The organism is Planctomycetaceae bacterium (genome assembly GCA_041398785.1).
GTDB lineage: Bacteria > Planctomycetota > Planctomycetia > Planctomycetales > Planctomycetaceae > JAWKUA01.
The window spans coordinates 1-57671 of sequence record JAWKUA010000015.1 but is presented as its reverse complement, the minus strand read 5'-3'; the positions used below and the strand labels follow the sequence as shown (position 1 = coordinate 57671).

Here is a 57671-nt window from a genome sequence, read left to right as displayed (position 1 = left end):
GGCCGCCGGCCATAATCGGCCTGAAAAATGATTGAACACGGCTTCAGATGCCTGCGGGTGGAATCGCGCAGGCTCGCGAAGAACGCCGCCTGCACTTCGATGCATCCGTGTGATTGTCCAGCATCAATCTTCGGTTTCGATCCGCTGCATACCGTAGTCCGTGTACTCGAACTGCCCCGCCTCCAGGCCATCCGCCAATTCGCCGAGATAGGCAGAAAGTGACGGCGCAAGTACTTTGTGCTCGCCGGATTCATGTGAGTGCGTGATGACCTGGCCTTTCGTTCCGTCGGCGGTCGGAGCCATGTCGATGCAGTAGTAGTCGCCGCCACCATTCGAAGCGAATGGGATCCAGCCAACATTCCACCATTCGTTTGCGATGCCGGAATCGCATGATTCCGGTTCACGATCAGCGAAGTCTCCGCATTCGACCAGCTCTTTCTGCAATTGCCAGTCGTAAACGATCTGGTCCAGAGCCAATGGTCCAAATGCCATGTCATCCCATTCGTCGACAGACGGAAAAAGCCCAGCCGATTCGCCATTGGGATCTGTACCATTCATGAGTTCATACAGTTGCCTGAAATCGTCAGGAATCTCAATTCCGAATTGCGCGGCCACTGCGTCAATCTCTTCCGGAGATGCCGGTCCCTGAAGGAACGCAAAGTCATCGGGAGCGTTTGCCCGCAACCACGCTGCGATGCGAGTCCATGAGTCACTGATCGTTGCGGCCATCGCGTGTTCGTGTCCCTTTTCTGAATCGTCGAATTGCGGTCTGTCCGGCGGCAGACGCGCTGGCGGATAGATCGTGCGTTGAACGTTGCCGCCTCTTGAGCTGCCAGTGAACGGCAGTCGGTGTCCTGCCGAATCAATTCATCGGCCAAAGCGGCGATGAATGCAGCTTAGACCCCGGGGACGGCGTTGTCACCAGCGGCTGGGCGAGCGAAAGTGTTGATAGACTTGCCTGCCGTGCGTGCGTAGTTGACGCTTCCGGACAGGGAGGTGTCCGGAATCGCTGCATTGCGGATTCCGTCATCCGCGGGCAGATCAGCGGCGCGGCCGGGCGAATGGTACACTGGCGAGTGGAGGGTCAATCTTTCACTTTGCGGTAGATGGTCTTGCGGTTGAGACCGAGGATGCGGGCGGCCTGAGTCTGGTTGCCGCAGCAGGCTTCCAGAACGTGGTTGATGTAGCGCCGTTCGATTTCTTCGAGAGACACGAGTTCACTCGGATCAAGCCCACCAATGAAGAACGTGGCGCCCGTGAAGTTGCGGACCTTTTCCGGCAAGTCCTCAGCCGTGATCCTGTCATAGCGAGTCAGCGCGACGGCTCGTTCCATAACGTTACGCAGTTCGCGGACGTTGCCGGGCCAGGAATAGCTCAGCAGCTTTTCTGCGACGCCCTCAGCCAGCCCGGCGATCGGTTTGTTTTCGCCGGCGGCAAACCGCCTCACAAAGTCTTCGGCCAGCCTCAGGATGTCCGTGCCGCGACTGCGCAGCGGCGGCAGTTCGACGCCGATGACATGCAGCCGGTAGTAAAGGTCTTCGCGAAAACAACCATCGGCAACCGCCGCCTCAAGATCTCGATTCGTCGCGCACAGGACTCGAACGTCGAATGGTGATTCCCTGTCGCTGCCGACGGGGCGGACTTTGCGTTCTTCGAGAGTTCGCAGCAGCTTGACCTGCATGGAAACCGGCATTTCTCCCATTTCATCCAGCAGCAGCACGCCGCCATCGGCTTCCAGAAACAGGCCGCGACGCTCCCCGCGCGCATCGGTGAACGCTCCCTTGACATGTCCGAACAGTTCGCTTTCCAGCAGCGCTTCCGACAGGGCGGCACAATTGACGGCTACAAAGGGCCGTTTTGCACGGCGGCTGTTGGCGTGAATCGACCTGGCGACAAGTTCTTTTCCCGTGCCGCTTTCGCCCGTGATCAGAACCGAAGCGTCTGACGCGGCGACCTGCTGCAACTGGTCGTATAATTCAAGCATCGCCGGACTCTGACCAAGCACTTCACCGAACGCCGTTCGCGACCCATTCGACGATTCCAGCATGCGGATTTGTTCGGTCAGCCGGCGTTTTTCGATGGCTCGGCGCAGCGTGATCGAAAGCAGGTCCATCTCAATCGGCTTGGTGATGAAATCGTAGGCGCCGTTGCGCATGGCGGAGACCGCTGTTTCCAGCGTGCCGAATCCGGTCATCACAATCACGGGGATGTCCGGCCGTGTTTCCGAAAGCTGCCGACAAAGCTGCAGTCCACTGGTGCCCGGCATCCGCACGTCGGTCAGCACGACGTCGAATTCCGACTGCCGGATGGCCTCCATCGCTTCGGCCGCTGACAGACAGATCTGGCTTTGAGTCCCGCGCAATCGCAGGTCCGTCGCGATCAGTTTGCACATCTTCTGTTCATCGTCGACGATCAGAACCCGCGCTTCGGCATTCTCGTCATTCATGAGTTGTATCCCCGGACGCGTCGGTTAATGGAAGCGTGATGCGGAAGCTCGTGCCCTGTCCCTGGGTGCTTCGAACAGAAATCTCGCCACCGTGTTCGCGAATGATTCCGTACGCGATGGACAATCCCAGTCCTGTGCCCAGGCCAACATCCTTCGTGGTGAAAAACGGTTCGAAGACTCGCGGAAGATCCTCGGCGCTGATGCCGGTCCCCGTGTCGCTGACTTCGACGCACACCTGTTTTCCATCGTCCGTTGCAGAAACGGAGACACGAACGTCGCCACCGTCGGGAAGTGCCGCGACGGCGTTGCTGATCAGGTTTGTGAAGACCTGCTGCAGCTGAGACGGTTCGCCGGTTACACACGGCAAACTGTCGATGTCTTCGACGCGAACGCGGACGCCGGCCTTGTGGGCCAGAGGTTCCATCAGGCCGCACGTCCGGCGTACCAATTCGGGCAGGTCGAAGACCCGCCGTTCCGCCGGCTTCCGGCGGGCGAAGTCCAGCAACTGCCGAATGATCGCCGTCATGCGGTCAGCCTCTTCTTTGATGTCGCGGGCGCTTCCCTGAACTTCTTCGGCAGTCAGCCGGCCGCCGGCGATCAGTGCCGCCTGTCCGGAAACGACGTTCAACGGGGTTCCGAGTTCGTGAGCAATGCCGGCGGCCAGCGTTCCGACGGTACCAAGCCGATCCGTATGGCGAATCGTGTCCCGCTGTTCCCGCAGCCGGCGGCTCATGTTGCTGATGGCGAGTGCCAGCCGGCCGAATTCGTCGTTGCCGGATAACGCAGGCGGCTGGTCAAGCTGTCCCCGGCCAATGGCATCGATCTGTGCAAACAGCTTCTTCAGCGGCCTGGCAACCAGCCTGATTCCGCCGACGTAAATCACCAGTCCGGACAGCAATGCAACACCCGCCAGCGAAGCGGCGACGCTTAGAATCTGACGGCGAATAAACGCGTCGTGCGGCTCCAGCGACTGAGAGATCTGCACTGTTCCCGAATCGATGCCGTCAATGACCAGCGGTACGAACGTGTGCGCCGTTCGCGTACCGTTCCCGTTTGTCACGGAGATGCTGGAAATTTCCCGGGCAGTGATGGTTCTCTCCGGAACCATCACTTCTTTGTCGTTGGTGACGCGGAACTCCTTGCCCTTGACGCCGCGTGATGAAATCTGAACGGCCTGGGCAAGCGTCACCGTAGCGTCATCCTTCAAAGCCATCATGATGGCCGGCGTCATCGCGTCAACCAGTTGCGCGTCATGCGACTCGCGTTGATATTCTTCCCAGGCATGGTGCTGCTCGATCGACAGCCATGCCGAAATGCCGACGATGCACAGCACGCCGGCGAGAAAGATCAGAATGAGCCTGGCCGCGAGTTTCATGGGAGGAACTGCGATTCGTTTCATGCTTCCACCGGCCTCCGACGCTGCAAAAACAGGACCAGCGGTCATTGTAAGTCGACCGTGCGGCCTCGTCAGTCAGGTCGGCTCATTCGGCGTTTCACGGCGCTCAGTGGCGGTTGCCGGAGCTGCTGCCGGCGTCGCGGGACGCAATGCCGCGATGGGACAATTTGTCCCAGGCCATCGTGGAACGGGCTGCTGCTCTGAGCGGTGCGGACTTCGGGCCGGACTTAGCTGAATTCAGTGTGCCGAGACTCGCTGATTCAGGCTCTTTCGCCAGCAGGCGACGTTCCGGGCATTCGCCGAAACGCACCTCAGCACGTGACAAGTGCGATGTGTTTTTCCTGTCGCTTCAGTTGTGGCACAACGATTGCGTGATGGCTCGGTCGGACGCCGGAACCCCGGTTGTTGGTGTTCGACAAATGAGGTGCCACGTGTTGGTGCTGAGCGGGTGAATGTCCGAGCAACTGCCCGAGGCACTCGCAGTGTCATGACCGTCACAGCAATTCACCACCTCTATGTTCGGCGTGTCTTCGGCGCGCCGATACACGTGCGGATGCTCCACAGCGAGCAGCAACTCAGCGACCGTCGCGTGGATTCCAGTCAACAGACGGGTAACTCGCGGAGACTCCGGTGATATTCGTCTCAGATTCCGCTGTGAATGACTCACCTATGTTCTTTCAAAAAGGAGAAGCACGATGAGAAAGACCAATTTTGCAATAGGGAGCCTGCTGCTCGCATCAATGGCCTCGTTGGGAATGGCGGACAACGTGTTTGCAAAGGCGGCGGATGACAAGCAACCATCGGTCGCGCCGACGTTTGTGATCGAGGAAGACGTCTGGGTGCGTTTCGTCGAAGAACCATCGGATCACATGAAGCGGGCTCATGAGAACTTCTTGAAGAAGGACTTCAAGGCGGCTGCCCACGACCTGTGGCTGGCAGGCGGATTCCTGCACGCCGCGGCCAGCAACGCCGTCGGCGACGCCAGAACCGCACTCACTGCCTCGGCTCGCGAAATTGACCAACTGGCGAAGGATGTTGAAGCGGGTGGAGTGAAGTCCGTCACGACTCTCGAAAACGCATTCGCACGGGCCGAACACGCCCTGGCACATCATCACCACACAATGGCAAAGACAGCGATCAGAAATCAGCGCGGTCGTACCGGCGGGCACTATCTGCGATCCGCCACTAACCATGTTGAAAACGCCGCCAGGTGGACCGGACACAAACTGGAAGCCGGCGCCGAGGCCACGGCAAATGGCGTGCGCATGGTGGCAGGGCGGCTGGTCGAAGGGACAGGCTTTGTACCGGATGAAGTCGGAAAGGGTGTCACCTGGGTCGGCACAGAGATCGAGAAGCTCGGAAAAGTGATCGAGCCGCATCAGAGGCCGGGTGCGGTTTCCGCAATCCGGTGACATTTCCCCGTGAAGTAAGTGTTTCGTTTGGTCAGCACATGCTCTTTCAGAAAGGAGAAGCACGATGAGAAAGACCAGTTTTGCAGTAGCGAGCCTGTTGCTCGCATCAATGGCGTCGATGGCGATGGCGGACAAGGACAGCACGAAGGCGAAAACCGCAGGCGAAAAGCCGGCCGATTCCCCGGGCTGGGTGGTGATTGAGGAGGACTGGTGGTATCCGCTGCGGTTCGATTCGGTCTACGCGCTTGACAGCGCGCGATATCACTTTCGGCGCAATGAAGAGACAGCCGCGGCCAACGAGATCGACAGGGCAGTGACCTGGCTGAAGTACGCGGCCGGACATGCGATGCCGATTACCCGGGAGAAACTGGAGTCTGCTGCCGCGGACCTGAAGTCGCTCGCCAGGAATCTGCGATCCGGAGATCTCACAGACGGGGCGCGTCTGGATGGTGCGTTGGCTCGTGCCTCCCACGCCCTGGCCGAATGGCACTTCTTCAACGCGAAGGAAAACTTCGGCAAGAGTGAGGAAGGCTATGCGGCTCAGAATCTGGAAGCCGCTGTGGCCCATTTGCAACATGCCGCAAACTCAGCGCACTACCAATTTGGTGCCGACACCATCACTCTGTTCGAGACTATTCGCCGGGACGGCAGGACGATTTCGGAAACGAAGACCGTCGACAATAACGTGCTCGGAAAGAATATCGATGAAATCGAAAAGGCCGTTAAGGAAATGGATGAGACGCTGAAGAAGGCGTCAAAGACAACGTTCTGACACGACACTCGGCATTCCAATTCCGGTACAGGACCGGCTTCCGTTCGTTTGACAGAATTGCTGAACGACTGGAAGCCATTCTGACAACACCGGTTCCTGATCTTCCGTTTTCAGAAAGGATTGAATCATGACCATGGCAACCCTGCAAAACGATGCGGTCGTCGCCACGTACGATAACCACACTCTGGCCGAAGCGGCCGTCAAGGAACTGCAACAGTCCGGCTTCAATATGAAGCAGCTTTCGATTGTGGGGCGCGACTACCACACCGAAGAGCATGTCGTCGGGTACTACAATGCCGGTGACCGCATGAAGTATTGGGGCAAACTTGGCGCATTTTGGGGCGGGATCTGGGGCGTGCTGTTCGGTGCCGCGTTCTTCTGGGTTCCCGGCGTAGGTCCGCTGGTTGTTGCCGGGCCACTCGCGGCGGCCATCGTCGCCGGCCTGGAGAACGCGGTCGTGCTCGGCGGCGTGAGCGCGCTGGGTGCGGGCCTGTTCAGTCTGGGAATTCCCCGGGACAGCGTCGTCCGCTACGAAACCGCACTCCGTGCCGGCAAGTACGTGCTGATCGCCCACGGTGATCCCGATGACGTTACCAAAGCCAGGTCGATCATCGATCAGACCCAATCGGTCAGCGTCGACCACCATCAGTCAGCGTAACGGACGAGCCGGGATTCGAGCCGGATGCGTCCGGCTCGGCCCCCGGCATCTTCCCATCGGGTCATCCTCAGGACGGAATTGTCATGTCATTTGAGATCATCGAGACCGCAGTCGGCAATGTCATTGAGGTCCATGCCACCGGCAAACTGACCAAAGAGGCTTACCAAGCGTTTGTTCCCATGACCGAAGAGAAGATCCGCGAACACGGCAAAATCCGGATTCTCTTCATCATGCATGACTTTCACGGCTGGACAGTCGGAGCTGCATGGGAAGACATCAAGTTCGACCTCCGGCACTTCAACCATATTGAACGTCTGGCCATCGTCGGCGAAACAAAATGGGAAAAAGGCATGTCCGCTTTCTGCCGTCCCTTTACCACCGCAACGATCAAGTACTTCGACCACACCGATGTCGAAAAGGCGCGGCAATGGATTCAGGAGTAACCCGGTGACGGATTTGCGCGTGTTCTGCGGACGACAAAGCCGTCTGTGACAGGCACACGATTCGTGATCCACTGGATCTCTTCCGTTCGAGTTGAGAATCGGTGTTATTGACACATCGCGTTCAATCTCTGGAGAAAGTCATGGGATCAAAAGTTGAAGACACTGATTCTGTCGCTCGTTTGATCGAGCAGTTGGCAGGCGACGATGCGGCCAGGCGCGAGAAATCGCGGCAGGCACTGGTGCAACTGGGCGGCGCTGATGTCACTCGGGCGTTAGTTGCGTCGCTGCTGGATCCTCATCCTCATGTTCGCTGGGAGGCGGCCAAAGCGCTGCAGTCGATCGCGGATTCCGTGGCTGCTCCAGCTCTGATGCATGCACTGGACGACGAAGACGAAGATGTTCGCTGGGTCGCCGCGGAAGCCCTGATTGCATTGGAAAAGGCCGGATTGGTCACCGTTCTGAGTGGTCTCATCTCGCGAGCGGGGTCGGTGGCGTTCTGCACTTCGGCACATCATGTGCTGCACGAGATGAAGAAATTCGCCGCAGTGGTGGCTCCGGTGATCCGGGCGCTTGAACAATCCGAACCTGCGGTAGCGGCGCCTCCCGCCGCTTACAAGGTATTGGTTGCGCTGAACGGAGAACCGGCCGCAGACTGATCGCTGGTGCCGTCGGTTCTGTTTCGAATCAACGATTCGCAGGGGGTACAACAAGATGGAGACGGAGATCTTCGGCCTCAGGAATGTCGGGCAGGTCTATCGAAATCTCCCGACACCGGGTTTGTACGAACAAATTGTGCAGCGGCGTGAGGGCGTAATCGCACACCTGGGCTCCGTAGTCGTCCGCACCGGTCAACACACCGGGCGCGCACCAAACGATAAATTCATCGTCGACGAAGGGACAAGCCAGCACGAGATCTGGTGGGGCAATGTCAACAAGCCGTTTGGTCAACAGCAGTTTGATCGGCTCTATGCCCGCCAGTTGGCCTATTTGCAGGACAAGGACCTGTTCGTCGAGGACTGCTACGCCGGGGCCGATCCCCGATACCGCGTGCCGATCCGCGTGGTCACAGAAACGGCCTGGCACAACCTCTTCGCCCGCAACATGTTGATCCGTGAACTGGACGGGGCGAAGCTGGCTGACTTTCAGCCGCAATTCACCGTGATCAACACACCTCGCTTCCTGGCCTCGCCGGAACTGGACGGTACGAACTCCGAGGCATTTATCATCCTGCATCTCGCCCGAAAGCTCGTGCTGATCGGCGGGACGGCGTACGCGGGAGAAATCAAGAAGTCGGTCTTTACGATCATGAACTACCTGCTGCCGCACGATCGTGTCCTGCCGATGCACTCGTCGGTGAACTACGGTCGGGACAGGGACGACGTGGCGATTTTTTTCGGGCTGTCAGGCACCGGCAAGACCACTCTGTCTACAGCCGCCGACCGCACGCTGATCGGCGACGACGAACATGGCTGGAGCAGCGACGGCGTGTTCAATTTCGAAGGCGGCTGCTATGCCAAAGTGATCGGGCTGAATGAGGACACCGAACCGGAAATCTACGAGACGACGCGTCGCTTCGGCACGATCCTGGAAAACGTGGCCATCGACCCGCACTCACGGCGGCTGAACCTGGACGACGCGACGCTCACCGAAAATACTCGCGCTGCCTACCCGATTTCGCACATCCCCCGCGCCGATCGGACGGGCATGGCCGGGCATCCCCGGAATATCGTGTTTCTCACGTACGACGCCTTTGGCGTTTTGCCGCCGATATCGCGATTGACGGCCGACCAGGCACGTTTTCACTTCCTCTGCGGTTACACGTCCAAGGTGGCCGGGACGGAAGCAGGTGTGAAAGAACCACAGGCGACGTTCAGCCCCTGCTTCGGAGCTCCGTTCATGCCGCTGCCGCCGCGCGTTTACGCCGACTTGCTGGCCGACAAGATCCAGCAGCACAGCGTTCACTGCTGGCTGGTGAATACCGGCCTGACCGGTGGCCGCTACGGAGTTGGCCATCGCATGCCGCTGCCGCAGACGCGGGCCATGGTGGCCGCAGCGCTTGGCGGGCAACTGGTCGATCAGCCAACGCGGCCGAACTCCCGGTTGCGGCTCAGCGCACTTAAGCAATGCCCCGGCGTCTCGCCCGAAGTCCTTGATCCACGCGCCACGTGGTCGGATGTGAGTGGCTACGACCGTCAGGCCGAAGAGCTGGCGTCGCGGTTTGACAAGACATTCGAGCAATATGCCGAGTCTTCGTAAGGCATGAAAGGAATGCGTTTGGATGGCTGAGAGAACGCTGGTGCTACTGCGCCATGGTGAAAGCGTGTGGAACCGCGAGAACCGCTTCACGGGCTGGACGGACGTGGACCTGTCCGAAAAGGGGCAGCAAGAGGCCGTGGAGTCTGGGCGAGACTTGCTGCGCGAAGGCTTCGCGTTCGAAGTTGCCTACACATCGGTCCTGAAACGGGCCATCAAGACATTGTGGCTGGTTCTTGAAGAGATGGATCAGATGTGGATTCCCGTCCATCGAAGCTGGCGCCTCAACGAACGGCATTACGGCGCCTTGCAGGGCGAATACAAGGCGGAAACCACGAAACGAATAGGCGCCCGGCAAGTGCATCAATGGCGTCGCGGTTTTGATGTGCGCCCACCGGAGTTGACTCGCGACGATTCCCGTTATCCCCGCCGCGACAGACGCTACGCAGAAGTGGCGGACGATCAGCTTCCCCTGACTGAAAGCCTGAAAGACACAATTGAGCGTGCCTTGCCTTACTGGGAAGACGAAATCGCGCCGGCGTTGCGTGCGCGCAAGACGGTCTTGATCGTGGCCCACGGCAACACCCTGCGAGCACTGATTAAATATCTCGATGAAATCTCCGATGAGCAAATCCCTGCAGTCAACATCCCCACGGGCGTGCCCATCGTCTACACGCTCAGCGACGCACTGGCAGTCGTCGATCGCTCGCATTGGTTTGATCTGCCGCTGGACGATGGACGGACGAAGTAACTCGCCGCTGAATCTCTAAGGGAGAATCCACATGTCAGGCAACTCGAACAAGTTCCCGTCTTGCCACGCCGATGGCGGCGGCACTTCCAATCGCGACTGGTGGCCGAACCAATTGAAGCTTGAACTTCTGAGCCAACACTCCTCGAGATCCAATCCAATGGGTGAGGACTTTAACTACGCGGAAGAGTTCAAGAGCCTGGATTTTGCGGCGGTGAAGGAAGACCTCGCGGCGCTGATGACCGACTCGCAGGACTGGTGGCCGGCGGATTTTGGACACTACGGACCGTTGTTCATTCGTATGGCGTGGCACGGTGCGGGAACCTATCGCATCGGGGACGGCCGGGGAGGCGGGGGACGCGGCCAGCAGCGCTTTGCGCCACTCAACAGTTGGCCGGACAACGTCAGCCTGGACAAGGCACGCCGGCTCCTGTGGCCGATCAAGCAGAAGTATGGCCGCCGGATCTCATGGGCTGACCTGATGATCCTGGCTGGCAACGTCGCGCTGGAATCGATGGGCTTCAAGACGTTCGGAATCGGCGGCGGACGCGAGGATACCTGGGAGCCGGATCACGATGTCTACTGGGGCGTCGAGACGACCTGGCTGGACGACAAACGCTACTCCGGCGACCGCGATCTCGAAAACCCGCTCGCTGCTGTGCAGATGGGGCTGATTTACGTCAACCCGGAAGGGCCCAATGGCAACCCGGATCCAGTCACCGCTGCGCGGGATATTCGCGAGACGTTCGGTCGCATGGCGATGAACGACGAAGAAACCGTGGCACTGATCGTGGGCGGCCATACCTTCGGCAAGACTCACGGCGCTGCCCCAGCATCCAACGTCGGACCTGAACCGGAAGCGGCGGGTCTTGAGGAACAAGGGCTGGGCTGGAAGAACAGCTTTGGCACCGGCAAAGGTGGAGACACGATTACCAGCGGCCTGGAAGTCACCTGGACGCAGACCCCGACCAAATGGAGCAACTACTTCCTTGAGAACCTGTTCAACTACGAGTGGGAACTGAGCAAGAGCCCGGCCGGTGCCAATCAATGGGTCGCCAAGGAGGCCGAGGCGGTGATCCCGGATGCACACGATCCGTCAAAGAAACGCCTGCCGACTATGCTGACCACCGATTTGTCGCTGCGCTTTGATCCTGCTTACGAGAAGATCTCACGCCGCTTTTTGGAACATCCGGATCAACTCGCCGATGCGTTCGCTCGGGCGTGGTTCAAGCTGACGCACCGCGACATGGGCCCGCGCGCGCGTTACCTCGGCCCGGAGGTTCCGACGGAACAGCTCATCTGGCAGGACCCCATTCCCGAGGTCGATCACCCCTTGGTCGATACGCAGGACATTGCGTCGCTCAAGAGCAAGGTCCTGGCTTCGGGTCTTTCTGTGTCAGAGTTGGTCTACACCGCCTGGTCGTCGGCGTCCACGTTTCGCGGTTCCGACAAACGCGGCGGTGCAAACGGCGCCCGCATTCGCCTGGCGCCGCAAAAGGACTGGGAAGTCAATCAGCCTGCTCATCTGGCGAGTGTGCTCAAGACCTTAGAGGGCATTCGGAGTGAGTTCAACAGCGACCAGTCCGATGGCAAGAAGGTTTCGCTAGCCGATCTGATCGTTCTGGCCGGATGCGCGGGCGTCGAGCAGGCGGCAACAAATGCAGGTCACGAGGTGACGGTGCCGTTTGTGCCGGGACGCATGGATGCCTCCCTTGAGCACACTGATGTGGACTCCTTCGCCGTGCTCGAACCCATCGCAGACGGCTTCCGCAATTACCTCAAGGCCGAATACAGCATCCCGTCCGAAGCGCTGCTGATTGATAAGGCGCAATTGCTGACACTGTCCGCGCCGGAAATGACGGTGCTCGTGGGCGGTATGCGAGTGCTGAATGCCAACTTTGGAGGGACACAGCATGGCGTTTTCACCAACCGGCCGGAGGCGCTGACAAACGACTTCTTCGTGAACCTGCTGGATATGGGCCATGAGTGGCAGCCTGTCCCGCAAGACGCCGACGTGTTTGAAGGCCGCAACCGCAACACGGGCGAACTCAAGTGGACCGGCACGCGCGTCGACCTCGTCTTCGGTTCAAATTCGCAACTCCGTGCCCTGGCGGAAGTCTATGGAAGTTCCGATGCAGAGAAGAAGTTCGTCCACGATTTCGTCGCGGCCTGGGACAAAGTGATGAACCTTGATCGCTTCGACCTTGCCTGATTGGAGCGCTCACGTGTTCGGTCGTCGCCGATCGGGAGGCGAACAGTATTTTGACCACACAGATCCCGAAATAATCGTGAATGTCGCCTCAGTATTTCAGAAAGTCTCAGCATGCCGAAGAAACAACATGACAAACGAAGCGGCGCATCCCACGACGATTACAAGAAGACGTTGCGCTCTCTGCAGATCGAACTGGTCAAGCTGCAGAACGAAATCATTCGCTCGGATGCCAGGATCCTGATTCTTTTCGAAGGACGTGACACGGCCGGGAAAGACGGCCTGATCAAACGCATCGTCCAGCATCTGAGTCCTCGGGAAACGCGCGTCGTAGCGCTGGGAAAGCCGTCGGATCGCGACCGGACGGAATGGTACTTTCAGCGTTATACGTCGCATCTGCCGGCCGCGCAGGAAATGGTGTTGTTCAACCGCAGCTGGTACAACCGAGCAGGTGTCGAACGAGTGATGGGGTTCTGCACCGACGATGAATACCACGAATTTCTGGAAACGGTGGGCAGCTATGAGCAACTGCTGGTGCGTTCCGGCATCAAACTGATGAAGTATTATCTGGATATCGATCGGAAAGAACAGAAGCGGCGGCTGAATGACCGAAAACAGGATCCGCTTAAGCAATGGAAGATCAGCCCGATCGATCAGAGTGCACAGAAGCACTGGGATGAATACAGTGAGGCTCGCAACATCATGCTGTCACGAACACATCATGCCGTGGCACCATGGACAATCGTCCGAGCAGGAGACAAAAAAGCAGCGCGGCTGAATGTCATCAAAAACATGCTGTCGCGTCTGGACTACAATGGGAAAGACGAAGCTCTCGTCTGCGCTGATCCGGACGTTGTGTTTCCGTTCGAGCAAGTCTGCCTGGATAACGGCATGATCGCGCCATGACCATCGGTGACAGATGTGAGTCTGCGAACTGATCGTTCGCTCCGTTCGCCCTGCTGCTTGCCATAGAAAAAAGACTCCCCAACATGACGACAGCAGTACTCACGACGCCCGAGCACAGCGATGACAGCCAACTCGGCGACCTGCCTCTGGATGAGTTGCAGCACGAGCTGAAGTTCCGTCCGGACGGACTTGACCCACAGGACGTTCAGCAGCGACTGGCAAAGTTCGGTCCCAACGAACTGGCCGAAGAAAAAGTCAATCCGTTGCTGAAGCTTCTTTCGTCCTTCTGGGGACCGATTCCGTGGATGATCGAAGTCGCCGCGGTGCTCTCGGCGCTCGTCCGGCACTGGGCCGATTTTGCCATTATCCTGACGCTGCTGGTGGTGAACGCGGTGGTCGGGTTCTGGGAAGAGTTTCAGGCCGGCAATGCGATTGCGGCTCTCAAAGCGAAGCTGGCGTTGGGAGCACGCGTCAAACGGGGCGGCCAGTGGCTGTCAGTCCCGGCCCGCGAACTGGTGCCGGGTGATTTGATTCGAGTTCGACTGGGCGACATCGTGCCGGCCGACGCCAGGCTGCTGGAAGGCGATTCGGTCGAAGTCGATCAGTCGGCGCTCACGGGCGAATCGCTGCCGGTGACGCGGAACGCGGGCGAGTCGGTCTACAGCGGTTCGATCATCAGGCAGGGCGAAGTCGACGCACTGGTTTACGGCACCGGAACGAACACGTACTTCGGACGCACGGCGCATCTGGTCGAATCGGCGCACACGACAAGTCACTTTCAAAAAGCCGTGCTGAAGATTGGTGACTTCCTGATTATCGTCGCCGTGGTGTTGGTGGTGCTGATCCTGCTGGTCGCGCTGTTTCGAGGAGACCCGATGACCGAGACGCTGCAGTTTGCTCTGGTGTTGACCGTGGCCGCCATTCCGGTCGCCATGCCCACCGTGCTGTCCGTGACGATGGCCGTAGGTGCGCGAGTGCTGGCTCGCGGTCAGGCGATTGTCAGCCGCCTGGCTGCGATCGAAGAACTGGCCGGCATGGACGTCCTGTGCAGCGACAAAACCGGTACGCTCACTCAGAACAAACTGACACTTGGTGATCCATTTCTGATGGACGGCGTCACGTCCGGGCAGATTCTGCAGGCCGCCAGACTGGCTTCGCGGGCCGAAGATCAGGATGCCATCGATCAGGCTGTGCTGGCCGATCGAAAGGAGACATCTGGCGAAGGTTTTCATCTCGTTCACTTTCAACCGTTCGATCCGGTTCACAAACGAACCGAAGCGACCGTGCGCGACTCCGGCGGCGCGGAATTCAAAACGAGCAAAGGTGCGCCGCAGGTGATACTCGATCTGGTTCCCGACGCCGATACGATTCGTTCGCACGTGGAAGAGGCGATCGGACGTTTTGCGGCTCGCGGGTTTCGCTCGCTGGGCGTAGCCCAAACTGACGAACAAGGTCAATGGAAATTCCTCGGCGTGCTGCCGTTGTACGATCCGCCCCGCGAAGATTCGAAGGCGACGATTGCTACCGCTCGGAAAATGGGATGCGCTGTCAAGATGGTCACCGGCGACCAACTGGCAATCGGCCGCGAGATCGCCACGCAACTGGACATGGGCCGTAACCTGGTCGACGCCAAGGTCTTTCAGGAGACCAGCTACCACAAGGCGTCACAGGTCGACGAACTGATCGAGCAGGCCGACGGGTTCGCTCAGGTTTATCCAGAACACAAGTTCCACATCGTCGACGTGCTGCAGAAGCACGGGCACATCGTCGGCATGACGGGTGACGGAGTCAACGACGCCCCGGCGCTGAAGAAGGCCGACTGCGGCATCGCCGTCTCCGGCGCGACCGATGCCGCCCGCGCCGCCGCCGACATCGTGCTGCTTTCGCCCGGCTTGTCGGTCGTGATCGACGCGATCAAAGAGGCCCGCAAGATCTTCCAGCGGATGAACAGCTACGCCATCTACCGCATCGCGGAAACCATTCGCGTGCTGCTGTTCATGACTCTGTCAATTCTGGTGTTCAACTTCTATCCGGTGACCGCCGTGATGATTGTGCTGCTGGCTCTGTTGAACGACGGCGCGATCCTGTCGATCGCTTACGACCGAGTGAGATACGCCAACGTTCCGGAACGCTGGAACATGCGACTGGTGCTGGGCATCGCCAGCGTTTTGGGTCTGGCGGGAGTGGCGGCATCGTTCGGTCTGTTTTACCTGGCCGAACGCGTTTACCAACTGGATCGAGACACGATCCAGTCGCTTATCTACCTGAAACTCTCCGTCGCCGGCCACCTGACCGTTTTCGTCACGCGCACACGCGGCCCGTTCTGGTCCATCCGTCCTGCAAAAATCCTGTTGGCCGCCGTGATTGGTACGCAGATCATTGCTACGCTGATTGCTGTGTACGGCGTTTTCATGGCGCCGATCGGCTGGGAACTCGCCGCCATGGTGTGGGTTTATGCCTTTGCCTGGTTCCTGGTGAACGACCGCCTGAAACTTGCCGCCTATCGGATGTTCGATCACTCGTAAAGCAGAGTTGCGAACAATTCGCATGACGGAGGATCAGCAAGAACCGGATTGGATCAGGACGGTGAACAGAACAGAGATCGCCGGATCAGAACAGAGTGCGGGCACACCGTTTCCGCTGGGCGTTTCCTGGATCGCGAGGGAAAATGCCTGGAACTTCGCATTGTATTCCAGGCACGCCGAGCAAGTGACGCTGCTGCTTTATGGAGCCGAAGAACTCACGCGTCCGCTGTTCTGCTACGACCTGGACTTTCGCCGACACAAGTCCGGGCCGATCTGGCACTGCCGGGTGCCGCGCAGCCAGGCGCCCGATGCTCGCTATTATGCTTATCGAGTTGACGGGCCGGCTTCCGGGCCGGGGTTTGCCATGCATGCATTCGACGGCCAGAAACTGCTGGTCGATCCGTATGCCCGGTCGATCTACTTTCCGCCCGGTTTCGATCGCGAAGCGGCACGTCAGCCGGGTTCGAACGAAGGCCATGCGCCGCTGGCCCTGCTGCACGCTCATGAGCCGGGCTGTGACTGGGGCGATGACCGGCCGGTGCGTCGCACATCGGATCTGGTGATCTACGAAATGCATGTGCGCGGGTTCACGTGCGATGAGAGTTCGGGCGTGAGCGAACAGAATCGCGGTACGTTCGCCGGTGTGGTTGACCGGATTCCTTACCTGCAGGAGTTGGGCGTGACGGCCGTCCAACTGATGCCCGTGTTTCAGTTCGATCCGCAGGACGGCAACTACTGGGGCTACATGCCGCTCGGTTTCTTCGCGCCGCATCATGGCTATTCGTGTCAGCCGCTCGACTGTCAGCAGCACTGCGAATTCCAGGGCATGGTTCAGGCTTTGCACGCGGCGGGCATCGAAGTGATTCTGGACGTCGTTTACAACCACACCTGCGAAGGTGATCAGCGCGGGCCGATCTACAGCTACAAAGGAATCGACAACAGCACGTATTATCTGCTCACCGGCGATCCGGCTCGCCCGTACCAGAACTTTACCGGCACCGGCAACACGCTGCATACCGCCAACCGAGCAGTGCGACAATTGATTCTCGACAGTCTGCGGTACTGGGTGACGGAGATGCATGTCGACGGGTTCCGCTTTGATCTGGCGTCGGTGTTCACTCGCAGCGAATCCGGTTCGGTCAGTCCCGACGATCCGCCGATCTTCGGACAAATCTCGGCCGAACCGGAACTGGCCGACATCCGCCTGATCGCCGAACCGTGGGATGCCGGTGGCGCGTACCAGCTCGGTCGCGGTTTCCCTGGCCAGCTTTGGATGCAGTGGAACGCGCACTATCGCGACACACTGCAGCGATTTGTTCGCGGCGATACAGGACTGGTCGCCGATCTGATGACTCGTATGTACGGCAGCAGCGACCTGTTTCCCGACGATCTGCTGAACGCCTGCCGACCTCGGCAAAGCGTCAACTACATCACCTCGCACGACGGTTTTACGCTGTATGACCTGGTCTCATACAACCAGCGGCGAAACTGGGCCAACGGCCATGACAATACCGACGGAGCCAACGATTTCAGTTCCAACTGCGGCTGGGAGGGCGATGACGGTTTATCGGCCGAAGTTCTGCAGGTGCGGAAACAGCAGGTGAAGAACTTCTGCTGCCTGCTGCTGCTGTCCGCCGGCACGCCCATGTTTCGCATGGGCGACGAGTTTCTGCAGACTCAGGGTGGCAACAACAATCCGTACAATCAGGACAACGCCACAACGTGGCTGGACTGGCGGCGGCTGGATGAACATCGAGACATGTTTCGCTTCTTCCGGCAGATGATCGCCTTCCGCAAACGTCACCCATCGATCGGCCGAGCCCACTTCTGGCGGGATGATATCTCCTGGTACGGAACCTCTCACGCGGTCGACATGTCGGACAGTTCGCACACGCTGGCCTATTGCCTGCACGGCGAATCTCAGGGCGATCATGACCTGTATGTGATGATCAATGCATCCGGTGAGTCGCTGCAGTTCGGTATCCACGAAGGCGCGCCAGGCCAGTGGCGCCGTGCGGTCGACACGGCTCAGCCGACTCCCAATGACATCATCGAAGAAGGCGCGGAACCGAGCGTCGCATCAAACTTCTATCCGGTTCAGCCACACAGCGTTGTTGTTCTGGTTCGGTGAAGAAGGGTGCCAGTTGATGATGAGACTCCTGACGTTCTGGGATTCGATTCGCTCCAGCTACTGGTTCCTGCCGGCCGTGATGACGACTGGCGCCATTCTTTTGTCGACCGCGACCGTGGCCGTTGACTACGCGCTGCGCCCGGCGGACCGCCACGATGTCATGATCTGGTTGTACACCGGCGGTGCCGAAGGTGCGCGAACATTGCTGGCCATGCTGGCGGCATCGATGCTGACGATCTTCAGTGTGGTGTTCTCCATCCTGATTGTTGCGCTAACGCTGGCGTCATCGCAGTTTGGTCCGCGGCTGGTTCGTACGTTTCTCAGCGACACGGCCGACCAGCTTGCGGTCGGAACATTTATCGGCACGTTCACCTATTGCCTGCTGGTGTTGCGCACAGTGCGCAGTGGTGGCGGAGCAGAATTTGTACCGCACGTTTCGGTGACGGTTGCCATCGTATTGGCGCTGGCCAGCCTGGGCGAGTTGATCTATTTCATCAATCATCTGTCGACGTCGTTGCAGGCGCCGTACATTGTCGCAGCGGTCGGAGCCGATCTTGCGCGGACGATTGAACGTGAATTCGTGAGTCCCAGCGAGTCCGTCGACTGCGAGATATCCGCTCCATTGATCGATGCCCTTGCGGCGGCCGGAGCTCCCGTGTCGGCAACCGGCAGCGGCTATGTTCAGGCGATCGATTACCAGATGCTGGCCGCTGTCGCGAAGCAACACGATCTGTTGTTTCGCATTTGCGTGTATGCCGGCGACTTTGTCGCACACGGCGACCGCATCGCCTTTTCGTCGGCGACAGGCATTGCATCGGGTGATCTGGACAGCGTCTGCACTGCGGCATTGGTCCTTGGGAAAGACCGGACGCACGAGCAGGACCCGGAATACCCCATCAACCAGTTGGTGCAACTGGCCGTCCGGGCACTGTCGCCGGCGATCAACGACCCGATCACTGCCATGATCGCAATCGATCACTTGCGGGCCGGATTGTGTCGCATCGCCGAGTTGGCGGCCCCTTTCAGGTTCGTGTCCGATGACGAAGGCGTCGTTCGTCTGCTCGTCGAACGGCGCGTGCTTCGTCACATTGCGGAATCCTCATTCAGCCTTCTCCGGCAGTACGGCCGAGGCAACCTGGAAGTGTGCCTTGCGCTGCTGAACGCCATTGGTGAAATCGCACGGCGCGCGACCAACACGGAGTTTCATCGTGCCTTGCTCGACCAGGCCAAGCTAATTGAACACGGGGCGCAATCTGGACTGCCGGAAGAAGCCGACCGCTGCCGCGTTGCCGAGTGTTTCCACCGCGTCATCACCGATTCGCAAACGGCAACGCCGGCTGACTGACGCCGTTCCTCAGTCACGCCACTCGCAGCTCGCTCGTGAAGTCATGGCAACAAACTCCTCTCGTCGAAGATCAGGAGAATCGTTGGCAAACAAGCAGGATGACAGCGTACAGCGTGTTGAACCGCAGTGCCTTGTTCCGACGGGCACAGGCAACCTGCCATCAGATTTCGATGGAAGGACTGGTCGAAGCTGTCCCCCATCTTCCCGGACCGAATCCTTTCCGAACGAGAGGTCGTGTCTTCAGCTGTACTCGCTTGCCGAAGCGGCTGCATAAACACAAAACGGAACGCAAAATGCTCGAGCGAATCTCAGATGCTGTACAACCATCGGCGGTCTGAAACGTTCAGCGGGTTGGTTGAGTGGCAAAATGTCTGGCGCGGGTCGCCTTTGCCGGCCGCAGATGAGGTCGGGCCGTGATGCCAATGACGGCGAAAATCACTATTTGAGGAAGGAGAAACAATTCATGCGCTTCACGTTCACGATCCTGTCGATCGGATTACTGGTCATTCTTGCGACGGGTTGTTCGCCCAGGGCCGGAACGACATCCGAGGAAGATGTTTCCCGAGGCAATGAAAAGCTTTCGGAAGTCGATGAAATGCAGGAGGTCGAAGACGTTACTAAGAACGACTACGGGAAGATGACTCAGGTTGACCGAAGCGTGAAACAGCAGGCAATGGCTGACCTGGACAAGGCGATTCAGGACGACCCGGAAAACGCTGATGCATGGTACGCGCGCGGGTTTGCCCGGCTGTCACACAGTGATGCGATTCTTCCAGCCATCGGTGACTTCACGCGGGCCATCGAGTTAAAGCCGAATTTCGCGCGTGCCTACCTGATGCGCGGCCGAGCCTATGAGTCACTGGGCGACAATGGCAAGGCCAGGATCGATCGCGAAAAGGCACTCGAATTAGACCCGGGCATTGACTGACACTGCACACGATTCGCCAGGTATGGCCGCAGACCCGCCCCGGGAGCTCGGTGTCACAACTCGAAGTTCGCCTGAAACGAATGGTGACCAGCATCGTCCGCACAGGTGGCAATCGACCCGGCGTTATCCGGCCACAACCACCGCGACAGGCATTGTGAACAGCGAAATGCGCTCCTGTTTGTTCAGAGCAAAGCCTGCCTCGGCGATCATTTGCTCGACGGGGATGGGCTGGCAGTCGACAATGTGCGGAAAGTGAGTGTGCATCCAAACGTAAGTGCGTTCCAGCAAACTCTCTTCGTCGCCACTTTTGACCGATGCCATGCTGACCACGCCGAGTCGGCCTCCCGGCTTCAACACCCGACGGCATTCTGCCAGTACTGCGGGAATCGTATCCAGCGGAAACAGTTCAAGCGTGAAACTCATGGTTACGACATCAAACGAGTCGTCCTTCATCGGCAGTGGGGGGACCGCTCCAACGAGAAGTTCTACCTGGCCCGCGACACCCGCTTCCGACACGCGTTTCCGGGCCACGTCGCGCATACCAGGCGATATGTCAATTCCGGTCACCTGGCCGTTCGGGCCGGCCAAATTTGCTAACTGCACCAGCGAGTGTCCGGTGCCGTAACCGATTTCGAGAACCGACTCGCCCGGCTGAACGTTGAGCCATTCCAGGCCACGCTCGCGGGCTTCGCGTTCACCGCCATCGGCGATCAGGTCGTAGGCATGACTGATCCGATCATAGAATTGCTGCGTAAGATTCGTTGTCATGACAGCTGGCTCATTCATTTGTCTCGACTGGCGTCAGCATCAACTCCCCTTTTTACCATCTGGGCGGTGCTCACGTCAGTGTGGGCCGCCGATTCCTTTGCCGCTGGTGCCAGGAGCTGGACGGACTCGTCGCGATTATCAACAGCGGTTGCGACATCAAAACAAGTCGGCCAGCTCTGTCCGATAGATGCTGAGTTCGCGGAGAGTCACGACACCAGCGACGTCTTCGACGCGGTCCGAGTCGGCGCGGGCAAATACCACGGCGCAGCCGGCACCGGCCCGTTGCATCTCGCGGATGGCTTCCACCAGCGGCGTGCCTGGTCCGAGAATGACGAACATTTCGTCGCCGCTATCCGTATGGTCGGACGCTGCGCCAATGGAGCCGAAGGGATGCACCACGCGAACGACTCGTCCCTCGCGTCCAACGATGGTGACACCTGACACCGCCCCGGTGTCGCCGGCTCCCTTCGCCTCATCCACAATCCGAAACGTCTTTTCCATGACATGCTCCACCGTCCGTGCTTCGTCCAGTGCGGCCTGCAGCCCTTCCGGCACGACGTGGCCACGGCGAAGGAGCTTGAGCGTATAAATGCTGCCCGGAGAGGCAAACTTCCTGACGCCGCAGGCCACCATGGTAGTCACAATCACCGGCAGCACGACGTTATTGTCGTCGGTCATTTCGTGCAGCATGACGGCGGCGGTCAGCATTGCGCCGGTCGAGGCGCCGATCATCGCCGCCATGCCGGCCAGCACGAACGCGACCACGTCGATCTGGATTCCAGGCAGCAGCCAGCTCACCACATGTCCAAACACCCCGCCCAGTGTCGCGCCCAGGAACAGCGCCGGCGAAAACACGCCGCCGGAACCGCCGGAACCAAGCGTCAAACAAGTCGCCGTCAACTTCAGTCCGCACAGCAGCAGCAGGAATGCCGGATTCGTCAGTGCTCCGGTGAGCACGTCCATAATCGTGGCATAGCCAATCCCTTCCACGTGGTACCGGCCCGTCATTTGCCACATAACGCAAAGCATGATCCCAACCAGCAGCATGCCACACGCGTGTCGCGAATAGTCGTTGCCGGGCAGCGATTCGAACCGGTCCTCTGCCCAGTAGATTCCTTTCACAAAAACGACTGACGCAAGACCCATCACGGCGCCGAATGGACCGAACAGCAGCAGCAGCCAGGGCGAGCCAAGCTGGAACTCATCGACGCGAAGCGGCGCGATGTTGAACGCCGGATAGGTTCCCAAAAGAGCCCGGCCGATATACGTGGCGGTGACCGTGGAGAGAGCGACGGGAAGCAGGTTCCATACGTTCACTGAGATCAACAGCAGTTCGATGGCAAAAACGATGCCGCCCAGCGGTGCGTTGAATGTGGCGGCGATGCCGGCCGCCGCGCCGGCCGCGACCAGCGTGATCCGCTGCCGCGCGGGGACGCACATGACCTGGCCCAGGGTCGAGCCGAACGCGCTGCCGATCTGGATGATCGGGCCTTCCCGACCTACCGCCCCGCCGCTGCCGATGCAGATGGCCGACGCCAGCGACTTGACGGCTGCCACGATTGGCCGGATCCGTGCGCCGTTGTAGTGAATAGCATCCACCACTTCCGGAACCCCGTGCCCCCTGGCTTCAGGCGCGAACGTTTTCACCAGCCATGCAACCAGCAGCGCACCGAGCACCGGCACGACAATGATACCCGTGCCCCATGGATTGCTGGCTGTGTGCGCATTCGCGTCGTATCCCCACGCGAGCTTTCCCAGAAAGAACAGGTTGTGCAGCAGCCCGATCAGCAGCCGAAACAGCCACGCTCCAATTCCACCAATTACCCCCACGGCCAGCGCCAACATGCACATCATCAACAGACTTTGAGCTTTTTCACGGATTTCCGCTTTTGCCGTCATCGCTGCGCTTTCCACTTCAAATCTTCCCGTCGTGTGGTGTTTTCGCCCGTTGAGGTGCCTTTGAAAGGAAGGCAGCAACACGAGCGGATACTCCCTACAACTGCAGCCGGAGACCAATCTCGACGACCTGCTCGGGCGGGATGCCGAAATACGAACTGGCATCGTCCGAATTGCGGGAGAGCCAGACGAACAGGTACTTCCGCCAGCGGCTCATAACCAGACGCCGCGATACGTCCAGGGTCACTCGTCCCAGAAAAAACGTCGTGTCAGGGCCGGTCAAGTCGAGGTCGTACTGACGGCACTGATCCAACACGTTCGGTACGTTTGGGCGTTGCCTGAAACCATAATGGGCCACAATGCGATAGATGCCTTCGCCTATCGGCTGCACTTCCGCGCGACCTCCCAGGGGCACCCAGGGTTGCTCTTCGATCTCAATCGTCAGCAGGCCCACGGGACCGTGCAGAACCCTGTTGTGGCGTAAGTTGTGCAGCAGCGCCAGCGGAACGACTCTGGGGTCTTTTGTCAGATAGACGGCAGGTGTCTTCACGCGCATCGGCGGTTCGGCGGCGATGTCGTTCAACAATACATCGGTCGTGACGAGCCTTCCAGCCAGGTCGTCGGCAACCACTTGCTGGCCGCGACGCCAGGTGGTCATCGTGACAGCAACTGCCGCTCCGACCAGCAGCGGAAACCAGCCACCGGCCGGAATCTTGAACAGGCTGGCCCCGAAAAACGTCAGGTCGATGAGTATGAACAATCCGACAATCGCACCGGCCGCCCACCAAGGCCAGTGCCACCGCCGCCGCGCCACGATGTAGAACAGGATCGACGTGATTACCATCGTCGTAGTGACTGCCATACCGTAGGCAGCCGCCAGCTTGCTGGACGTGCGGAATGCCAGTACGAGTCCGATCACCGCAACAAATAACAGCCAGTTGACGGTCGGGACGTAGATCTGTCCGCGTTCGTCTTTGGATGTGTGAATGATCCGCGTCCGCGGCAGGAAGCCAAGCTGGACAGCCTGGCTGCTCAACGAAAATGCGCCTGAGATGACGGCCTGCGACGCAATGACAGTTGCCGCGGCAGCCAACAGCACGAGCGGATAAAGTGCCCACTCGGGTGCCAGCAAATAGAACGGGTTGCGTGTCGCCGTGGGATCCGCCAACAATAATGCTCCCTGGCCGAAATAGTTGATCACCAGCGACGGCAGCACCAGGGCGAACCATGCCAGGCGAATGGGCCGGGCGCCGAAGTGTCCCATGTCGGCGTACAGCGCTTCGCCTCCCGTCACCACCAGAAATACGACGCCCAAAATCACAAATCCCGCTTGTCGGTTGGCCGCCAGGAACTGCACGGCGTGATGCGGGCTGATCGCCTGCAGCACCACCGGATTGCGGGCCATTGCGAATGTGCCGAGCAACACCAGCACGGCAAACCAGAGCAACATCACGGGGCCGAACAGTCTTCCAATTCGCGCCGTGCCTCGCCGCTGGACAAGGAACAGACCGAGCAGAATTGCCAGCGTGATCGGCACCACGAGATGATCCAGAGCCGACGTGGCAACGTGAATGCCTTCGATTGCACTGAGTACCGAGATGGCAGGTGTAATCATGCCGTCACCATAAAGCAGACCCGCGCCAAACAGCCCCATCAGCGTAAAAAACGCTGCCGAGCCGCCTTGCCGGCGGCGGGGTACTGCCAGTGTCATCAACGCCAGAATGCCTCCTTCGCCGTCGTTGTCGGCCCGCATGACAAACGTCAGGTACTTCAACGACACGACCAGCACCAGAGCCCAGAATATCAGCGACAGCACACCAAGCACGCTGGCGGCAGTCACGTCGAGACCTCCGTCACTCCGAAAGCATTCGCGCACCGCATACAGCGGACTTGTGCCGATATCGCCGTAGACGATCCCCAATGCCGCCAGCGTCAAATGGCTCAGGCGACCGGATTGCGTGGTCGAGGTAGAGTTGGTTTCAGCGTTGTCAGACATGTCAGCCTGATTCTGATGGTCCGGACCAGGCATTGCCAGGCGGTGCTCTGAAGTCGCATATCGACACCCGATTGACCTCGCCACGAATCGTCGGCCATGCTCGGAATCACATTCGAGACGTCACCCGGACTCTACGATACGAGGACCGAATGCTGCAGTGAAGTGGTCTTCCACGCTGCCCGACGTGTCGGTAAAGGGAGGTAATCTAAGTAGAACGTTCCCGGTTCTGATCGGCTGGATTGCTCCGCCAACGTTTTCGCAGAGGATGAAGCAGCCCCGGTCGTCGCCGGCGTCGGCTTCCTTCTGACCCTTCTCCCGTGCAACATGTTGCAGGTACCGGAACACACGCTGGCTGAAACGCGGACGGTTTCAACGGTAGGCGAAGCTCTTATCACCGGACGACAGGAAAGTGAAAAGACGGCTCGGAAGTGAAAGTCAGTGACGCCGCAAGACGGTCGCTCGACACGATGAGAATCTTCCTGTCCGCATGACCCGGAGATCACTGGCGTTCCGCTGTACCGCGATGTCGGTGATGTTTTGCCTGAAGGGTCAGTCGCATTGAATGTTGCGGATGTCGTTTGTCGTCGCTGCCCGACGGTTCAGTATCATCAGCAGTTCGTTCACACCGTCGGCCGGATGTAAGGCCCGGGTTGCTCCGTATCGGTGGTCGTCGGGCAGGATGAAGAACTGGCAGACATGCTGACTTCCGAGCATCCCGGCAGCTGAATGATGCTGCCTTCGACTCGGTACCGGCACACTGTTCCACCAGACTTTCAACTGCGATCCCTGTTTGGCCGATAATCACCTTCCGGCCACACTCCAGCAGGATGACTGATTCCCATGTCGATGTTTGAGTCCTGGTTATTCGGACATTCCATACTGATCTTCAGCTACTCATTGGCTATCGCCGGCGTCGCGCACATGCTGCGACATCGACGTTCGCCCGGCGGCACGATGGCATGGCTGGTTACGTTTGTTGCCTTGCCGCTGGCGGGCACGGCACTTTACCTCGTTTTTGGGGGGCGCAAACTCAGGCAGGCACGTCGCGCGGCAAGCATCCGCTTTCGTGAAGACCAGTCGGTTCCCCGGGGCCTGATGGACGACTTCAGCCAATCCCTGTGTACCTACGGAACCGCCCCCGTGACCGGCGGTAACAAAGTTACGATTTGCGACAACGGTGTTTCGGGCTACCAGCACCTGATGGAATTGATCGACCGTGCGCAGAACCGCATCTGCCTGGCGACTTTTATCTTCGCCCGCGACAGTCTTGGGGAAGCGGTTCTGGAGAAACTCGCGCACAAGGCGCGAAATGGGGTCGATGTCAGAGTCCTTGTGGACGGTCTGGGATCCTTGAGAACACATCACCGATTCTTCCACGAATTCATCGCCTGTGGCGGCAAGTTCGCGGTTTTTCAGCCCGTGGTTGACTTTCCGTTTCGAACCCACACAAACCTGAGGAATCATCGCAAGATCCTCGTTGCCGACGGCCGCATCTCCTTTGCCGGAGGCATGAACCTGACGCAGGAAGATATCTACCCGGAAACAACAGGTGCGGGTTGGCAGGATTTGTCGCTGGTCATCGAAGGACCCGCTGCGGAACACCTGGAGACCGTATTTCGCGGAGACTGGCGATTTGCCACAGGCGACGTCGAAATCGACTTGCCGTCGGAGCATCTGTCAACACGGGCCGGTTCACAGCTCGTCCAGATTCTGCCTGCGGGCCCGGATGTTCCCAATGATCCAATCTATTCTGTCAGCGTGACCGCCATCTATCGGGCGTCACAGCGGATATGGATCGTCACTCCGTATTTCGTGCCGAACGACGCATTGGTCGAAGCCCTCATGTTCGCATCTCAGCGCGGCGTTGATGTTCGCATCCTGGTGCCGCGCAGGTCAAACCATCTCCTATCGGATCTGGCGGCAGCAAGTTTGCTTCGCGACATTCAGGGAGCTGGCGGCACGGTGCTGCGATACCTCAAGGGCATGGTGCATGCCAAGGCCATGCTGGTAGATCAGGAGTTTGCCGCTGTCGGTTCGGCCAACTTTGATATGCGCAGCCTGTTTCTAAATTACGAAGTCATGCAAGTCTGCTATTCGCCTGCGGCCATCGAGTCAGTTTCGCAATACTTTCTGAAATTGGCAGCGAACTGTGAGAGCGGCCCGTCCAGGTCCGGGTTCTGGCGCGAAATGGGTGAAGGTACTATTCGCGCGTTGTCGCCGCTGTTCTGATTCGCGAGGCAAGCCTGGTCGTCGCTGTTCCGGGTATGTTTCAAGTGTCAGAGGTCTTGAACGGCGTTTCGTACCTGCGAGGCGAGGTTCGTTCCCGGCCCGGGTCGGTGGTGCCAATGGACATGCTGCACTCCTTACTGTCGTTGATGCGTCGGAAACTGCGTGGATAGTGTCTCAGCAAGCTTCCTCATGATGTCGACGCGATTTCGTCAGCAGAATTGCTGTTGGCCGTGGCGGCTCACGGAAGCTCAGTCACGACGTTCTTATCGCGTACGCGTGGCAGGGCGTTCATTGCGTTCGCTATGCAGTGACGTGACCACGAATCGCGCCGGCGTTGCACGTCGCGTAGGTTGTTGCGAACGGCATCGGCAGACCGCAGCGTGATTCGACGATGCAGTTACGCCAATACCAGACGCACATTTCCGTTCAATCCACCGCCTTCTGTGCTCCGTACCGAAGCGCATGCACTGGTGTGGCAGTGCCGTCGAAGTATTTCTGGATTTCCGGCCAGACATAATTCGCCACGTCACGTCCGAGTTTCAGGCCGGCGACGTTGTCGGACTGGATGTGGTAGCCACCCATGACACGGGAAATTCCTGCCATCTCAGCGGCTGCCGTAAACGTCGGGATCGGCAGCATGATCTCGCAGGTCGCGTGTTCCGCCCCGAGGATCTCTTCAAGCGGACGTCCATCCAGTTGCTGCATCTGGCGACACGTGAAACCCTGTTCGGTCAGCTCGCCGGCTGTGCGCGGTTCGATGAATCCGCATTTGTCGCTGCCCGTAAAGAGCTTCAGGATTTCAGCACAGCCTCCGCTGATGCAACTGTGTCCGGAAACGTAACCCGGAAATGGCGGCGTGATGAATGTACTGGGCGAATAGGGATGCCAGTCGTCACCGAGGATACTCGCCACGCCGTTTCCCGGCCCCGTCCAGCCCTTGATCGTCTTGCCTTTGTAATAGTGTCGAACGAGGGTCCACGGCCGTGAACTGTCGTAATACCGTTTGGACTCCCACGACGCGATAAACGTATCGAGCGCGCAGTTTCCCACCGTGAAAAACAACTTAACGTCCTGATCCAGGTCCTGGTTGTCCCGTGTTGAGACAACGAGTGCGAACTTCAGCCAGTGCCCGGACTGTCCGGTTGATCTGGGTCCGTCGCGCATGAACTCCACAATCGCCTTCTGTTCGGGAGTCAGCGTTGCATTGAACCGGATACACTCATCGACCTCATTCAGCAACTTGCAGTCGCCGACCAGCGGAGGTGGCCCGGGTCGAAACTGTGACGCTTTCCTGAGCCCGAAGGGAATCACTCGATACCAGTGCGGAGTCAGAAAACCCATCGTGATCCTGCCGCCCCTGCCGTCATCGAAGGGGATGGGCTGCCAGCGATCGGGATCGATTGTCCTGTCTGCCGAGTTCACCGGTCGATACATGGTGTAGTCGGAGTAGGGCTCTCCATCCGAACCCTGTTCATCACCGAGCTGATTGGCACCGTCACGGCAGCGGTAATCCACGAGAATTCGGGCGGCATGATTGCCGATTCCAGCGGGCGATGCCGGGTCTTCTGAGGTATCCGCCGGATCGTATCCCATACGTTCCATTTCAGATGTCAGATACTCTGCGAATTCGGGATATTGGTTGAGGCAGGCGCGGTACATTGCATAGGCAATCGCTGTCTCCTTGTTTTTCAGAGTCCTCTCAGCCGCAGGCCTGCGGAGGCTCCCGCCGAACATGGTCGCGACCGCGCGATCGTCATAGGCAGCCCAGGCATCAAACATCGCGGTAACGGGAATCGCCATTTGCCGGGACAGAATCGTGGGTCTCGCACCGATCCGCTCGACATCACGAGCTGCGGCTTCCAGCATGATTTCCAGCCAGCGGTATGCGGCAGATCGTTGTGGTACGCTGGCCGATTTTCCACCAGGTATCTGCTGTGCGGCTGCCGGCATCGCCGGAAAAAACAGGCAAAATGACAATGCGAGTGACGCGGGCAGTAGGCGAAGCGTGTTCATTGAAAATGGCTCCAACAGAGGATTTGAATCGCACGGGGCCTGACAGCCGGACTTGATGGACAATGCCGGCGGCAGACCGGAACTCAGTCGTGCGGAAGTCGTACTCGACGCAAGCGGTCCGCGCCATGCTCTATCTGTACGCACGTTATGAAACCGGTGTCGCCAGCGGCTGGTCAATGTCAATCAACTGATCCACTCGCGGTGTGGCAACTTCCTGCTTCAGGCCATCCGCCCACTCGATGGTCAGTTTCTCGATCTGGTGGTCGTCGCCGAGACCAAATGTGAGCGGCAGTTCCACCTGAGATGCGTAACTGCGGGTTGGCATCACCTGCTGGCGCAGCACTCGATCCGGCAGAGTCACACTGACCCAGGAACCAATGGCATCGGGATTGCTCACAGTCCCGTGAAGCTTCACGCGCAGCCAGTGGTGACCGCTGTCCTGATCGTTTCGAAGAAGCCGGGGACGCTGTGCGACGGCAGTAATCAGAATGTCCAGGTCGCCATCACCGTCAATGTCTGCGTAGCTCGCACCGCGGCCAACCAGCGGTTCGGCAAACTCCGCTCCGGTTTCAGCGATACTCAGCGGTCGAAACTCGGTGGCCTGCTTCGGACCGCAGTTCCAGAACAGCTGCGGTGCCTGTTCATAGTGCTGACTTGGCTGAACCCGATTGATTTCGTCCTCCAGATGGCCGTTGGCGGCAAAGATATCAACGCGGCCATCCAAATCCGCATCAAAGTAAAACACCCCGAACGTCAGCTGCAGTCGCGTATTCGGCCCCAGTCCTGTGGAGATGGCTTCATCGACGAACATCAACTGACCGGGCTGAGTGACATACAACGCGGTCATCTCATTGGAAAAATTGCCGATCGCGACGCCCAGACAGCCATCATTGCGAAAGGCCGAAACGTCGATCCCCATCGCTCCGCGGGCATTGCCTGCCATGTCGAAGGCAATCCCTGCCGGACCGCCCATTTCCTGAAATGAGCCATCCTGGCGATTCCGGAACAGAAAGTTCTGAACGGTGTCATTCGCCACAATCACGTCCAGCCATCCATCGTTGTCGAAATCAGCGAACGTCAGACCCAGCGATTTCGCCATGGGTTCGCCGGTTGTCGGCGTGCGAACCTGCAGTCCCGCTTCGTCGCTGATTTCCGCAAACCGGCCGCCGCCGTCATTGCGATAGAGATATGGAAAGCAGCCCTCAAAGTTTTGCGGGCGCCCATAGGCCCGGCTGCCTCCCGTTAGTTGAAAGTTCTGTCCCGAGTCAAATTCCCGCGACCAGACGAGATAGTTGCAGACCATGAGATCGAGATCTCCGTCGCGATCGAAATCGAACCAGCCGCAACTTGTGCTCCACTCGCTTGCGCTGCCGGAGACACCGGCTTCATCCGTAACATCCCGGAATTTGCCTTCCCCTTCGTTATGAAACAGCGAGTTGCTTCCGATAGCCGAGATGAACACGTCTACCCGGCCGTCGCTGTCGTAATCGCCGACGGCGACGCCGACTCCGTAGAGCGAGACGTCCAGACCGGATTGCTGTGTCACATCCGTGAAAACACCGGTGCCGTCATTCCGGTACAACGCCATTGTCGCCGGCCGGTCCTGCGACGCACGGGAATCCCAGGGCCATCGCCGGGAGTTTACGAGCAGCAGATCCTGATCTCCGTCGCCATCGTAGTCCAGAAACGCGCAGCCACTACCCATGGTTTCCGGCAGCAGCTTCTCACCTGCGGCGCCGTTTTCGTGGATGAAAGCGATGCCCGCTTCTTCGGTGATATCTGTGAATCTGATCGACGGCAGCGGAAGCTGCGGAGATTCCCGAACCTCCACTTTGGCAAGCTGCGTTTTCTGTTCCGGAGCCGGAGGTGCCGGACGAGTCAGCCACCAGATGGTACCGCCGCCGCAGGTCGCAAGGAGCGCCAACACGATCAGGGACGCCCGCAGGGCTGTTCCGATGACTGCGTCATCACGTTCCTGCGTTTCGGGATCAGTGTCATCGACCAGTGGGTCGTGGGGGATCTGTGAGTTCACGGGAATTATCCTGCTGAATTTCTGTTTCGATCAGAATCTGGAAAATCATGTCAGACGCGACTGCTCCGTGGTTCTGACCGGAAATGTGTCCCTATCGGGTGCGGGCAACATCCGCGTGTGTGGGCGTCAGTCCTGGCGCTCCGTCGCGGTGCAGAGGATAGATCGTCACGGCCTCGGCCGCGTGGTTTGCCGCCGGATAGCGTTCTCTGGCCAGCCGTACCGCGCGGCTCTGGGCATTATCATCCGGCTTATACCTGCGGTGCAGGACTTCGTGTTCTGTCGCTTTCGCGTCATTACCAATCTCCGCATATAACAACTGCAGATTGTGATGGGCGGTGACGTTCTCCGGGTCCAGTTCGAGTGTCTTTTCGAATTCGGCAATTGCCTGCCGCCAGAGATCGGCCGCCTCATCGCGAAGATCCTGCCTTGCCCGCTGGCGACCGACATCGAATAGTGTCTGCCCCAGCATGTTGCGCACTTCATAGTCTTTGCTGAAGTCAAACTTTCGCTTTCGCGTTTCCTCCGTGCTGTCATCAAGCGCACTGCGGAGATTCAGAACGGCTTCCTCCAGACGGCCCTGTTGACGATTCACCGAGCCGCTCAGCCAGGCCCATGTCCATCGCGGGAAGCCTTCCTCGTCGCGAAACGCATCAGCCCGCTGCAGGGCCTCCACGGCTTCGTCGAGACGGCCTTCGGCTTCCAACACGCGGGCCAGATTCATGGGACCGTCCCAGCGATTGAGCTTCTCCACCTCCAGAAACCCTTCTTCTGCCTGCCTCAGCTGCGACTTTCCCTTGAGCAGTTGTCCGATGGCATAATCATTCCAGCGCTGCCATACGGGAAACTCGGGATTGGGATTGTCAACCGCAGCGTCGACACCGGCGACAGGAAATGTGATCCGATCCGTTGCCAGCGTCACAATCGGAAGTTCATTGACATAGGGCTCATCCGGCTTGAACCCCCGGATTGACTTCCCGAGATTCGCGTTCTCTTTTGCAACAAACTCCATATATTGCCGGTCGAACTTGCGGTACTGCAACCTGACGTCCACAGTAATCGGCGCGTCAGTATCCGGCGGAACGGACAGCCCGTAGAGAACGGTCTGACCTGCTCCCGGCGGAATCTGATGATTGTAGAGCGGAGTGAAGATGTTCTGCGCATTGCGGCGATCAATGCGGTAGCCGTCCCTGTCAAGCATGAACACATTCACGAAATGAGACCACGGATCCACCTCGTTGCCGCGTGACACATCAAGAGCACCGCTGCGGCCGATGACACGATCACCCGCCTTCACCGTTACATCCAGCCAGACTTCATTGGAGTCAACGGTTCCCTGAGTAAACAGATGCCCCATCTTCAGGGTGCGAACCACCGCTTCCAGCAGGTAATTCCGGCCGGGTTCCAGCGTTGGAACCACCGGGCGCAGAGGCGCGAATTGCCGGCCGTCGATCTCAACATCGTCTCTGATCCCGAAGATGTCCACGCGCATGACACCGTCAAGAAATGAACGGTGAGCTTCAATAATCTCCGGCTTGTCCAGCAGCCAGGCAATTCCTGTATTGGCCGTCGGAAATAAGTGATCATGCACACTCAGCTCCGTCGCGTCGGCGAACATCCGGGCACCAAAGTCATCCGACGGCATCAGTGGCATGTGGCACTGGCTGCAATTGGTTTTTGCAGCGGGCGGATAATAGAAGCTGCGGATGCCGTGCCCGGAAACACCGCTCAGCAGGTAGGGATCATAGTGATTCTGTCCGCGGAGAAAGTCCTTGTAATGATTGAGTGCGAACGGCAGATGAACTTTATGACACGTCGAACAGAATTCCGCCGTTTTGTGGAACGGCTTCAGGAAGGTCTTCTTGTGAAACGAGGGTTTGGCCTTCACGAGCTGGTTGTTCACCCACTGCAGGATGGAGTTGTCGCTGTAGGCAAACGGATAGTGCAGCGGTTCTTCGATGGTGTAGTCCGCATTGCCGCGGGCCGAGTTGACGTGAGTCATTGCATGGCACACGGTGCATGTGATTCCGGCCTGTGACGTCGGGTGTTTGACCACATCAAATTCGGGATCATCAAACGCACCACTGAAGAAGGGGACGGGATCGTGGCACCCCGCACACCATCGGGAGGCCTGAACGCTGCCGTCCCGCTTCAGGGATACCCGACGGGTTTCATTGACGCTGGCGAGATATGGCGGATTATTGAAGGAACTGAAATGATGAACACTGTTCTGCCAGCCGCGGTGGACATCCGCGTGGCATTTTGCGCAGTACTGGTCATTCATCATTGCTTTGGCGGGAATGAAGTCGCCTGTCGCCGTGCGTGCCAGCGACGGTTCGAAATACTTGACCCCGGACTCCGGACCGATTGCATTCCAGTAGCGCGGATCACCGGAATGCATCCACAACATTCCCAGCACGGCGATGCCGACGACCGCACCGTAGGAGATCCCGATCCGCCATTTGATCCGTGGTCCGGCCAGACGGTGCAGCCAGTAGAGCCAGCAGGCAGCGAGCGGAGCAATCACGTGCATCCAGTAGACGGCGGTCCGCATCTGAGGCTGCCTGAGGTCGAAGCCGCCGATCCTCATCAGCATCAGCCCGCTTGCCAGCACCAGCAGTGAAGTGCTGAACAGCATGTACCCGACGCGGACGGCACGACGATTCCGGCGATGACGCGTGGCCAGCAGATGAATCGTTCCGAACAACACCAGCGGCACAATCAGCAGCAACCCCAGAACCAGATGGCCCAGAAACATCTATTGATAAAAGAAATTCTGGTACGTCTTCTCAGTTGCCCATTCCAGCGCGGTGATGCTGGCGAGGTAACCGGAATTTGCCGCCAGCAGTGCGGTCAGCGCAAACACGAGATACAGCAGTAGCCGCAACCGGGGGCCGACGGCCTTGACGTATTTCCTGCGGCCGCGCGCCAGCGATTCGGTCGCTTGTGTTGGAACGGGAGACGACATTGCGTGGTGTTCTCCAAAAATGAACGATGCACGAACGGGATCAGGCAGCCTTTGTCCGGGCGTCGGATCAGTTCCCTGATCTCGTCTGCTGCCGGTTGTTGAGCAGCAGCAATAGTGCCTGTTCCAGCTGGCGCGGGTGAAAACCGAACGGGCCTCTGCCGTTCTTAAAGACAATCCGGCCGTCGCGGTCGATCAGATACAGGCGGTTCGGCATTCCGCTGTACGCTGTTCCCGCCTGGTCGTCGATCGTGTCAACGAGAAACGGCAGGTCCAGATCCAGATGCTGCTGACAGGTCTGAGCGACCTTCATTCGCTGCTGCTGTTCTGCCGGCTGGGCAATTTCGATCCCCACCCGCTGATTGCTGTTCATATTCCAGCCGTCGGTCGGATGCGCCTCGCGAACATAGACCAGGAAGAACTTCGCGCGATTCCGGTAGCGTTCGTACAGCTTCTCGATGTTTCCTGCCTGACTGCGAAACGGCCCGCAGGTGAAGTTTCCGAAGATCAGTACGATCGGCTGTTCACCGATTTCCTGTGACAGCGTGACGTCGTCGCCGTGGTCAATTCTCTTCAGCGTAAAATCCGGTGCTGCGTTACCCACGTCAGGACCTGGGCTGAGCGATCCGATTTCCTGCCGCTGAAGACCCAGCACCAGTGTGCTGCGACTGGGACGATCGCTCCGGCTGGCCCGCCGTTCCTGCTGCTGCTGTTCATCGGGAGGCTGGAACTGGTCTCGCAGCTCATCCAGCGACACAAACCCTCGTGCATCCGAATCGAGTGACTCAAACATGCTGACGATTTCCTGCTTCGTCAGCTTTCCGTTGGCATCCCGATCCGCCTGAAAGAACAGCATGACGCCGGGAGTGCGCTCCAGCGAATGGAGGCTCCAGTCAAAGTCGGCTTCGGTCAGGATGTGATCGCCGTTGCGGTCGATCCGTTCGAAGTCGTCGGCGGTTCCCCCAAACTCCTCTGCGGTGACGGTCTCGTCATGATCGGCATCGCAGGACTGCACAACATGGTCCCAGCCGAACAGTGTTTGCGACACCGCCGTGGCGAACCACCCTTCTCCCGGGCCAAGCTGACTTCCGTCAAGAATGGAATCCAGCATCGCGCGAGCTTCTGAATCTTCCGGAAGCTGCGCCATCAAATCGGCAGCAGCCTGCTGCGCCTCCGGTGTCAGTTCATCATCCGGCCGTTCTGCCTGTTGTTCAGACACCGGTATCGCCGGTGGATCGGTCCGTTCATCCGCGACGGTTGCTGCCGCAAATGCGGTGACCAGCGACACGAGCAGGATCAGTTTCAGGACGTCGGCGACGATTACAAACGCCGCGAGCGTATCGGTTCCAAGCTGCGTTTCGACAGACACCGGTCGCATGGAGAACGGTCGTGCGACGCAGTCGACTGCGGCTGCCAGCGATTTTCGAATAGTCATGTTAGTGCTCCGCAAAACGATAAACGGGTGAAGGAGTAGGTCACTCTTCCGAGGTCTCATTGTCCGGAAGTTGTATTCTTGGTGAATCAGATTCCTGGTTGGCAGACTTGTCTTTCGCGCGTTCCTCGAAGACGTTTTCCTGTTCGAGCGGCAACTGAAACGCATCGGCAACGCGCGTCATGAAGTGACATCGCGACGACCACCAGATGGCATCGAGTGCTCTTTCAGTACCGAACTGTGCAATGAGTTGCAGGACGTCCGCCTGCGTAATATCTGCCGGCGAAACAGACTGCTTTCGGGCAAAGGCGAACGCTGTCTGTTCGGCGGTTGAAAACTGCGACCAGTCCCCGGAAGCCATGGATTCCGTTCGCTGATCGATGCGTTGCTGGTTCAGGCCCGCGACCGCGAGCAGCATCTGAGTATGCCCCATTCAGTAAAAGCACTGCAGACTGCGAGTGACGACCCAGAACATACTTTCGGCCAGTACACGATCAAACTCGGCCTCTCGGCCAAACACGCGCAGGCAGCGCAGCCAGGCGATACCCAGTTCCGGCTGATGGCCCAATACCACCAGGCTCCAGCGAATCTTCATCTCGCGGTCCTTTGGGTACATGCCGGCGGGCAACCGGCTTTGGACGCTCTCCCAGTCCGGGATACTGACGCGAGCCTTTCGGTCTTGCTGATGCTGCAGCATGGTCTTCAGTTGATCGAATCGCAGCGAAGACCAGTCGCGGCCAAACACTTCCTGCATCTTCAACGACTGTCGAGGCCGTTCTGCGTCGGCAGGGGTCTCCGACTGCTCCGGCCGGGAAGCCTTTGGGATGTCGTTCAGCGTTTCGAATGCCGGAAACCTGAAGACTCGCGGAGGAATCGGTCCTCCATCTTCCACTGTGACACCCAGCGACAGCACCAGCCGGTCCATGAAGTTGGCATAGGCAATCTGCAGCACCATCGCCACAAGCTGTGGCTCGCCGAACTCCAGTCGCAGCGCTTCGACCTGGCATCCGTGACTTCGTGTGCGGCGATCGTCATTTGCCGAGTGAAGTCCAGCGCGCGCGTTCACGAGCCGGCAGATCCGTGCGGCTGCTCTGCAGTGCGGCGATCTCCTCTTCGTCCGCTCCGGCGGCTCGCAGGTCGGCAACGGCGTACGCCATCCCGTACCCGCAGCGGTTGGCACTGGCCACCGTCCAGCGAATTTTCGCTCGCAGTTTCGGGTCCAGCGCCGTGCTGCCGCGATAGATGCCGTCGAGCTCCAGCACGGCGGCCGTCGTATACGGCAGCGATTCCGCGAGCGCACGAGCCCATGACGGCAGGGGGCTCCGGCGTCTTCACAGCCAGGCAGGTGTTCCCACGCCACGTCGCTATCAGGCAGTGGAACGTGTGAGGTCCCCGCTGCGTGTAGAAAGCTCGGCGGCTCCTGCCCGGAAACGGACGACGACCAGCACAGCCCACTTATCACAATCATTGAGCACACAGCAATCTTCACTTCAGTCAGTATGCGCCTCGGCGCCGTCTTCCTTTTCAGGTGAGGTAAAGAGCATTTCCACATGATGGTTTCTCCAAAGCGGCCGAAGAGGTTCAGGGAATGATCTGACGAAACACTGTCAGCTTTGGACTGGTGCCCACAAGGTATGTCACCGTCTTTTCCGTCGACTTATTGTCCGAATCGACAAGCGTCAGCCGGACATCGCAGTGCAGGTTCGCGTCAACGGCGCGACCTTCATCGAGGAGTACGAAGCTTGTGAGCCGGTGCCCCATCAGCCAGTCCATGTCCTGCACAACGATGTCCGTGTGCTGAGTGCGCCACCGTTCGAGTGACGGTTCTTCCTTCCAGCCCTCGAGCACGGTTCGTAACGTCCGTCTTGCCAGTGTGGGCTCGACAGGATGCGGCGACCCGGACTCGCCGGGCGCAGCCGACAAATCCGGCCACGACAGCCAGCAGCAGCAGCATGCAAACGATGCCGTAACTCGGCCGAAACCTTTGGGCGCGTCGAAGCTGCAGCCTGCACCGCGGTGCAACGACTTCGAGATGTGTCGCACAATGTGATTCAGACACTTTGGCCGTATCCGGGATCGGGGGCTGGTGAATGGTCATCGTGCGGCCTTTCTAGAACTCGCGGATGATTTCGCCGCCGTCACGCGTGCCGAGCGCCCGCCACACTCGCAGGTCGATGTTGTCACTGGCGAACCGGACACTGCCGTCCGCCAGTTGAACGTAAACGCCGCCGGTATGTCGGCTGCTGGGTGGCATCGTGGCTTTCGTCGGAAAGAAGCCGCACGATCTGCTGTTCGGTACATCCACGTGCAGATAGCAGTGCTGGCCGTTCAACCAGGGAGCCCCCATGAAAATTGGGAACTGACTGGCCAGATTGCTGATGTCGACAGCAGCGCATTGCTGCACAGCTTCGTCCTGGTCAGCGGGATCGCTGAGGGCCAGGAACACGTCGGATTCCGGGCTGACCGTTCCGTTGTTACCGTCGGTCACAAGTCGTTCACTGAACGCAGCCGTGTTGCTGGTTCCGTCCGTGATGTCGCGGAACCGCACTCGGCTTGATCGAAAGAACACGCCATTCTGATTTGGAGACTGCCACAGAATGCCGCTTCCCTTGTTGCCGTAGTAATTGATCGCTCCACCGGACTGCGTCTGAGGATTACTGAAATCGGACGGACATCGCAGGACGGATAGTTCTGTCAGCCGTGCCTGATCGTTGACCGGGGCAGCAAGCTGCGACTCAAAATCAATGTGGCTGTACAACGGTCCCTGCTCCAGCATGGGCAGAATCTGGCTGATCGCGGAATAGCGATCGCCGGTTCCACCCTGGCCGAACGGAAAACACTGGTGCACATCGTGGTAGTTGTGCAGAGCCAGCCCGATCTGCTTCAGATTGTTTCTGCACTGTGTTCGGCGAGCCGCCTCACGAGCCTGCTGCACTGCCGGCAACAGCAAAGCAATCAGAATTGCGATGATCGCGATGACGACGAGCAATTCGATGAGAGTGAAACCGCGAAAATGTCGGATACCAGGTTTCATGGGGATAACTCCGGAATAGAGATGAATGCTGAAATCGGTGTCGGCCGCCGCGCCGTGCGCGCAGGCCGCAACGGGAAGTGAGTCACAAACGATTCAAGTTACGGTCGGTCAGGATTGGCCGGGCTTTCGATGCGCAGCAGCGCTCGCAGTGTGGCTTGACAGCGCACGGCCGACAGACATATGCGCTCATTTCACCCCGCGGGATCAATCGAGCGCAGCGGCATACAGGGACGAGGAGGGCGACCGGGGAATCAGGTGGGCCGGAACAGCCTGCGCAACAGATTTCAACTCGCGCAGAGCGGCAGTCTGTCGCTGTCTCATGATGACCACACGGATCGCGGCCACATTCGACAAGAAGTGGCTTGTGTGCCGGAGTCCTGCCTGCTGCCAATTGCGCAGGCTCAAACCCCGTTCACGATCATGGGACACATCACGACCGACACCTGACTTGCTGACAATCGCCTTCAGCCGCGTTCCGGCGGATGAAAGATCTCAGCAGGGTCGGCGGATTCTGCGACTTCAGAAGCCAGACGCAGACAGCCTTCGCGCTCCACACTGCCACCTCCCGACAACGCTGCCGCCGCGTGTTCTACGCGGTACTTGACAACGATCGGTGACGCCGGATCGGCCGGCATGAGAGGCGCGGAGGAACAATTCGGTCCCCGGCAACGACCTGACGGAACACGCCCGGGTGCTTCTTCATGGCCAGCCGCCGCAACGTGGTGCCCGTCGACCAGCACTGGTTTTCCATTGCGGAAAACGTAGTCTCCACAACCACCCCTGGCCGTCGGACTCGAACCAATGCCTGCCACCGCGGCAACAATCACCATCACCATCGAACGACGACAGCCCATCACTGCTCTCAACGCAGCGCGCGACGTGTCACCGAGGGATGAATGAGAGACGATCATCGTTTGCTTTGGATATCCGGGAATCGCGCAGTGAGTTTCGAGAAAGAATCTCGAAGCCGCGACTCATTCCGCAACCGTTCAGGCAAGGGACGCATACCCCCCCCCGACTACGGTGCATCCTGCGGGCTCGTTGGACAAATGTCAAGACTTGGCAGTTTACCGCGTCAGTTTGTTGCACGCGCCTGTTGACCACGGGCGGCAGTTTGACCACGCGTTGCGAAGCCGGATGCCTGCGGATTTGTCTGCAGGCAGCTAGTCCTGTTTTCCCGAAAGGCTGGCCATGAGCCCCAACGCGGCCCAGGTTGTGCCCCAGTATGACGCAGTCTCTTCGACGTGTTCCTTCTTACCGGCCTTTGTGCCGCGAACTGCCCATGAGCCATCGTCGTGCTGAGTGCTGACCAGAAAGCGTTGTGCACGTTCGATTGCGGGATCTTCGGAATTCACACCTGCGCGAATCAATGCGTACAGCGCCATACCGGTTCCCAGTGCATCACTTTCTTCACCAACCAGCCACCCCCAGCCGCCATCCGCCTGCTGCTGTGCCCGCAGTGCATCGACGTAACCATCTCGCGACGCAGAATCACCCGTCTGAGCGGCGAGCAGCACCTGCAGCGCATACCACTCGGTGCTTTTTCCTGCCGGGCTTTCCGTGATAAAACAGGTGGCAAGCTTGACCGCAGGACTGGCCTGTTCTGTGCGGCCGTCGTTGACGAGCGCCAAGGTGAGCCACATCGTTGAAACACCGGCGGTTTCTGACAGGGGGCGTTTTTGACCCGGCAATTGTCCGCACGGTTTCCACGATCCATCCGGCTGCTGCCCGTCCAGAAGCAGGTCCGCGAGTTCACTGTCAACCGTATTTGCATCTCGGTTGAGCCCAATCAGAAGCTGGGCAACGCCTTCCTTGTTGAGAAGGCCGGCCGCCTTGCCATCGGCGTCCTTTTTAAGCGGCGACTCCGTTGCCCAGTTGATCCATTCGTCCAGCCTGTCACTCACTTCAAAGCCGTTTCGTCGGGCAGTGTTCAGGCTCCAGACCATCGTGCTGATCCGGTGGCAGGACACGCATTTCTTTTCATCGATCCACCAGACACCCCGCTCCTGAATAAAGGGAATGCTGCTCTGGACCGACTGACGCACCTGCTCGGTTGTCAGTTCACTCTGAGGCGATGCGGCGACAGAGCGTGCTGCCAAAATGACGATACCCAATGTCAGTGCTTCGGCAACTGCTCGTTTGATGGCAACACCGTGAGTGACGATATTCATTTTCCAATTCCCGCTGGTGACCGACGGAGTTTGACTCACGGACGCGACATTTACCACGTCCGGACGCGTGAGGCATTCTGCAACTCCCTGCCCAGTTTCGGGTCGGTTTGGCGGGTTTGCAAGCAGCGGGCTGCAGAGTCGGCAACATCGCCTGTGTTGTGGAGTTCGGTGAGAGGTTGCAGAATCTCGAAGCCGCAGGGATTCCGGCCGACCTGCGGATTCATTTGCAGATTGCGTGGATCAGCCTGTGGTGATGTAATGCCGGTGCACCAGCCCGCACTGCCAGCATCAATCCGCTTCAGCGAAAGCCACTTCCGTGTCCGGTGATTCCTCCGCGCCCTCAGCGTCGAAGTCAGGACGGCGAGTTGCAGGGCGTCTCAACATCTTCATTCGTCGCGTTCATCTGTACGCCGGACTGTTTCTGTTGCCGTGGGTCCTGCTGTACGGGATTACCGGCGCGATGTTCAACCATCTCTGGTTGTTTCCGGAGTCGAGTTTCGTTGATGTTCCCGCCGAACAACTGGCCGACAGCAGCCTCGCCGTCTTTCCAGCGCCGTCCGACCTCGCTGAATGCGTCGTTGCCGCGATGAAGGAAGCGGCACCCGGGCACACGATCGCGCTTGACAGCAACCACAGAGCGGCGTTCAACAACGACGTTATTCTGGAGGTCACCGCCGACAACCGAAAGCATGCCGTGCATATCGACCCCGTGGTCCGTTCGGCAAGAGTCGTCGAGATTCCTGACGCTGCTTCGATGGAGGCCCTGCTTCCCGGTGTGAAAAACATCGAGTTGCCCGAGAATCCTTATTCCACTGCGCAACAGGCTGTCCCGGCAATCATGACAAGCGCAGGTATTGAATCGGCTTCAGCGCCGCGTCCCCGCGGATGGTGCAAGCTGAACTTTCTGGCGCAGGTCGACGGTTCACCGGCGCTCGTCACGTATGTGCTGCGGGATGGTCACGTGGACGTAACGCCTTACAGGCCGGGTGATCCGGGATTTTCGGCACGCCAGTTCTTCATGCGACTTCACACCTCGCACGGCCAGCCACCGCACTGGAATGCCAGAATGGTCTGGTCGCTGCTGCTTGATACGATGGCGTTTGCAATGGTGACATGGGCGCTCACAGGCATATTCATGTGGTGGCAGATCAGGCGAACTCGCATCATCGGGAGCCTGGTTGTCGGACTCAGTGTCCTGTGTTCCGCACTGCTGTTCTTTGGGATGGTCGACTTCTACGCGACGACGCGGCTCTGAGCGCACCCTGACATCGCGTGCGATTCGACACTCCGCGGAAGTGAGTGGCGGTGTATCGGCCGGCACATGGCTGCCGCGCGTTTAGTCAGTCTGGGCGTACAACCGGTAAGTGTCGTGCGCTTAACAACAGTCGTTGACAGGCGCAGATTCGTCCTCTGCGGGGTCGTGTTCACGTCGATCCGTTCAACCCGGGCCGGGGCTGTGCCGAAGCCGCCATTCTGTGATTCGGCGGTGTGATCATCATCGAAATACTGCAGCCGCTCTGCCGCAACTGCACGATGGTCGCTGCCGGTGCCTGTTCCACGCTCCGCTGAGTCACCGCACCGGAACGCGTCTGCCGAGGGATGCAACTCGACGACTGCGGTTGGGTCCCGCTGCCATCTGCAGAGAGGAGTTGACCAGAACCGCTTCGTGGAATTCACTTTGTTCCAAATCAGCGGCGGTATCCTCGACTCAATGTCGATCCGATTGTCAGATGATGCAACTCCGGTCGTTTCGGCTTCAGCGGAAAGGCGCATCTGACATGCGAACGCTTCTCATCCTGCTGATCGCTTCAGTCGCGGCGAACGCCCGCGGCCAGACACATGACCTTGACCAGGGATGGACGCCTGAAGACCGCGAGGAGTTTTACTTCACCGCACAGGGGTCGCAACTGATTCCGTACCAGTGGTTCCTGGCGCTGGAACAGGTCCATAACCGGCGTCTTTTCCGCGACGACGAGAACATGCGCCGTTACGGAGTTCTCCCGGCTTCTGCCTCACCCCGAAATCCCGATGCGCTGCCTGTCGGCTTTGTCCGCGACGGCATTGATCCGGAATTCAACAGGCTGGCCGGCCTGCGCGAGTCCGACGTCTCTCAGATCGAAGCCGCGACTCGATTTGAGATCAAGCAGGCGTATCTCGGGAGCGCATTTGACGAGAAACTTTATCCCAGGGAACGCAGATCCTGGTTTGGTCTGACTTGCGCTGCCTGCCACACTCATGAGATGGAATTCGCAGGGGACACAATCCGCATCGAGGGTGGTTCGGCGCAGGTGGACTTCGAGTCATTTCTGCGGGATCTGGGCAAATCTCTGGACGCAACACATCGCAATCACAAGAAGCTGGCACGGTTTTCGGAAAGACTCGGACGCGACGCTGGCAACGTCGAGCAACTGCGGGAGGAAGTGGCGCAGGTCGCGGACGCAGTCAACCGACTCGTGGCGCGCAACAAGGCACAGCACTCATACGGATTCGGAAGACTGGACGCCTTTGGTGCGATTCTGAACGCGGTGTGCGAAACGGCCCTGGATGATTCGCGAAACCACCGGCCGTCGAATGCGCCAGTCAGTTATCCGACGCTGTGGAATACACCCCGGATGAGCCATGTCCAGTGGGGCGCCTCCGCCTCAAACGCGGAGAACCGCAATGTTGGCGAAGTGCTGGGAGTGTTTGGCGCATTCAGCGTGGCCGCGGGTCCCGGCCAGTTCGATTCGACGGTTCGTCTGGCGAATCTTGTGCGGTTGGAACACGGACTGTTGCAGAACCTCAGACCGCCGCCGTGGCCGGAGCATATTCTCGGCAAGCTCGATACGGAGAAGGTCAATCTCGGAAGGGAGCTGTTTCGTCAGAACTGCCAGTCATGCCATCCGCTGCGTAAACAAGATGGCAGTTTTGCACTCAACCACCTGGGAAGAATTCCGATCCGCACTGCAATGGTGGGAACCGATCTACAGTTTCTGAAAAATCTCTCTCCCGAAGACCTCGCATTCACCGGGCCGCTGGGGCCGCTGCTGGGAGGGCGAGAGCAGATCCCCCGCATCCGGCTTGTGGCGGAAGTCGTCGAAAGAGTGAAACGCAAACGGGACGCGATTGAAAACACTCACGTCGACTCGCTGCATCCCGGCGATCCGAACCGAAACGCGCCGGGCTTCATCTCGCGACCGCTGGAGGGAATCTGGGCATCGGCTCCCTATTTTCACAACGGTTCAGTCCCCAATCTCTATGAAACCCTGTTGTCGGCGAAGCAACGTTCAGCTTCGTTCTGGGTGGGTTCGCGCAGGTTTGATCCGCTCCGGGTTGGATTTGAAACGACGCCGGCCGAAATCGGCTCAATGTTCCGGGTATTCGATGAACACGGGATTCCGATCCCCGGCAATTCCAATGCGGGGCATGAGGGCCACGGCCATGATGTCCACGAAGGGTTCACACAAACGTTCGAGAATGGAGAATGGCGGGATTTCACGGACAACGAACGATTCGCGCTGATCGAGTTCATGAAGTGGCTCCCGGGTCCCGTGACCGACGAGCAGGTGCAGCTCGAGCAGATTCCAAACGGCGAAGAAGAACAGATCGCCGGCATTGTGGACATGACCGCCCGCCGGATGCAGGCGATGTACCGCGACAAACCGATTCTCCGCGGCGTCCATCCCAAGGATCATGGCTGCGTCACAGCCACGTTCACCGTGTCTCCGGAATTGCCTGCGGATCTTGCCGTGGGAGTCTTTCAACCGGGTGCGTCCTATGAAGCGTTGATTCGATTCTCAAACGCAAGTGTCATTCCGGGTCCGGACTCGACAACTGACGGCGATGGAAGCCCGGTTCACGGTAGCCGGGGCATGGCTGTCAAGCTGTTCGGTGTGAGAGGGGAACCGCTGCTCCCGGGAAGCGGCGCGCTGACGCAGGATTTCGTGATGGTCAATCAGCCGGCGTTTGCATTTGCCAATGTCGAGGACTACGAAGTCATCACCAAACTTCTGCTCGACCCGTCGGTGACAGACAAAAGTGCAGAGTTTGTAAAGCGGCTGATGGAGTCCGGCGATCCGGATAAAGCAGAGCGAGCCAGACGGACGGCACAAATTGCGGCCCGGATTGCATCGCCACAGGTCGACGGCGACAGGGGCGCATTCGAAATGCCGCCGGCAAGTCCGGTCGACGCCGCCTACTTCAGTGCCGCGCCGTTTCTCTTCGGAGAACATCGAGTCATGAAGTTTCGTGCCCGTCCCGTCAATCGCAGCAGTGACTCGCCGGACGTCGCATCACCGGACTATCTGCGCGACGCACTCGCCCGGCGTCTGCAGTCAGAACCGGTCGTCTTTGCTTTTGAAATTCAGGTGAGGGATGCGTCGGAACTGGATGTCGCGGCCGACATTGAGAACGCGTCCACGGAATGGCACGACGAGTTTACAGCGGTCGCTACGATCGAGATTCCGCCGCAGGAATTCGACTCGGCATCGCTCCGGGAACGATGTGAGAAACTGTTTTTCACTCCCTGGCACGGAGTTGTCGAACACCGGCCGCTGGGAGGCATCAATCGCCTCCGCAGAGCCGTGTACATCAAGTCCAGTGAAGTGCGGGGCGCCCAAACGGAACGGTAAACATCTCGTTTGGCGATCAGGCTCGAAACCGATTCGCCGTGATCGGGCATTGTCCATTCCACGCACATGACCGGAAGGCTAATCGTCGTGCGGGCTCCAGCCACACGCCTCGTCGGTCCCACCAATAAGCGGTTCCGTAGTCGGCCGTGCCCGGACTCAGCAGATTGGCTGCACGCGTCAGACTGCCTCTCTGCTGACGCCTGCATGACCAGTGGATGGCGGTCTCAGGCTCTCGTGCCAGGGAGGTTCAGGTTTGTCTGATGCAGATGGTCGCCAATGCGATCAACGTTCCGAAACGAAGCGGATCACCGATTTTCCTGCACCGCTGGCCAGCCACGCGCTGCAGAAATCCTCTGAAGCGGTCAGAAAATTCTCCTGGATTCCCTGCCCGCTGATCTAACCGCCTTGCACTGCGCGGCCGAAGCAGTCGTAGACTCACGTCAGGAGATCGTCAAGCGGTAGGCGCAGAGGCCCGTGCAACAGCAATTATTGTTGCGCTGCCTGCACATGACCTCCACCGCCGAGCGCCTGATAGGCGTCCACGGTAGCTGCCAGTTGTTGCTGCTTAGTCTCGATGATGACCATCCGGGCCTCCTGCAGGTCACGTTGAGCCAGCAGCACCTCGACGTACTCCGCGCGGGCGTTCTGAAAGAGCTTGGTGGCAGCGTCGACTGACGATTCCAGCGCCTGCAACTGCTGCCGCTTGACCGCCAGGCTCTTCCGGTAGTTGTCAACCTTGTTCATGCGGTTGACGACTTCCGTGAAGGCGTTCAGGATCGTTCGCTGGTAGTTGTACAGGGCCTGAATCTGTTCGGCATTCGCGCTGCAATATTCCGCCTCGATCGCTCGTCTGTTGATTACGGGCGCAACCAGGTCACCGGCAAGATTGTAGATCAGAGATTCCGGAGTATTGAACAGATATTTTGCATTAAACGCGTTGTAACCCACACCGGCGTTGATGATCAGCGAGGGATAGAAGTTCGCACGGGCAATATCAACTTCAAGGCCGGATGCTGCCAGTTCACGTTCCGCCTGCCGGATGTCTGCACGATTCTGCAACAACTGTGAAGGAACTCCGGCGCTCAGTGCCGGAAGTTCAAGATTGACGAAGTCCTCGACTCTGCGATCGACGGTCTGCGGGTAGCGACCGGCCAGGAAGTTGATCCGGTTTTCGACCTCGATGATTTCCTGCGCAATGATCAGCTTTTGGCTTTGATTCTTGTAGACTTCCGCCTGAAACCGCTGAACCGCCAGTTCCGTACCGCGGCCGGCATCCTTCTTGGCTTGCGCCAGTTTAAGGCTCGCTTCCTGCAGCGCGATCGTGATGTCCAGTGTTTCAAGTCGCTTGTCCAGCGCCATCAACTCATAGTAATTGTCGGCAAGCTCGGCGACGAGGCGGGTAACAACGTAGTTCCGACCTTCAATGGTTCCCAGGTATCGCAAGCATGCCGCACGCTGCGCATCGTGAAGTTGTCCCCAGATATCAAGCTGCCATGAGATATTGGCGGCGACGAGAAAATCAGGTAGCGGCTCACCAAAACGCCTGCCGCGTGCCGTCAGGTTTTCCTCAACGGCGCCGGAACGCGTGAACGCACCGGGTTTCTCTGCCCCGGCACGTCCTCCGAGAAAGAAGAACGGCAGATAGGCACCGCTCCGCGCAAATGTCTCATTGCCGGCGATTTGAATATCCTGAGCCAGAATCCGGAGTTCCTGATTGTCGACCAGTGCCTGGTCGATCAGGCCCGTCAGAATCGGATCATTGAAGAACTCGTGGAAGTCAATCCTTCCTGAACTTTCCCAGTCGAACTCCTCATCCGCCGGCACCTTGAAGGATTCCGGCACCTGCTTTCCCGGGTCCGGACCGCGCAAACCGGGGATTCGGCATCCCGGAGTCACCAGAAACTGGCAAACGAAGACTGCCGCGAAAACAGCAGATCTTATTTGCTGCGTGTTCGCAGGTCGTGCGAAAGGATGCATCGTTCTCGTCCCTGAGAGTTTTTCGACTGTCGGCCATCCGACATCGAGCGTCATGCGGCAGCATATGCAGTTCTGGTTGGCCCTGACTCCAACCATTGACTTTCGTCCTCCAGTGCGTCTTCCGGTCAGTGTTTTCCTGTCTGGATCCTTCGAACCGGTTGAGCGTTGTACCAACACCGGAAAAACCGTCACGTCTCGGGCCGCGCTTCCGTGGACAGGAATCGGATGGTCCTGCTCTCCGGTTGAAAGGTGCGAATACTGAACCGGAAATCTCTTCGAATCCTGCGTAATCGCACCAGTGAGACCTGCCGAAGCCGACTTCTCGGCTGCAAGACATGGCGGTGCACTGCCGCGCGATGGTCCCGATCCGGGACCAGGCAGCGCATGGCGGCAGCGGGTCGGAGTCGCCAGAAACGTCTTGCGTCAATCTTGACTTTCAGATTCGCGTTTAAACATCTCACTCAGCGGTTCATCGTGTTCGTCTCGAATGAGGTGCTTCCCATCGGCCATCGTTCCAAAGATGTAATAAAGGCCGGGAATCACGAGAACACCGACTACGGTACCCAGAAGCATCCCGCCAGCAGCCGTGGTTCCGATCGTTCGATTCCCGATAGCGCCGGCACCCGTGGCCCGGACAAGCGGGACCATCCCCACGATGAATGCGAAGGACGTCATCAGAATCGGCCGGAATCGCAGTCGCCCGCCCTCGATCGCGGCATCCTTAAGCGACAGGCCCTCCTGCCGCCGCTGAACGGCGAATTCAATGATCAGAATCGCATTCTTGCCGAGAAGTCCAACCAGCATGACCATGCCGATCTGACAATAAACATCGTTTGACAGGCCCATCGCCTTCAGTAGCGCAAAGGCTCCAAAGATTCCAACCGGCAGTGAGATAATGACGGCCAGTGGCAGCAGGAAGCTCTCATACTGGGCCACAAGAACCATGTACACGAAGATGACAACGATCAAAAAAATATAGACTGCCGTATCTCCCGCTCTGGATTCGTCGTAGGCCAGCCCCTGCCAGTCGATATCAAAGCCGTTCGGAAGCGTTTCCGCAGCTACCTGCTTAATGGCCGCAATGGCCTCACCGCTGCTGTAGCCTTTCGCAGGTGCCCCCTGAATCGGGGCGGTTGGATACAGATTGTATCGCGTGATTTCGTTGAGCCCCTGCTTCTTTTCGAGCTTCATGAACGCCGAATACGGTACCATCTCCCCTCTGTCGTTCTTTACGAACATGTTCGCCAGGTCTTCGGGAAACCGCCGAAACTGCGGCGCGGCCTGAACATAAACCTTGTAGAACTGTCCAAACCTCACAAACCCCTGCTCCCACGTGCTTCCGATCACAATCGACAGATTGTCCATCGCATCACGGATGGATACTCCCTTCTGCATGGCGACGTTATTGTCGATGACGATCTCGTACTGCGGGTAGTTAGCCGCAAAAAAGGTAAACAGTCCCTTCAGCTCCCTGCGTTTTCCCAGTGCCTCCATGAACCTGTCCGTCTCCTCACCAAGAGCAAGATAATCGCCACTGTTCGTCTTGTCGAGCAGGTTCACGGCGAATCCGCCAGCCGCTCCGAAACCCGGCACAGCCGGCGGTTCGAAAAACTCCAGCTTCACATTGGCGATTTCCCTGCCCTTCTCTTCAAGTTCTTCAATGATCTGCTTGGACGTGAGATTCCGATCCGCCCAGGACTTCAGATTAATGATACACGTCCCTGCATTGGATCCACGGCCTTCCGTCAGTACCTCATAGCCGGCGATGGAAGACACGGACGTGATTTCGTCCATCTCCTTGCAGATAGCCTGCAGTTCATGACACTTTGAGTTCGTGTATTCCAGTGTTGATCCGGGCGGCGTCTGCACGATGCCGTAAATCATGCCCTGGTCCTCCAATGGAATAAAGCCTGTCGGAAGAACTCTCGACACCGCCATGATTCCATAGCCGAAGCTGCCGATGACGAGCAAAGTAAACAGCCGCCTAGTCACGATTTTTCCAAGGATTGCTGCGTAGCCGGCTGTGACCTTTTCAACGCCCTGGTCAAACGCGTGCAAAAACATTCCCAGAGGACCGCGTATCTTGGTGACTCCTTCACCTCCCGAAAACCTTGCACGGAAGGTCATGGTGGCCATCACTCCCACCAGGCCGACAATGATCCACAGTCGGGGTGCTGTCAGCTCAAACTGCTCGGACAACAGCGAGTGGACGGATTCATTTTGCAGGAGTGCCCAGACGCCGGCACCGACTCCGACGCCCAGCAACGCGCACAACAATTCGCGAACGATGAAGGCATAGCCGCCGGCAACTCTCGCCAGACTTCGGTTCAGTACGCCCACAAGGCCCCGTTGCGTGGATTGGGTTCTGTGCGATCTGAGAATCATCGCGCACAGAACCGGCGTAAGTGTCAGAGCAACCACGCCGGAGATCACAATGGACATGGCCATTGTCAGCGCAAACTGTCGGTAGAACACGCCGACCGGGCCCGTCATGAATGTGACCGGGATAAACACGGCCGTCATCACCAGTGTAATGGCAATGATTGCGCCGCTGATTTCGTGCATCACTTGCTGAGTCGCCTGATACGGCCCGAGATGCTTCGTGTGCATCTTTTCGTGCACGGCCTCGACCACCACGATTGCGTCGTCGACCACAACACCGATGGCCAGTACCAGGGCGAACAGTGTGATCAAGTTGACGGACATTCCGAACATTAGCATGAAGAAGAATGTTCCAATCAGCGAGACCGGTACAGCCAGTGTCGGAATCAATGTACTGCGGATATCGCCTAGAAACAGAAACACCACCAGAGACACGAGCACAAATGCTTCAAATAGCGTGTGCAATACTTTCTCAATCGACGCTTCCAAGAAGCTGGATACGTCGTAGGTGACTGCGTAATCCATACCGGGTGGAAAAGTAGTCTCCTGATTTCCTCGACTTTGGCTTTGACCTTTTCAATTACTTCGGCTGCATTTGACCCGGGAGTCTGCTTAAGGACGATGGCTGCGGATGGCAATCCGTCAATGTCTGAATAAAGATCGTAGAATGATGAGCCGAGTGAGACCTTCGCGACATCTCTTATGCAGGATTTCTCCTTTTGAGTTTGCCTTCAGTATGATGTCTTCGTATTGTTCGGGCGTCTCGTACCTCCCGATCCATGTCAGCACGTACTCCAGGGTCTGGGACGTCTGGCCGGTGGCCTGGCCGAGCCGTCCGGGCGATCCGATCATGCTTTGGTCCGCCAGTGCCTCCATGACGTCCTCAGCGGCCACGTTGTAGGCTCGCATTCGCTCGAGATCCAGTTCGACGCGCATCGCGTAGGCTCGATTGCCGAGAATCTGAGCACTTCCGATCCCCGGGATTCGCTTGATTTCGTTCAGTACCTTCACCGTCGCATAGTTGTAAAGAAAGTTTTGATCGACGTTCGGATCCCTGCTGAAAATGTTGACGTACATCAGCATGCTGGTCATGTTCTGCATGACGATAATTCCTTCTCGCTGCACAATCGGCGGAAGGTTATTCTTAACCATTTGCACGCGATTGTTCACATTCATGACAGCGACGTCGGGATCCGTGCCGGGTTCAAATGTAATCTGGATCGTTCCTTCGCCGGCACTGGTGGCGGCACCCTGCATGTAGCGCATATTCGGCACGCCATTGATAGCCTGCTCGATGAGGACCATGGTCGAGTCCACCAGAATTTTGGCACTCGCTCCAGGATACGACACCGATACCCGAACGCTCGGAGGCGCGACGGAGGGGAACTGCGAAATCGGAAGCACCACGATCGCCAGTCCGCCCATGAAGAGAATCAGCAGTGAGATGACGATGGCCAGCGCAGGTCGATGCAGTGTTCTTGCGAACATGGTCCTAATTCTTTTCCGGTTGGTTTGCAGAATGACAAAAAGCGGTTCGTGCGCGGGCGAGCATGCGCAATATGCGCCGGAATCCGTTTTGGTCGACCTGTTGCGCGATGCTCGGCGCCAGAGATCTATTCTGCGTGGTATTTCATGTTGACCAGAACGGATTCTGGCGCCTTGAATTCGTAGGTAATTTGCTCCCCGTCACGCACCTGTCGAATTCCCTCAAGAATGATTTTGTCGTGAACTGTCAGACCATTCCCGATCAGAAAGATATCGTCCTGTTCATCCTGAATGGTGATCTCCCGCTGATGTACAACACCGTGTGATGCTGGATGATCATGATTGGCCGTCACTGGCTGTTCGTGATCACCCCCCGCGCTCGCGCTGTCGGCGTCATCGTCAGTGACGACAAAAGCGTATTTCTTGGCCAGAATTTCGAATGTCGCGCGCTGTGGCACCACGACGGCCCGGACAACGCGGCCCAGCAATACCGTTCCGGTCTGACCGTGGCGCAGCAGGCCATCCGGATTCGGGAAATCTGCGCGAAAGGCGATATTTCCGGTCTCGTTGTTGAAGTCAGCCTCGATTGCACCGATTTGTCCGGGATAGGAGAACTTCTCCCCGTTCGCAAGCTGAAGCTCGACGATCAGATCATCCTTGTGTGGATCGGCAACGTATTCGAGATAATCTCTTTCCGGGACGTTGAAGTAGACCCACATCACTTGGTTGTCGGATAGAGTCGTAAGAATGTCTCCTTCTGCAATCAGGCTGCCCTGTTGCATATACTGATGGTCGATAATGCCGCTAAAGGGCGCTTTGATCGTCGTGAAATCCAGTTCTGCCTGCGTCAGCCGCATCTTTGCTTCGGCTTTGGCAAGTTTGGCTTTGGCCAGCGCCACCTCCGGCTGTGCAACTACCTTTTGCTGGAATAGCTTTTCCGTGTTGTTGTATTCGATCTTCGCAAGATCTACTTCAGCCTTTTCGGCTTCGAGTCTTGCCCTGTAAAGCGTGGGCAGAATCACGAACAGCGGATCGTCCTGCGTGACTTCCTGGCCTTCCTTGACGGGAATCTCTTCAAGATATCCGCTCTCCAGAGCACACACGTCGATGTGTCGATGTGAATGAATCTGACAAACGTACTTCTGCGTGACTGTGACGTTTTTTGCAGCAGGACTTGTCACGAGAATCTTGTGGTGCTCTTCATGCGGCGATTCCGCGACAGTCGCTTCCGGAGCCCCGCAACCTGCGAGCATGCAGACTCCGATCACAAGAGGGGACAGCAGGAAGTAGAGTTGGTGGTTTGTGACAATTCTCACTGGCGTCATCGCAGGTGTTCTCCCGAGCTGGTGTGTTCAACAGTGCACCGTCACCACGACGACGGGTCGTGTGTTTTTCCGGCATCGCGATATCCGGTGCGACGCTTTGATTTCCAGTACCCTGCGACACATCTCGCTCTGGAGAATTCTGCGTGTGCAAGTAGTTGCAGACATCTGCCATCCTCTGCGTGGGTACTTTCGAGTGCATTCTGCATGGCGGTCACAAGTACTGACTGATCCGACGGGTAATCGCACCCGGAAATTGAACCGTCGATCCCACAAGGTAAACGACGTTTGACCGCTGCATCGCAAATCGCGAGCCAATCCGGTGCCGCGATGTCGTTTCCCTACGGTTCCGGCGTCTGTTTACGGCGGAGCGGCGACAGAGATACGTGGCGTCATTTAAGTCCCGCCGGGAACTTTCTGGGCCATGCGGGCCGCGTGACGCTCCAACATGGCCAAGGGCTCGCGACAGTACCGGTGGCGGTAGCCAAAAGACCCGCTGGAGACTTCTCCGGTGCGTCAAACAGCCAAAGCTGCTGGTTCGTAACCGGTGCTTCGCGTGACAGTGGTACAAACGTTGTTCACATCGCAGGAGAAAACTGATCGAGATTCATCACCTGATCTTTTCACCGCGACGAAATCTCTGTTGAGCGCCCAGGGACAACCTAGGATGCGTAGACTTCCGCGGTGCCACACAGTTGTGACTTTGAACCAAACACAAGGTCGACCCGCGCACCTTGGGCATCTCTCAGCGCCACGCGCGTCCCCCCGGCGTTGCTAGACGTGGTCGTGCGATAGTCGAACGGGTTGATTTACGCCAAATTGCGGCCGAGATCGTCGTAGATATTCGCCGGGCAGTGATCGTCGGCATCGGTAGTACCCCTATGCCAAATCCCGCCAGTCACCTGCCGACAATCGCCCGCGGTCGTCTCCCGGCGCCGAAAGGGTCGGCAACTGCAATTGTGCTCCATCGCCGCAGTCCCGGGCGCCCCTGTGGGCAATGAGTCCCGCGGCTGTTCAGAGCATTTCGATTGATTCCCGCAAGCGACCGCTGGTCGCACTCAGTCACGTCCGGTCCAGGCAGGGTTCGATCCGACGTCCTGTGGATGAACTTCGCTGACAGGTTGCGGATTCGGTTCCTTCGTGGCAGGGTTGAGACAGCCTATGCAGTGCATAGGAGACAAGCCTATCAATTCTGTGACCTGCGATTTGATCCTTTGCAGGGTCATTCGTACGGTTCAATATGCTCATCGCGACTCAGTCAAAAAGCGTCTCGCATACGCTCAAATACTTCGATGCCGTTTTGACTCAGGGGGACTATTACCTGGGGCAGGAGGTTTCCGGGCAGTGGCATGGTCGCGGGGCGGAATTGCTGGGGTTGGAGCGGGGTGCGGATGTCACGCGGGGACAGTTCGGGGCACTGCTCGGCGGGAAGCATCCGGAAACCGGGGCGGCTCTGACGCAGCGGAGCCGCAGTGACCGGCGGCCGGGGATGGATCTGACCTTTTCGGTACCGAAATCCGTGTCGCTGGCGTGGGCCATCAACGGCGACGAGCGGATTGTGGAGGCACTGCGGCAGACGGTTCGCGAAACGATGGAGCGTGATGTGGAACCGCTGATGATGCGTCGCGTGCGTCATGGCGAACATGCGGCTTCGAAGCAGCGGACTCCCACGGGAAAGCTGGTGTACGCTGATTTCCTGCACAAGACGTCGCGACCCGTCGACGGCCGGCCTGACCCGCATCTGCACGTGCATGCCTTCGTCATCAACTGGACCGAACAGGACGGGAAGCACTACGCCGGCGAAATGGAGGAGATCGTCCGGCAGCGGCCGGCTCTGCAGGCGAAGTTTGAAGCCCGGCTGGCTCACCGGCTGCAGCATGAACTCGGGTACCGCGTCGGCCGGATGTCGTATGAGCAGTCCGGCCGGACGAAGCTGGGCTGGGAGATTCAGGGACTGGAACGCAGCACGATCGAGAAGTTCTCCCGCCGCACCGAACAGGTGGAAACGGCGGCGAAAGAACGCGGCATTACGGACAAGGCCGAGAAGGGAAAGCTGGGAGCGGTCACTCGCGAGAAGAAGGACAAGGGCACGTCCATCGACCGGCTGCGGGTGGAATGGAAGTCGCGGCTGACGCAGGAAGAACGGAACGCATTCGGTCGATTGCAGGACCAGAGCGACCGCGGTTCCGCCGGCATGGAACAGCAGCGGGCGGAGAAGTCGCTGAAGTATGCACTCGACCATCACCTGCACCGGCTGTCGACGGTTGAGCGGCATCAGATTGTCGGCACGGCTCTGGAACACGCGGTGACGCTGTCGCCGGAAACCATGGAACGCACGCTGGACCGGATGCCCGTCATTCAACGCAGCCGCAATGTTCACGGGGCTGACCGGCAGTTCATCACCACACGGGAAGTACTCAACGCCGAGAAGCAGATGATCGGCTTCGCTCGCGAAGGTCGCGGAACCCGCCGGGCCATCGGTTCGGCCGAATACGAGTTCCGCCGCGACTGGCTGAACGATCAGCAGAAGGACGCGGTCAAGCACGTGCTGACGTCGCGGGATACGGTCACGGCCGTGACGGGAGGAGCCGGCACCGGAAAGTCATCGCTGATGCAGGAAGCGGCGGATGCGATCCGGGGCCATGGGAAAGCCGTCTTCGCGTTTGCTCCCTCCTCCGGTGCCCGCGAGGTTCTGCAGGACAAGGGTTTCCAGAACGCTCAGACGGTCGAGCACCTGCTGCGAAACACGCAGCTTCAGGCCGAAGTGAAGGATCAGGTGCTGTGGATCGACGAAGCCGGGCTGCTGGATGTGAGATCGATGAACGGCATCTTCCGCGTGGCGAAGGAACAGAACTGCCGCGTCGTCCTTTCCGGAGACACGCGGCAGCATTCGTCGCCGGGGCGGGGCGAAGCGATGAAGCTGCTCGAACGGGAAGCCGGTCTGAACGTCGCCCGCGTCGAAGCAATCCAGCGGCAGAAGGGCCGCTATCGCAGGGCCGTGGCCATGATCAGCCGGGGACACGAAGTGGTTGATGCACGCAGCGGGAAGACGGGGCTGCTGGCCGGTTTCGACATGCTCGACCGCATGGGCAGGATCAAAGAAATCCGGCACGACGAACGCCACGAGCTGCTGGCCAAGCAGTACCTGAAAACGGCCCGCAAGGGAAAGTCGTCGCTGATCGTGGCTCCCACGCACGCCGAAGCCCGGGCGGTCACCGCAACGATTCGCTCAAAGCTGCGGGAGAACGGATCGCTGGCGACCGATGAACACAGCGTGACACAGCTCCGGTCACTGAATCTGTCGGAAGCTCAGAAGGGCGACGCCGCCAGCTACTCCGGCCGCGATGACCTGGTCGTGCAGTTCCATCAGAACCTGCCCGGCTTCCGGCGCGGCGAGCGGTTTCGCGTGAACGGGATTCAGGGCAACAGCGTCGAGCTGACGTCACTGGCCGATGGCGGCCGGAAGTTCCTGCCGCTGGATTCCCCGGATCGGTTCGAGGTCTACCGCGAAAGCAAGCTGGGCATCGCCGTCGGTGATAAGCTGAGGTTCAGTCTCGGCGGCACGTCGCACGACGGCAAGCGACGCATCAGCAACGGTCGACTCGATGAAGTGCAGGGCTTCGACCGAAACGGCCATCTGATCCTGAAGAGCGGCATGACGGTCGATCGCAGCTACGGTCATCTGGATCTGGGCTATGTCGTCACCAGCCACGCCAGTCAGGGCAAGGACCGGCAGATTGCCATGGCGGCGATGGGATCGGAATCTCTGCCGGCCATCAACGCCAAACAGTTTTACGTGACCGTGTCCCGCGGCAGTGAAGACGTGGCGATCTACGTCGATGACAAGGCGAAGATTCGTCAGGCGATCGCTCGTTCCGGTGATCAGCTTTCGGCGACGGAACTGGTGACCGGTGCTCAACGGAATGCAGCCGAGGCCGACCGCGAGCCGCAGCATGTCCGGGAAGCACACGGACTCCGCGGCTTTGGAATGTTCCGCAGTTTCCGCGATCGGCTGCAGCAGTGGTGGAATGATCGCCGTGATCGCCAGCCGCCCCGCGAACCGCCCTCGCCATCACCGCAGCCAGACACCGGCCGCTCACTGAGTCTGTTCCCGACACCGTCTCCAGGCAGGAGCTGAATGCGATGAAAAGTGCCGCCCGTTCCTTCAACGACAACCGCCGCGAACGCCTGTTCCCGACGGCAGTCCGCCGGATGGAATCGGCCGCCGAGTCCCCTGCTCCCTGGCGGAAGACTCAGAACGGCGAGATCCCCGCAGCCATGTTTCAGCTTCGTTTCAGCACCGGCGAGATCCTGGCGTTCACCTACAACGATGTGCGTCAGGTGCGCTACCGCGACGCCGGCTTTGTGCAGGTCCTGCTGCACGGCATGTCGAAGCAGGTGATCACATTCGAAGGCCGCAACCTGCGGGAACTGGCCGAACTGCTGACGCTCGGCCTGATCCGCTGGGTCCGGGAATCCGACGACCGCGACGTCGATCACCCCGAATCCGGCCCCGGCGTCGTTGCGATCTCCATCGACCCGTACATCGACGAGTGAAACGCCACAGGCCGAAGCCTGCTCCAGGCGTGCAACAGCCTGGTCCTTCCGTCAGTCCCAAATTTGGAACAGACATGGCGTCTTGTGTCGTCCCAAATTTGGAACAGACGTTCTGTCTTGAACCGTTCCAAATTTGGAACGACGAGCGATCCTGACGCAAGGGGTTATGGAAACACGTGTTGCGAGAAGCCGCTGAGATCGCGGAACTCGCTGCTGCCCGGCTTCCAAGGCGTACTTTGCGGGACTTGTTGGCCACCGGGGCGGGGCGATGGGAGAAGAAAACAACGCGTGTGACGACACGCTTTCCGCTCGCGATGTGATCCTGACCGTCAACACGATCCGGCGTCCGGTGCGATTCCACGCCGGCGACGAAACTCGGCGTCAAAGTCTGCCAGGGGCCGGACTTTTCCGGTCTTTGCATCCGCCACGCCTTCACGGACGGCCTGCAGGTCTGCGTCTTTCTTGATCAGCCGGTTGACGTAATCCTCGACGCTCGTGAATCCTGCCGCCGCTGCCACCTGCCGGGCTGCTTCTGCGTTCGCAATCTATTTCTCCATGATCGTTCTCCTGTCTTCACGATAGCACGTCTCCGCGAATCTCAGGAAGATTGAAATCGCCGGCAAGCTGTCAACC

Annotated in this window: 38 protein-coding genes and 2 pseudogenes; 18 read left to right on the top strand and 22 right to left on the bottom strand. The window is 58.8% G+C overall.

The window, feature by feature from the left end; translation table 11 throughout:
• Window positions 1-123: 123 nt before the first annotated feature.
• The 3 genes from R3C19_17500 to R3C19_17490 form a co-directional block, all read right to left on the bottom strand.
• Entirely contained in the window at window positions 124-729 is a 606-nt protein-coding gene (locus R3C19_17500) for an SMI1/KNR4 family protein (protein MEZ6062138.1), read from the bottom strand.
• Between the two features lie 355 nt (window positions 730-1084).
• The gene (locus R3C19_17495) at window positions 1085-2446 is read right to left on the bottom strand and encodes a sigma-54 dependent transcriptional regulator (protein MEZ6062137.1); all 1362 of its coding nucleotides are present in this window, start codon (window positions 2444-2446) and stop codon (window positions 1085-1087) included.
• Complete coding sequence (locus R3C19_17490) at window positions 2439-3845, bottom strand: HAMP domain-containing sensor histidine kinase (GenBank protein MEZ6062136.1); 1407 nt, start codon at window positions 3843-3845, stop codon at window positions 2439-2441. Before R3C19_17490 ends, R3C19_17495 begins: the two co-directional genes overlap by 8 nt.
• A 692-nt stretch (window positions 3846-4537) precedes the next feature.
• Between R3C19_17490 and R3C19_17485 the strand changes: the two genes are divergently transcribed.
• The 13 genes from R3C19_17485 (at window position 4538) to R3C19_17425 (ending at window position 20172) form a co-directional block, all read left to right on the top strand.
• On the top strand, window positions 4538-5254 hold the full coding sequence (locus tag R3C19_17485; protein MEZ6062135.1) for a hypothetical protein: 717 nt from the start codon (window positions 4538-4540) through the stop codon (window positions 5252-5254).
• 64 nt (window positions 5255-5318) lie between these two features.
• Complete coding sequence (locus R3C19_17480; GenBank protein MEZ6062134.1) at window positions 5319-6026, top strand: hypothetical protein; 708 nt, start codon at window positions 5319-5321, stop codon at window positions 6024-6026.
• 127 nt (window positions 6027-6153) lie between these two features.
• A complete protein-coding gene (locus tag R3C19_17475; GenBank protein ID MEZ6062133.1) occupies window positions 6154-6684 on the top strand; it encodes a general stress protein in 531 nt (176 codons plus the stop codon).
• Between the two features lie 83 nt (window positions 6685-6767).
• A complete protein-coding gene (locus tag R3C19_17470; protein ID MEZ6062132.1) occupies window positions 6768-7127 on the top strand; it encodes an STAS/SEC14 domain-containing protein in 360 nt (119 codons plus the stop codon).
• Between the two features lie 140 nt (window positions 7128-7267).
• A complete protein-coding gene (locus R3C19_17465; GenBank protein ID MEZ6062131.1) occupies window positions 7268-7783 on the top strand; it encodes a HEAT repeat domain-containing protein in 516 nt (171 codons plus the stop codon).
• Between the two features lie 55 nt (window positions 7784-7838).
• Window positions 7839-9383, top strand: coding sequence for a phosphoenolpyruvate carboxykinase (ATP) (gene pckA / locus R3C19_17460; protein ID MEZ6062130.1), 1545 nt, complete (start codon window positions 7839-7841; stop codon window positions 9381-9383).
• 22 nt (window positions 9384-9405) lie between these two features.
• A complete protein-coding gene (gene gpmA, locus R3C19_17455; GenBank protein MEZ6062129.1) occupies window positions 9406-10131 on the top strand; it encodes a 2,3-diphosphoglycerate-dependent phosphoglycerate mutase in 726 nt (241 codons plus the stop codon).
• Window positions 10132-10162: 31 nt separating this feature from the next.
• A complete protein-coding gene (gene katG, locus R3C19_17450) occupies window positions 10163-12340 on the top strand; it encodes a catalase/peroxidase HPI (GenBank protein MEZ6062128.1) in 2178 nt (725 codons plus the stop codon).
• Window positions 12341-12451: 111 nt separating this feature from the next.
• A complete protein-coding gene (gene ppk2, locus R3C19_17445; protein ID MEZ6062127.1) occupies window positions 12452-13243 on the top strand; it encodes a polyphosphate kinase 2 in 792 nt (263 codons plus the stop codon).
• Window positions 13244-13326: 83 nt separating this feature from the next.
• The gene (locus tag R3C19_17440) at window positions 13327-15768 is read left to right on the top strand and encodes a plasma-membrane proton-efflux P-type ATPase (protein ID MEZ6062126.1); all 2442 of its coding nucleotides are present in this window, start codon (window positions 13327-13329) and stop codon (window positions 15766-15768) included.
• 61 nt (window positions 15769-15829) lie between these two features.
• Window positions 15830-17899 (top strand): isoamylase, encoded by a 2070-nt coding sequence (locus R3C19_17435; GenBank protein ID MEZ6062125.1) that lies wholly within the window; start codon window positions 15830-15832, stop codon window positions 17897-17899.
• A gap of 16 nt (window positions 17900-17915) precedes the next feature.
• On the top strand, window positions 17916-19244 hold the full coding sequence (locus R3C19_17430) for a DUF2254 domain-containing protein (protein MEZ6062124.1): 1329 nt from the start codon (window positions 17916-17918) through the stop codon (window positions 19242-19244).
• A gap of 463 nt (window positions 19245-19707) precedes the next feature.
• Window positions 19708-20172, top strand: coding sequence for a tetratricopeptide repeat protein (locus tag R3C19_17425; protein MEZ6062123.1), 465 nt, complete (start codon window positions 19708-19710; stop codon window positions 20170-20172).
• A gap of 123 nt (window positions 20173-20295) precedes the next feature.
• Here the strand turns inward: R3C19_17425 and R3C19_17420 are convergent, their stop codons facing one another.
• From R3C19_17420 to R3C19_17410, 3 genes are all read right to left on the bottom strand, one after another.
• A complete protein-coding gene (locus R3C19_17420) occupies window positions 20296-20940 on the bottom strand; it encodes a methyltransferase domain-containing protein (GenBank protein ID MEZ6062122.1) in 645 nt (214 codons plus the stop codon).
• 156 nt (window positions 20941-21096) lie between these two features.
• Window positions 21097-22854: a chloride channel protein gene (locus R3C19_17415; protein MEZ6062121.1), complete on the bottom strand. Its 1758-nt coding sequence runs from the start codon at window positions 22852-22854 to the stop codon at window positions 21097-21099.
• A 79-nt stretch (window positions 22855-22933) separates the two neighbouring features.
• A complete protein-coding gene (locus R3C19_17410) occupies window positions 22934-24832 on the bottom strand; it encodes a potassium transporter Kup (GenBank protein ID MEZ6062120.1) in 1899 nt (632 codons plus the stop codon).
• An 840-nt stretch (window positions 24833-25672) separates the two neighbouring features.
• Between R3C19_17410 and R3C19_17405 the strand changes: the two genes are divergently transcribed.
• On the top strand, window positions 25673-27061 hold the full coding sequence (locus R3C19_17405) for a phospholipase D-like domain-containing protein (protein ID MEZ6062119.1): 1389 nt from the start codon (window positions 25673-25675) through the stop codon (window positions 27059-27061).
• A 426-nt stretch (window positions 27062-27487) separates the two neighbouring features.
• Here R3C19_17405 and R3C19_17400 read toward each other — a convergent pair whose 3' ends face one another.
• The 11 genes from R3C19_17400 to R3C19_17350 form a co-directional block, all read right to left on the bottom strand.
• Entirely contained in the window at window positions 27488-29074 is a 1587-nt protein-coding gene (locus R3C19_17400; protein ID MEZ6062118.1) for a vanadium-dependent haloperoxidase, read from the bottom strand.
• Between the two features lie 145 nt (window positions 29075-29219).
• Window positions 29220-31106, bottom strand: coding sequence for a CRTAC1 family protein (locus R3C19_17395; protein ID MEZ6062117.1), 1887 nt, complete (start codon window positions 31104-31106; stop codon window positions 29220-29222).
• Between the two features lie 91 nt (window positions 31107-31197).
• Window positions 31198-33861 carry a multiheme c-type cytochrome gene (locus R3C19_17390; protein ID MEZ6062116.1) on the bottom strand — a complete coding sequence of 888 codons (2664 nt, stop codon included), beginning with the start codon at window positions 33859-33861 and terminating at the stop codon, window positions 31198-31200.
• Window positions 33862-34071, bottom strand: a complete 210-nt coding sequence (locus tag R3C19_17385) for a hypothetical protein (GenBank protein ID MEZ6062115.1) — start codon at window positions 34069-34071, stop codon at window positions 33862-33864.
• A 67-nt stretch (window positions 34072-34138) separates the two neighbouring features.
• Window positions 34139-35503, bottom strand: a complete 1365-nt coding sequence (locus tag R3C19_17380; protein ID MEZ6062114.1) for a deiodinase family protein — start codon at window positions 35501-35503, stop codon at window positions 34139-34141.
• 40 nt (window positions 35504-35543) lie between these two features.
• The gene (locus R3C19_17375; protein MEZ6062113.1) at window positions 35544-35918 is read right to left on the bottom strand and encodes a hypothetical protein; all 375 of its coding nucleotides are present in this window, start codon (window positions 35916-35918) and stop codon (window positions 35544-35546) included.
• A 15-nt stretch (window positions 35919-35933) separates the two neighbouring features.
• Window positions 35934-36566 (bottom strand): hypothetical protein, encoded by a 633-nt coding sequence (locus R3C19_17370; protein MEZ6062112.1) that lies wholly within the window; start codon window positions 36564-36566, stop codon window positions 35934-35936.
• A complete protein-coding gene (locus R3C19_17365; GenBank protein MEZ6062111.1) occupies window positions 36532-36762 on the bottom strand; it encodes a carboxymuconolactone decarboxylase family protein in 231 nt (76 codons plus the stop codon). Before R3C19_17365 ends, R3C19_17370 begins: the two co-directional genes overlap by 35 nt.
• A gap of 319 nt (window positions 36763-37081) precedes the next feature.
• On the bottom strand, window positions 37082-37348 hold the full coding sequence (locus R3C19_17360) for a hypothetical protein (GenBank protein ID MEZ6062110.1): 267 nt from the start codon (window positions 37346-37348) through the stop codon (window positions 37082-37084).
• Between the two features lie 262 nt (window positions 37349-37610).
• Window positions 37611-38534 carry a DUF1559 domain-containing protein gene (locus R3C19_17355; protein MEZ6062109.1) on the bottom strand — a complete coding sequence of 308 codons (924 nt, stop codon included), beginning with the start codon at window positions 38532-38534 and terminating at the stop codon, window positions 37611-37613.
• 1163 nt (window positions 38535-39697) lie between these two features.
• The gene (locus tag R3C19_17350) at window positions 39698-40705 is read right to left on the bottom strand and encodes a prenyltransferase/squalene oxidase repeat-containing protein (GenBank protein MEZ6062108.1); all 1008 of its coding nucleotides are present in this window, start codon (window positions 40703-40705) and stop codon (window positions 39698-39700) included.
• A 316-nt stretch (window positions 40706-41021) separates the two neighbouring features.
• On the opposite strand from R3C19_17350, the gene R3C19_17345 reads away from it, so the two are divergent.
• Window positions 41022-41960: a PepSY domain-containing protein gene (locus R3C19_17345; protein MEZ6062107.1), complete on the top strand. Its 939-nt coding sequence runs from the start codon at window positions 41022-41024 to the stop codon at window positions 41958-41960.
• Between the two features lie 523 nt (window positions 41961-42483).
• On the top strand, window positions 42484-45315 hold the full coding sequence (locus tag R3C19_17340) for a catalase family protein (protein MEZ6062106.1): 2832 nt from the start codon (window positions 42484-42486) through the stop codon (window positions 45313-45315).
• Window positions 45316-45801: 486 nt separating this feature from the next.
• Here the strand turns inward: R3C19_17340 and R3C19_17335 are convergent, their stop codons facing one another.
• From R3C19_17335 to R3C19_17315, 5 genes and pseudogenes are all read right to left on the bottom strand, one after another.
• Entirely contained in the window at window positions 45802-47292 is a 1491-nt protein-coding gene (locus R3C19_17335; GenBank protein ID MEZ6062105.1) for a TolC family protein, read from the bottom strand.
• A gap of 423 nt (window positions 47293-47715) precedes the next feature.
• A complete protein-coding gene (locus tag R3C19_17330; protein ID MEZ6062104.1) occupies window positions 47716-49356 on the bottom strand; it encodes an efflux RND transporter permease subunit in 1641 nt (546 codons plus the stop codon).
• A 297-nt stretch (window positions 49357-49653) separates the two neighbouring features.
• A pseudogene (locus R3C19_17325) lies at window positions 49654-50208 on the bottom strand (efflux RND transporter permease subunit).
• 74 nt (window positions 50209-50282) lie between these two features.
• Window positions 50283-51099: pseudogene (locus R3C19_17320) on the bottom strand (efflux RND transporter permease subunit).
• Between the two features lie 188 nt (window positions 51100-51287).
• The gene (locus R3C19_17315; GenBank protein MEZ6062103.1) at window positions 51288-52427 is read right to left on the bottom strand and encodes an efflux RND transporter periplasmic adaptor subunit; all 1140 of its coding nucleotides are present in this window, start codon (window positions 52425-52427) and stop codon (window positions 51288-51290) included.
• A 1294-nt stretch (window positions 52428-53721) separates the two neighbouring features.
• Here R3C19_17315 and mobF point away from each other — a divergent pair.
• Window positions 53722-56619, top strand: coding sequence for a MobF family relaxase (gene mobF / locus R3C19_17310; GenBank protein MEZ6062102.1), 2898 nt, complete (start codon window positions 53722-53724; stop codon window positions 56617-56619).
• Between the two features lie 5 nt (window positions 56620-56624).
• The gene (locus tag R3C19_17305) at window positions 56625-57038 is read left to right on the top strand and encodes a hypothetical protein (protein ID MEZ6062101.1); all 414 of its coding nucleotides are present in this window, start codon (window positions 56625-56627) and stop codon (window positions 57036-57038) included.
• Window positions 57039-57671 lie beyond the last annotated feature (633 nt).

What these genes read in the sequence shown, in the direction of transcription:
- R3C19_17500 (MEZ6062138.1), bottom strand. Translation starts at nt 729, where the DNA reads ATGGCCGCAACGATCAGTGACTCATGGACTCGCATCGCAGCGTGGTTG.
- R3C19_17495 (MEZ6062137.1), bottom strand. Translation starts at nt 2,446, where the DNA reads ATGAATGACGAGAATGCCGAAGCGCGGGTTCTGATCGTCGACGATGAA.
- R3C19_17490 (MEZ6062136.1), bottom strand. Translation starts at nt 3,845, where the DNA reads ATGAAACGAATCGCAGTTCCTCCCATGAAACTCGCGGCCAGGCTCATT.
- R3C19_17485 (MEZ6062135.1), top strand. Translation starts at nt 4,538, where the DNA reads ATGAGAAAGACCAATTTTGCAATAGGGAGCCTGCTGCTCGCATCAATG.
- R3C19_17480 (MEZ6062134.1), top strand. Translation starts at nt 5,319, where the DNA reads ATGAGAAAGACCAGTTTTGCAGTAGCGAGCCTGTTGCTCGCATCAATG.
- R3C19_17475 (MEZ6062133.1), top strand. Translation starts at nt 6,154, where the DNA reads ATGACCATGGCAACCCTGCAAAACGATGCGGTCGTCGCCACGTACGAT.
- R3C19_17470 (MEZ6062132.1), top strand. Translation starts at nt 6,768, where the DNA reads ATGTCATTTGAGATCATCGAGACCGCAGTCGGCAATGTCATTGAGGTC.
- R3C19_17465 (MEZ6062131.1), top strand. Translation starts at nt 7,268, where the DNA reads ATGGGATCAAAAGTTGAAGACACTGATTCTGTCGCTCGTTTGATCGAG.
- pckA (MEZ6062130.1), top strand. Translation starts at nt 7,839, where the DNA reads ATGGAGACGGAGATCTTCGGCCTCAGGAATGTCGGGCAGGTCTATCGA.
- gpmA (MEZ6062129.1), top strand. Translation starts at nt 9,406, where the DNA reads ATGGCTGAGAGAACGCTGGTGCTACTGCGCCATGGTGAAAGCGTGTGG.
- katG (MEZ6062128.1), top strand. Translation starts at nt 10,163, where the DNA reads ATGTCAGGCAACTCGAACAAGTTCCCGTCTTGCCACGCCGATGGCGGC.
- ppk2 (MEZ6062127.1), top strand. Translation starts at nt 12,452, where the DNA reads ATGCCGAAGAAACAACATGACAAACGAAGCGGCGCATCCCACGACGAT.
- R3C19_17440 (MEZ6062126.1), top strand. Translation starts at nt 13,327, where the DNA reads ATGACGACAGCAGTACTCACGACGCCCGAGCACAGCGATGACAGCCAA.
- R3C19_17430 (MEZ6062124.1), top strand. Translation starts at nt 17,916, where the DNA reads ATGATGAGACTCCTGACGTTCTGGGATTCGATTCGCTCCAGCTACTGG.
- R3C19_17425 (MEZ6062123.1), top strand. Translation starts at nt 19,708, where the DNA reads ATGCGCTTCACGTTCACGATCCTGTCGATCGGATTACTGGTCATTCTT.
- R3C19_17420 (MEZ6062122.1), bottom strand. Translation starts at nt 20,940, where the DNA reads ATGACAACGAATCTTACGCAGCAATTCTATGATCGGATCAGTCATGCC.
- R3C19_17410 (MEZ6062120.1), bottom strand. Translation starts at nt 24,832, where the DNA reads ATGTCTGACAACGCTGAAACCAACTCTACCTCGACCACGCAATCCGGT.
- R3C19_17405 (MEZ6062119.1), top strand. Translation starts at nt 25,673, where the DNA reads ATGTCGATGTTTGAGTCCTGGTTATTCGGACATTCCATACTGATCTTC.
- R3C19_17400 (MEZ6062118.1), bottom strand. Translation starts at nt 29,074, where the DNA reads ATGAACACGCTTCGCCTACTGCCCGCGTCACTCGCATTGTCATTTTGC.
- R3C19_17390 (MEZ6062116.1), bottom strand. Translation starts at nt 33,861, where the DNA reads ATGTTTCTGGGCCATCTGGTTCTGGGGTTGCTGCTGATTGTGCCGCTG.
- R3C19_17385 (MEZ6062115.1), bottom strand. Translation starts at nt 34,071, where the DNA reads ATGTCGTCTCCCGTTCCAACACAAGCGACCGAATCGCTGGCGCGCGGC.
- R3C19_17380 (MEZ6062114.1), bottom strand. Translation starts at nt 35,503, where the DNA reads ATGACTATTCGAAAATCGCTGGCAGCCGCAGTCGACTGCGTCGCACGA.
- R3C19_17375 (MEZ6062113.1), bottom strand. Translation starts at nt 35,918, where the DNA reads ATGCTGCTCGCGGTCGCGGGCCTGAACCAGCAACGCATCGATCAGCGA.
- R3C19_17355 (MEZ6062109.1), bottom strand. Translation starts at nt 38,534, where the DNA reads ATGAAACCTGGTATCCGACATTTTCGCGGTTTCACTCTCATCGAATTG.
- R3C19_17350 (MEZ6062108.1), bottom strand. Translation starts at nt 40,705, where the DNA reads ATGAATATCGTCACTCACGGTGTTGCCATCAAACGAGCAGTTGCCGAA.
- R3C19_17340 (MEZ6062106.1), top strand. Translation starts at nt 42,484, where the DNA reads ATGCGAACGCTTCTCATCCTGCTGATCGCTTCAGTCGCGGCGAACGCC.
- R3C19_17335 (MEZ6062105.1), bottom strand. Translation starts at nt 47,292, where the DNA reads ATGCATCCTTTCGCACGACCTGCGAACACGCAGCAAATAAGATCTGCT.
- R3C19_17330 (MEZ6062104.1), bottom strand. Translation starts at nt 49,356, where the DNA reads ATGTTTTTGCACGCGTTTGACCAGGGCGTTGAAAAGGTCACAGCCGGC.
- mobF (MEZ6062102.1), top strand. Translation starts at nt 53,722, where the DNA reads ATGCTCATCGCGACTCAGTCAAAAAGCGTCTCGCATACGCTCAAATAC.
- R3C19_17305 (MEZ6062101.1), top strand. Translation starts at nt 56,625, where the DNA reads ATGAAAAGTGCCGCCCGTTCCTTCAACGACAACCGCCGCGAACGCCTG.